59 protein-coding genes, 2 tRNA genes, 3 pseudogenes and 1 riboswitch (1 of these 65 cut by a window edge) are annotated in these 55258 nt (G+C 53.1%); of the genes and pseudogenes, 37 read left to right on the forward strand and 27 right to left on the reverse strand.

Translation table 11 applies throughout. From position 1 onward, the window contains the following. A pseudogene (locus OGX97_RS01275) lies at positions 1–192 on the forward strand (DUF2931 family protein); the annotation flags it as partial. Between the two features lie 45 nt (positions 193–237). On the opposite strand, the gene OGX97_RS01280 reads toward OGX97_RS01275, so the two are convergent. Further along, positions 238–636 (reverse strand): YgiW/YdeI family stress tolerance OB fold protein, encoded by a 399-nt coding sequence (locus OGX97_RS01280; protein ID WP_279850800.1) that lies wholly within the window; start codon positions 634–636, stop codon positions 238–240. A 150-nt stretch (positions 637–786) separates the two neighbouring features. Here OGX97_RS01280 and qseB point away from each other — a divergent pair, with 150 nt between their 5' ends. The 4 genes from qseB (at position 787) to OGX97_RS01300 (ending at position 3828) form a co-directional block, all read left to right on the forward strand. Beyond that, positions 787–1446 (forward strand): quorum sensing response regulator transcription factor QseB, encoded by a 660-nt coding sequence (gene qseB, locus OGX97_RS01285; RefSeq protein ID WP_057068259.1) that lies wholly within the window; start codon positions 787–789, stop codon positions 1444–1446. Next, positions 1443–2792 (forward strand): quorum sensing histidine kinase QseC, encoded by a 1350-nt coding sequence (gene qseC, locus OGX97_RS01290; protein ID WP_032945028.1) that lies wholly within the window; start codon positions 1443–1445, stop codon positions 2790–2792. The genes qseB and qseC overlap by 4 nt, the downstream gene beginning before the upstream one ends. A gap of 109 nt (positions 2793–2901) precedes the next feature. Continuing rightward, positions 2902–3483: an NAD(P)H-dependent oxidoreductase gene (locus tag OGX97_RS01295; protein WP_003828397.1), complete on the forward strand. Its 582-nt coding sequence runs from the start codon at positions 2902–2904 to the stop codon at positions 3481–3483. Positions 3484–3513: 30 nt separating this feature from the next. Beyond that, positions 3514–3828, forward strand: coding sequence for a putative quinol monooxygenase (locus tag OGX97_RS01300; protein WP_003024557.1), 315 nt, complete (start codon positions 3514–3516; stop codon positions 3826–3828). 106 nt (positions 3829–3934) lie between these two features. On the opposite strand, the gene parE is transcribed toward OGX97_RS01300, so the two are convergent. From parE to nudF, 5 genes are read right to left on the reverse strand one after another with little or no spacing between them, the layout of a single operon-like run. Continuing rightward, positions 3935–5827 (reverse strand): DNA topoisomerase IV subunit B, encoded by a 1893-nt coding sequence (parE, locus tag OGX97_RS01305; RefSeq protein WP_003024571.1) that lies wholly within the window; start codon positions 5825–5827, stop codon positions 3935–3937. 28 nt (positions 5828–5855) lie between these two features. Further along, positions 5856–6437 (reverse strand): esterase YqiA, encoded by a 582-nt coding sequence (gene yqiA, locus OGX97_RS01310; protein ID WP_003024575.1) that lies wholly within the window; start codon positions 6435–6437, stop codon positions 5856–5858. Beyond that, positions 6437–7264 (reverse strand): 3',5'-cyclic-AMP phosphodiesterase, encoded by an 828-nt coding sequence (cpdA, locus tag OGX97_RS01315; RefSeq protein WP_008785825.1) that lies wholly within the window; start codon positions 7262–7264, stop codon positions 6437–6439. The genes yqiA and cpdA overlap by 1 nt, the downstream gene beginning before the upstream one ends. A 24-nt stretch (positions 7265–7288) precedes the next feature. Next, a complete protein-coding gene (locus tag OGX97_RS01320; RefSeq protein WP_003024582.1) occupies positions 7289–7711 on the reverse strand; it encodes a DUF1249 family protein in 423 nt (140 codons plus the stop codon). After that, the gene (nudF, locus tag OGX97_RS01325; RefSeq protein ID WP_032945031.1) at positions 7708–8340 is read right to left on the reverse strand and encodes an ADP-ribose diphosphatase; all 633 of its coding nucleotides are present in this window, start codon (positions 8338–8340) and stop codon (positions 7708–7710) included. Before nudF ends, OGX97_RS01320 begins: the two co-directional genes overlap by 4 nt. A 205-nt stretch (positions 8341–8545) precedes the next feature. Between nudF and tolC the strand changes: the two genes are divergently transcribed. The 3 genes from tolC (at position 8546) to OGX97_RS01340 (ending at position 12021) form a co-directional block, all read left to right on the forward strand. Next, the gene (gene tolC / locus OGX97_RS01330; RefSeq protein WP_235126673.1) at positions 8546–10030 is read left to right on the forward strand and encodes an outer membrane channel protein TolC; all 1485 of its coding nucleotides are present in this window, start codon (positions 8546–8548) and stop codon (positions 10028–10030) included. A 147-nt stretch (positions 10031–10177) separates the two neighbouring features. Then, a complete protein-coding gene (locus tag OGX97_RS01335) occupies positions 10178–10855 on the forward strand; it encodes a DUF1190 family protein (RefSeq protein ID WP_003024591.1) in 678 nt (225 codons plus the stop codon). A 5-nt stretch (positions 10856–10860) separates the two neighbouring features. Next, positions 10861–12021: a glutathionylspermidine synthase family protein gene (locus tag OGX97_RS01340; RefSeq protein WP_008785828.1), complete on the forward strand. Its 1161-nt coding sequence runs from the start codon at positions 10861–10863 to the stop codon at positions 12019–12021. 85 nt (positions 12022–12106) lie between these two features. Here the strand turns inward: OGX97_RS01340 and ygiD are convergent, their stop codons facing one another. Then, complete coding sequence (gene ygiD / locus OGX97_RS01345) at positions 12107–12895, reverse strand: 4,5-DOPA dioxygenase extradiol (protein WP_235126663.1); 789 nt, start codon at positions 12893–12895, stop codon at positions 12107–12109. 147 nt (positions 12896–13042) lie between these two features. Here ygiD and zupT point away from each other — a divergent pair, with 147 nt between their 5' ends. Beyond that, entirely contained in the window at positions 13043–13816 is a 774-nt protein-coding gene (gene zupT / locus OGX97_RS01350; RefSeq protein ID WP_003024600.1) for a zinc transporter ZupT, read from the forward strand. A gap of 65 nt (positions 13817–13881) precedes the next feature. Here zupT and OGX97_RS01355 read toward each other — a convergent pair whose 3' ends face one another. After that, a complete protein-coding gene (locus OGX97_RS01355) occupies positions 13882–14058 on the reverse strand; it encodes a hypothetical protein (protein WP_003828416.1) in 177 nt (58 codons plus the stop codon). Between the two features lie 396 nt (positions 14059–14454). Here OGX97_RS01355 and OGX97_RS01360 point away from each other — a divergent pair, with 396 nt between their 5' ends. The 3 genes from OGX97_RS01360 to dsbI are packed head-to-tail and all read left to right on the forward strand — an operon-like array spanning position 14455 to position 17635. Beyond that, entirely contained in the window at positions 14455–16251 is a 1797-nt protein-coding gene (locus OGX97_RS01360) for an aryl-sulfate sulfotransferase (RefSeq protein ID WP_048215529.1), read from the forward strand. 23 nt (positions 16252–16274) lie between these two features. Further along, positions 16275–16943, forward strand: a complete 669-nt coding sequence (locus tag OGX97_RS01365) for a thiol:disulfide interchange protein DsbA/DsbL (protein WP_103284708.1) — start codon at positions 16275–16277, stop codon at positions 16941–16943. 14 nt (positions 16944–16957) lie between these two features. Next, a complete protein-coding gene (dsbI, locus tag OGX97_RS01370; RefSeq protein WP_048236780.1) occupies positions 16958–17635 on the forward strand; it encodes a protein-disulfide oxidoreductase DsbI in 678 nt (225 codons plus the stop codon). A gap of 85 nt (positions 17636–17720) precedes the next feature. Here the strand turns inward: dsbI and ribB are convergent, their stop codons facing one another. Continuing rightward, on the reverse strand, positions 17721–18374 hold the full coding sequence (ribB, locus tag OGX97_RS01375; protein WP_003828424.1) for a 3,4-dihydroxy-2-butanone-4-phosphate synthase: 654 nt from the start codon (positions 18372–18374) through the stop codon (positions 17721–17723). Positions 18375–18480: 106 nt separating this feature from the next. Then, positions 18481–18630, reverse strand: a riboswitch (FMN riboswitch). Positions 18631–18762: 132 nt separating this feature from the next. Here ribB and ubiK point away from each other — a divergent pair. Then, positions 18763–19059 carry a ubiquinone biosynthesis accessory factor UbiK gene (gene ubiK / locus OGX97_RS01380; RefSeq protein ID WP_020996337.1) on the forward strand — a complete coding sequence of 99 codons (297 nt, stop codon included), beginning with the start codon at positions 18763–18765 and terminating at the stop codon, positions 19057–19059. Positions 19060–19092: 33 nt separating this feature from the next. Here ubiK and glgS read toward each other — a convergent pair whose 3' ends face one another. Further along, a complete protein-coding gene (gene glgS, locus OGX97_RS01385; RefSeq protein ID WP_008785836.1) occupies positions 19093–19299 on the reverse strand; it encodes a cell surface composition regulator GlgS in 207 nt (68 codons plus the stop codon). 128 nt (positions 19300–19427) lie between these two features. Here glgS and OGX97_RS01390 point away from each other — a divergent pair. Then, positions 19428–19556: pseudogene (locus OGX97_RS01390) on the forward strand (hypothetical protein); the annotation flags it as partial. Between the two features lie 111 nt (positions 19557–19667). Here OGX97_RS01390 and hldE read toward each other — a convergent pair. The 3 genes from hldE to OGX97_RS01405 all read right to left on the reverse strand — a co-directional run bounded on the left by hldE (position 19668) and on the right by OGX97_RS01405 (position 25429). Next, on the reverse strand, positions 19668–21101 hold the full coding sequence (hldE, locus tag OGX97_RS01395) for a bifunctional D-glycero-beta-D-manno-heptose-7-phosphate kinase/D-glycero-beta-D-manno-heptose 1-phosphate adenylyltransferase HldE (RefSeq protein WP_003828429.1): 1434 nt from the start codon (positions 21099–21101) through the stop codon (positions 19668–19670). A 59-nt stretch (positions 21102–21160) separates the two neighbouring features. Then, complete coding sequence (gene glnE, locus OGX97_RS01400; RefSeq protein WP_191215397.1) at positions 21161–24001, reverse strand: bifunctional [glutamate--ammonia ligase]-adenylyl-L-tyrosine phosphorylase/[glutamate--ammonia-ligase] adenylyltransferase; 2841 nt, start codon at positions 23999–24001, stop codon at positions 21161–21163. A gap of 126 nt (positions 24002–24127) precedes the next feature. Next, positions 24128–25429 carry a CYTH domain-containing protein gene (locus tag OGX97_RS01405; RefSeq protein ID WP_204191886.1) on the reverse strand — a complete coding sequence of 434 codons (1302 nt, stop codon included), beginning with the start codon at positions 25427–25429 and terminating at the stop codon, positions 24128–24130. 241 nt (positions 25430–25670) lie between these two features. On the opposite strand from OGX97_RS01405, the gene OGX97_RS01410 reads away from it, so the two are divergent. Both OGX97_RS01410 and OGX97_RS01415 read left to right on the forward strand, forming a co-directional pair. After that, positions 25671–26291, forward strand: a complete 621-nt coding sequence (locus OGX97_RS01410) for a TIGR04211 family SH3 domain-containing protein (RefSeq protein ID WP_003828434.1) — start codon at positions 25671–25673, stop codon at positions 26289–26291. Positions 26292–26353: 62 nt separating this feature from the next. Then, positions 26354–27589 (forward strand): multifunctional CCA addition/repair protein, encoded by a 1236-nt coding sequence (locus OGX97_RS01415; protein ID WP_235126652.1) that lies wholly within the window; start codon positions 26354–26356, stop codon positions 27587–27589. 109 nt (positions 27590–27698) lie between these two features. On the opposite strand, the gene bacA is transcribed toward OGX97_RS01415, so the two are convergent. After that, positions 27699–28517, reverse strand: a complete 819-nt coding sequence (bacA, locus tag OGX97_RS01420; RefSeq protein ID WP_003828439.1) for an undecaprenyl-diphosphate phosphatase — start codon at positions 28515–28517, stop codon at positions 27699–27701. An 86-nt stretch (positions 28518–28603) separates the two neighbouring features. Beyond that, the gene (folB, locus tag OGX97_RS01425) at positions 28604–28972 is read right to left on the reverse strand and encodes a bifunctional dihydroneopterin aldolase/7,8-dihydroneopterin epimerase (protein WP_235126645.1); all 369 of its coding nucleotides are present in this window, start codon (positions 28970–28972) and stop codon (positions 28604–28606) included. A gap of 106 nt (positions 28973–29078) precedes the next feature. Here folB and plsY point away from each other — a divergent pair, with 106 nt between their 5' ends. Next, positions 29079–29696, forward strand: a complete 618-nt coding sequence (gene plsY, locus OGX97_RS01430; RefSeq protein WP_003828443.1) for a glycerol-3-phosphate 1-O-acyltransferase PlsY — start codon at positions 29079–29081, stop codon at positions 29694–29696. A 31-nt stretch (positions 29697–29727) separates the two neighbouring features. Here plsY and ttdR read toward each other — a convergent pair whose 3' ends face one another. Continuing rightward, positions 29728–30669, reverse strand: coding sequence for an L-tartrate utilization transcriptional activator TtdR (ttdR, locus tag OGX97_RS01435; RefSeq protein WP_241176394.1), 942 nt, complete (start codon positions 30667–30669; stop codon positions 29728–29730). Between the two features lie 213 nt (positions 30670–30882). On the opposite strand from ttdR, the gene ttdA reads away from it, so the two are divergent. From ttdA to ureG, 10 genes are all read left to right on the forward strand, one after another. After that, positions 30883–31791 (forward strand): L(+)-tartrate dehydratase subunit alpha, encoded by a 909-nt coding sequence (ttdA, locus tag OGX97_RS01440; protein WP_235126642.1) that lies wholly within the window; start codon positions 30883–30885, stop codon positions 31789–31791. Further along, entirely contained in the window at positions 31788–32393 is a 606-nt protein-coding gene (ttdB, locus tag OGX97_RS01445; protein ID WP_003828447.1) for a L(+)-tartrate dehydratase subunit beta, read from the forward strand. Before ttdA ends, ttdB begins: the two co-directional genes overlap by 4 nt. Positions 32394–32441: 48 nt before the next feature. Continuing rightward, positions 32442–33905, forward strand: a complete 1464-nt coding sequence (locus tag OGX97_RS01450; protein WP_048225566.1) for an anion permease — start codon at positions 32442–32444, stop codon at positions 33903–33905. A gap of 123 nt (positions 33906–34028) precedes the next feature. Further along, a complete protein-coding gene (locus OGX97_RS01455) occupies positions 34029–34853 on the forward strand; it encodes an urease accessory protein UreD (protein ID WP_235127575.1) in 825 nt (274 codons plus the stop codon). A gap of 10 nt (positions 34854–34863) precedes the next feature. Next, a complete protein-coding gene (locus OGX97_RS01460; RefSeq protein ID WP_003024678.1) occupies positions 34864–35166 on the forward strand; it encodes an urease subunit gamma in 303 nt (100 codons plus the stop codon). A 9-nt stretch (positions 35167–35175) separates the two neighbouring features. Then, complete coding sequence (locus tag OGX97_RS01465) at positions 35176–35496, forward strand: urease subunit beta (protein ID WP_003828455.1); 321 nt, start codon at positions 35176–35178, stop codon at positions 35494–35496. After that, on the forward strand, positions 35489–37192 hold the full coding sequence (gene ureC, locus OGX97_RS01470) for an urease subunit alpha (protein WP_235126634.1): 1704 nt from the start codon (positions 35489–35491) through the stop codon (positions 37190–37192). The genes OGX97_RS01465 and ureC overlap by 8 nt, the downstream gene beginning before the upstream one ends. Before the next feature lie 9 nt (positions 37193–37201). Continuing rightward, a complete protein-coding gene (gene ureE, locus OGX97_RS01475) occupies positions 37202–37660 on the forward strand; it encodes an urease accessory protein UreE (RefSeq protein ID WP_048225570.1) in 459 nt (152 codons plus the stop codon). After that, entirely contained in the window at positions 37660–38331 is a 672-nt protein-coding gene (locus tag OGX97_RS01480; protein WP_149608038.1) for an urease accessory protein UreF, read from the forward strand. Before ureE ends, OGX97_RS01480 begins: the two co-directional genes overlap by 1 nt. Positions 38332–38340: 9 nt before the next feature. Further along, positions 38341–38958 (forward strand): urease accessory protein UreG, encoded by a 618-nt coding sequence (gene ureG, locus OGX97_RS01485; protein WP_003838095.1) that lies wholly within the window; start codon positions 38341–38343, stop codon positions 38956–38958. 86 nt (positions 38959–39044) lie between these two features. Here the strand turns inward: ureG and tsaD are convergent, their stop codons facing one another. After that, on the reverse strand, positions 39045–40058 hold the full coding sequence (gene tsaD / locus OGX97_RS01490; RefSeq protein ID WP_003024694.1) for a tRNA (adenosine(37)-N6)-threonylcarbamoyltransferase complex transferase subunit TsaD: 1014 nt from the start codon (positions 40056–40058) through the stop codon (positions 39045–39047). 236 nt (positions 40059–40294) lie between these two features. On the opposite strand from tsaD, the gene rpsU reads away from it, so the two are divergent. The 3 genes from rpsU to rpoD all read left to right on the forward strand — a co-directional run bounded on the left by rpsU (position 40295) and on the right by rpoD (position 44505). After that, positions 40295–40510, forward strand: coding sequence for a 30S ribosomal protein S21 (rpsU, locus tag OGX97_RS01495; protein WP_001144069.1), 216 nt, complete (start codon positions 40295–40297; stop codon positions 40508–40510). Positions 40511–40747: 237 nt separating this feature from the next. After that, entirely contained in the window at positions 40748–42493 is a 1746-nt protein-coding gene (gene dnaG, locus OGX97_RS01500) for a DNA primase (RefSeq protein ID WP_003828467.1), read from the forward strand. A gap of 164 nt (positions 42494–42657) precedes the next feature. Beyond that, entirely contained in the window at positions 42658–44505 is a 1848-nt protein-coding gene (rpoD, locus tag OGX97_RS01505; RefSeq protein WP_003024699.1) for an RNA polymerase sigma factor RpoD, read from the forward strand. A 45-nt stretch (positions 44506–44550) separates the two neighbouring features. Here the strand turns inward: rpoD and mug are convergent, their stop codons facing one another. Continuing rightward, positions 44551–45057, reverse strand: a complete 507-nt coding sequence (gene mug / locus OGX97_RS01510; RefSeq protein WP_008785849.1) for a G/U mismatch-specific DNA glycosylase — start codon at positions 45055–45057, stop codon at positions 44551–44553. Positions 45058–45182: 125 nt separating this feature from the next. Here mug and OGX97_RS01515 point away from each other — a divergent pair. Then, positions 45183–45258, forward strand: a tRNA-Ile gene (locus tag OGX97_RS01515). 140 nt (positions 45259–45398) lie between these two features. Here the strand turns inward: OGX97_RS01515 and OGX97_RS01520 are convergent. Further along, a pseudogene (locus tag OGX97_RS01520) lies at positions 45399–46010 on the reverse strand (phage tail protein); the annotation flags it as partial. Between the two features lie 83 nt (positions 46011–46093). On the opposite strand from OGX97_RS01520, the gene OGX97_RS01525 reads away from it, so the two are divergent. Further along, positions 46094–46294, forward strand: a complete 201-nt coding sequence (locus tag OGX97_RS01525) for an HVO_A0114 family putative DNA-binding protein (protein ID WP_235126627.1) — start codon at positions 46094–46096, stop codon at positions 46292–46294. A gap of 35 nt (positions 46295–46329) precedes the next feature. Here the strand turns inward: OGX97_RS01525 and yecR are convergent, their stop codons facing one another. After that, positions 46330–46665 carry a YecR family lipoprotein gene (yecR, locus tag OGX97_RS01530; RefSeq protein WP_235126625.1) on the reverse strand — a complete coding sequence of 112 codons (336 nt, stop codon included), beginning with the start codon at positions 46663–46665 and terminating at the stop codon, positions 46330–46332. Between the two features lie 243 nt (positions 46666–46908). Between yecR and OGX97_RS01535 the strand changes: the two genes are divergently transcribed. Both OGX97_RS01535 and OGX97_RS01540 read left to right on the forward strand, forming a co-directional pair. Further along, positions 46909–47277 (forward strand): NlpC/P60 family protein, encoded by a 369-nt coding sequence (locus OGX97_RS01535; RefSeq protein WP_235126623.1) that lies wholly within the window; start codon positions 46909–46911, stop codon positions 47275–47277. Next, positions 47277–47780, forward strand: coding sequence for a YbjP/YqhG family protein (locus OGX97_RS01540; RefSeq protein ID WP_212024861.1), 504 nt, complete (start codon positions 47277–47279; stop codon positions 47778–47780). Before OGX97_RS01535 ends, OGX97_RS01540 begins: the two co-directional genes overlap by 1 nt. Positions 47781–47845: 65 nt before the next feature. Here OGX97_RS01540 and OGX97_RS23250 read toward each other — a convergent pair whose 3' ends face one another. Both OGX97_RS23250 and OGX97_RS23255 read right to left on the reverse strand, forming a co-directional pair. Beyond that, positions 47846–48178 (reverse strand): hypothetical protein, encoded by a 333-nt coding sequence (locus tag OGX97_RS23250; RefSeq protein WP_165690021.1) that lies wholly within the window; start codon positions 48176–48178, stop codon positions 47846–47848. Next, positions 48150–48524 (reverse strand): Arm DNA-binding domain-containing protein, encoded by a 375-nt coding sequence (locus OGX97_RS23255; protein WP_165690022.1) that lies wholly within the window; start codon positions 48522–48524, stop codon positions 48150–48152. Before OGX97_RS23255 ends, OGX97_RS23250 begins: the two co-directional genes overlap by 29 nt. 65 nt (positions 48525–48589) lie before the next feature. Here OGX97_RS23255 and OGX97_RS01550 point away from each other — a divergent pair. Further along, positions 48590–48716, forward strand: a tRNA-OTHER gene (locus OGX97_RS01550). A 268-nt stretch (positions 48717–48984) separates the two neighbouring features. Here the strand turns inward: OGX97_RS01550 and OGX97_RS01555 are convergent. The 5 genes from OGX97_RS01555 to OGX97_RS01575 all read right to left on the reverse strand — a co-directional run bounded on the left by OGX97_RS01555 (position 48985) and on the right by OGX97_RS01575 (position 53937). Continuing rightward, positions 48985–49308 (reverse strand): DUF1889 family protein, encoded by a 324-nt coding sequence (locus OGX97_RS01555; RefSeq protein ID WP_001573898.1) that lies wholly within the window; start codon positions 49306–49308, stop codon positions 48985–48987. 109 nt (positions 49309–49417) lie between these two features. Beyond that, positions 49418–51232, reverse strand: coding sequence for a diol dehydratase reactivase subunit alpha (locus tag OGX97_RS01560; RefSeq protein ID WP_235126621.1), 1815 nt, complete (start codon positions 51230–51232; stop codon positions 49418–49420). A 10-nt stretch (positions 51233–51242) separates the two neighbouring features. Next, positions 51243–51671 (reverse strand): diol dehydratase small subunit, encoded by a 429-nt coding sequence (locus OGX97_RS01565; protein ID WP_007372193.1) that lies wholly within the window; start codon positions 51669–51671, stop codon positions 51243–51245. 2 nt (positions 51672–51673) lie between these two features. Then, the gene (locus OGX97_RS01570; RefSeq protein WP_008785852.1) at positions 51674–52258 is read right to left on the reverse strand and encodes a propanediol/glycerol family dehydratase medium subunit; all 585 of its coding nucleotides are present in this window, start codon (positions 52256–52258) and stop codon (positions 51674–51676) included. An 11-nt stretch (positions 52259–52269) separates the two neighbouring features. Further along, the gene (locus OGX97_RS01575; protein ID WP_235126619.1) at positions 52270–53937 is read right to left on the reverse strand and encodes a propanediol/glycerol family dehydratase large subunit; all 1668 of its coding nucleotides are present in this window, start codon (positions 53935–53937) and stop codon (positions 52270–52272) included. Between the two features lie 392 nt (positions 53938–54329). On the opposite strand from OGX97_RS01575, the gene OGX97_RS01580 reads away from it, so the two are divergent. Together OGX97_RS01580 and dhaT are read left to right on the forward strand one after the other, a co-directional pair. After that, positions 54330–54758, forward strand: a complete 429-nt coding sequence (locus OGX97_RS01580) for a GlcG/HbpS family heme-binding protein (protein ID WP_003828504.1) — start codon at positions 54330–54332, stop codon at positions 54756–54758. 22 nt (positions 54759–54780) lie between these two features. After that, positions 54781–55258 carry the beginning of a 1,3-propanediol dehydrogenase gene (gene dhaT / locus OGX97_RS01585; RefSeq protein ID WP_003024734.1) on the forward strand. 686 nt of this gene lie beyond the right edge of the window, so only the first 478 of its 1164 coding nucleotides appear in the window; it begins with the start codon at positions 54781–54783; its stop codon lies beyond the right edge, outside the window.

Consider the following 55258-nt stretch of genomic DNA (forward strand, 5'->3'; position numbering starts at 1 on the left):
GTCAAAATCTGGTTTTCCGATGTCGCCGGACGCCCCAGCCTGCCGGTCACGCCCCTGAAACTGACAACCCGCTCCGGCAAAGACCTGACCCTGTGTAAAGACTACGTCGTCCCGGGCGGCAGTTTTACCTTCCTCCGGTCAACGCAGGCATTTATCAACGGTAAAACCTACCCCTATGGCAACTGGGATTAAGACTGGTTCTAAAGAAAAGGGCCGCGAATGCGGCCCTGATGGGGATTACTTAGCAACTTTGATAATCTGTTTCACGTCGATTTCAACGGAGTTCCAGTCTTTATCCACTTCACCCTGGATTTCAACCACATCCTGTGGTGTGACGGTTACGCCGTTCCAGCGCTTGTGGTCGATATCCACATTCACCGTGCCGGTCGCATCTTTAAACACGTACAGGTCGTCGGAAATACGCTCAACGATGTTCCCGCGCAGGGTAACCCAGGTGTCATCACGCAGTGATTTGGCGCTTTCTACCGTCGTGCTGCTACCGTTCGGGCCGACAAATCCGCCGTTTTGGCTCTGCGTGGTGGTTGTCGTTGGTCCAGAGAAGCCGCCCTGCTGAGCTGCCAGAACAGGTGCGGAACACAGTGCCATTACGGCAACCATTGCAGCTAATTTTTTCATCGTCATGTCTCCCTTTCATGTTGGTTTACGACTATTAAATAAGTTAATCCTTAACAAGTTCTTAAGGCAAAAAAAGATACTTTTTTTGCTGTACAGAGACTGTAGCCACAGGTTTACTGACTGCAAATGAGTTATCGCAGGGATGAACATATGCGTATTTTACTGATCGAAGATGACACGTTGATTGGCGATGGCCTGAAAACAGGTCTGAGTAAAATGGGTTTCAGCATCGACTGGTTTACCGAAGGTCGCCAAGGGAAAGAAGCACTCTACAGCGCACCTTATGATGCGGTAATCCTCGACCTGACGCTGCCAGGCATAGACGGACGGGACATTTTGCGCGAATGGCGAGCCAACGGAAAGCAGGAACCGGTGCTGATCCTGACCGCCCGCGACGCGCTGGCAGAACGCGTTGAAGGCCTGCGCCTGGGCGCAGATGACTATCTGTGCAAACCCTTTGCGCTGATCGAAGTTGCCGCCAGGCTGGAGGCGCTGGTGCGTCGTGCCAGCGGCCAGGCCAGCAACACATTACGCCATGGCGAGGTGACGCTTGATCCCGGCGCGCTGGTCGCCACGGCGGCTGGCGAACCGTTGTCTCTTAAGCCCAAAGAGTTCGCGCTGCTGGAGCTGCTTATGCGTAACAAGGGCCGCGTCCTGCCCCGCAAACTGATTGAAGAAAAACTGTATACCTGGGACGAAAACGTCTCCAGCAATGCGGTTGAAGTACACGTCCATCACTTACGCCGTAAGCTCGGCAGCGACTTTATCCGTACCGTGCATGGCATTGGCTACACCCTGGGTGACGCATGAAACTCGCACAACGCCTCAGCCTGCGCATCAGGCTAACGCTTATCTTCATGATTTTGGTTTTAGTGACCTGGCTGATTTCCAGCTTTGTCGCCTGGAAGCAAACCACCGATAACGTGAATGAGATGTTCGACACGCAGCAAATGCTGTTCGCCAAGCGTCTGGTCACGCTGGATCTTGATGAACTCAAAGCCTCTGAACGCATCGCGCATACCCCGAAAAAATTCAAGCATGGTCATATTGACGACGATGTACTGACCTTCGCGGCCTACACGCCAGAAGGGAAAATGGTTCTTCACGATGGCGACAATGGCCAATACATTCCCTACAGCTACCGCCGGGAAGGTTTTGACGATGGCTATCTGAATGGCGACAACGATAAATGGCGTTTTGTCTGGCTGACTTCCGCAGATAAAAAGTATCGAATCGTTGTCGGCCAGGAATGGGAATATCGTGAAGATATGGCTTTAGCGATTGTGACAGCACAATTGGTGCCGTGGTTGGTCGCTCTGCCGCTGATGCTGTTAATCCTGATTGTGTTGTTAAGTCTTGAACTTAAGCCACTGAAGAAACTGGCGCAGGCGCTACGTTTACGCGACCCGGAATCAGAAGAACCGCTCAGTTTGAAAGGCATTCCTGGCGAGGTTCGCCCGCTGGTTGAATCACTCAACCAACTTTTCACCCGTATTCATACCACCATGGTGCGTGAACGGCGCTTTACTTCAGATGCCGCTCACGAGCTGCGTAGTCCGTTGACGGCGCTGAAAGTGCAAACCGAAGTGGCGCAACTGTCTGACGATGACCCGCAGGCACGGCAAAAAGCCTTAATGCAGATGCAGGCCGGGATCGATCGCGCCACGCGTCTGGTCGATCAGTTACTGACGCTTTCGCGCCTTGACTCCCTCGACAATCTTCAGGATGTGGCAGAAATCTCGCTGGAGGAGTTGCTGCAATCTTCGGTGATGGATATCTACCATTCGGCCCAGCAGGCGCATATTGACGTACGTTTGCAGATTAACGCGCACGGCATCACATGTACCGGGCAACCGCTGTTACTCAGCCTGATGGTGCGAAATCTGCTGGATAATGCGATTCGCTATAGTCCACGGGGAAGTATTGTGGAAGTGACGCTCAACGCCCGCAATTTTAGCGTCAAAGACAATGGTCCAGGTATTGCGCCGGAAGTTCTGATGCACATTGGAGAACGCTTTTATCGTCCACCGGGGCAAAGCGTGACCGGCAGCGGTCTCGGCCTGTCGATTGTCCGTCGTATCGCGATATTGCATGGAATGTCAGCCTCGTTTGGCAACGCTCCGGAAGGTGGCTTTGAAGCAAAAGTCAGTTGGTAATTGCGTTATTGTTGCTCATATAGCAAAAGACTTTGCACATTTTGCTAATTTCACCGCACCGCTGGTGGGAGTAAAATCGTCCTCAAACGTATTTCCTTGAGGACACAAAATGAGCAACATTCTGATTATCAACGGGGCGAAAAAATTCGGCCATTCTAATGGTCAACTGAATGACACCCTGACCGAGGTCGCGGACGGTATCCTGCGCGACCTCGGGCATGATGTTAAAGTCGTACGCGCAGACAGCGATTATGACGTAAAAGCAGAAGTGCAGAATTTCGTCTGGGCCGATGCGGTTATCTGGCAGATGCCTGGCTGGTGGATGGGCGCACCGTGGACCGTGAAAAAATACATCGATGACGTGTTTACCGAAGGTCACGGTACGCTGTACGCCAGCGACGGCCGCACACGTTCAGATGCCTCTAAAAAATACGGCTCCGGCGGGCTGATTCAGGGCAAAAAATACATGCTGTCCCTGACCTGGAACGCACCGATGGAAGCCTTCACTGAAAAAGACCAGTTCTTCCATGGCGTTGGCGTTGATGGCGTCTATCTCCCTTTCCATAAAGCAAACCAGTTCCTGGGAATGGAAGCGCTGCCGACCTTTATCACCAATGACGTGATTAAAATGCCGGACGTCCCGCGTTATATCGCAGAATATCGCAAGCATCTGACCGAAATTTTTGGTTAACTGGTAACCTGGAATTAGAAGGAGTTAACCATGCTTACCGTTATTGCAGAAATCCGTACACGTCCAGGTCAACATCACCGCCAGGCGGTACTGGATCAGTTTGCCAAAATCGTTCCGACCGTACTGAAAGAAGAAGGCTGCCACGGCTATGCGCCGATGGTGGATCATGCCGCAGGTGTGAGTTTTCAGACCACAGCGCCAGATTCAATCGTGATGGTTGAGCAGTGGGAAAGCATCGCGCATCTTGAAGCGCATTTGCAGACCCCGCATATGAAAGCCTACAGCGAAGCCGTGAAAGGTGACGTGCTGGACATGAATATTCGTATTCTGGAGTCGGGCATTTAAGATTGTCGATTTGCCGGGTGACGCTTAGCTATCCGGCATAAATCGCTTCGTCAGATGAGAGCCGGATAAGGCATTTTACGCCCGTCTCCGGCTTTTCTACATGCAATTACCCTTCGAGATCCGCCAGGTCGCCTTTCTCTTGCAACCAGTTACGACGATCTTCAGAACGCTTCTTGGCCAGCAGCATATCCATCATTGCGTTGGTACGCTGATCGTCTTCATCATCGATAATGAGCTGCACCAGGCGACGGGTGTTCGGATCCAGCGTAGTTTCACGAAGCTGCATCGGGTTCATTTCACCCAGACCTTTAAAGCGCTGCACGTTCGGCTTGCCTTTCTTGCGCTTTAACTGCTCCAGTACGCCCGCTTTCTCTTCTTCCGTCAGCGCGTAATACACCTCTTTACCGAGGTCGATACGGTATAACGGCGGCAGCGCCACGTAGACGTGACCGTGTTTCACCAGCGTGCGGAAGTGCTTCACAAACAGCGCGCACAGCAGCGTAGCGATGTGCAGACCATCGGAGTCGGCATCCGCCAGGATACAGATCTTGCCATAGCGCAATTGGCTCAGATCGTCGCTGTCCGGATCGATACCGATCGCCACGGAAATATCGTGAACTTCCTGCGAAGCCAGTACTTCATCGGAAGAGACTTCCCAGGTATTGAGGATCTTACCTTTCAGCGGCATGATCGCCTGATATTCACGATCGCGCGCCTGCTTGGCCGATCCGCCCGCGGAGTCACCTTCGACAAGGAACAGTTCGGTGCGATTAAGATCCTGTGCGGTACAGTCCGCCAGTTTACCCGGCAGCGCCGGACCGCTGGTCAGCTTTTTACGCACTACTTTTTTCGCCGCACGCAGACGACGCTGCGCGCTGGAAATCGCCATCTCAGCCAGCAGTTCGGCTGACTGCACGTTCTGGTTCAACCACAAACTGAATGCATCTTTCACCACGCCAGAGACGAATGCCGCACACTGACGCGAAGAGAGGCGCTCTTTGGTTTGCCCGGCAAACTGCGGATCCTGCATTTTTACCGACAGCACGTAAGCACAGCGATCCCAGATATCTTCCGCCGACAGCTTCACGCCACGCGGCAGGATGTTACGATATTCGCAGAACTCGCGCATCGCATCCAGCAGTCCCTGACGCAGACCGTTAACGTGCGTACCGCCCTGCATGGTTGGGATCAGGTTCACATAGCTTTCGGTCAGCAGCTCGCCGCCTTCCGGCAGCCAGAGCAGCGCCCAGTCCACCGTCTCCGTCTCACCGCTGAAATTACCGATAAACGGTTTTTCCGGCAGCGTCGGTAGGCCATTCACCGCTTCGCTCAGATAGTCATTTAAACCATCCTGGTAGCACCAGCGCTGCTCGCTGTTGTTGACCTCATCCTTAAAAGTGATCTCAACGCCTGGGCACAGTACCGCTTTGGCTTTCAGTACGTGCGTTAAACGCGAAACAGAAAAACGCGGGCTGTCAAAGAAGCTTTCATCCGGCCAGAAGTGCACGCTGGTCCCGGTATTGCGTTTGCCGCAGGTACCGACAACCTGTAAATCCTGCACTTTATCGCCATTCTCAAACGCGATGTTGTATACCTGCCCGTCGCGGCGCACGTTCACTTCCACACGTTTGGACAGGGCGTTAACAACGGAGATACCCACACCGTGCAGACCACCGGAGAACTGGTAGTTCTTGTTAGAGAACTTGCCGCCCGCGTGCAGACGACAGAGGATCAGCTCAACCGCCGGAACGCCTTCTTCAGGGTGAATATCTACCGGCATGCCGCGTCCGTCATCAATGACTTCCAGAGACTGGTCGGCATGTAAGATCACGTCCACGCGTTTCGCGTGGCCCGCCAGTGCTTCATCCACACTGTTATCAATCACTTCCTGCCCAAGATGGTTCGGACGGGTCGTATCGGTGTACATCCCAGGGCGACGGCGTACCGGCTCAAGCCCAGTGAGTACCTCAATGGCATCAGCGTTATAAGTTTGCGTCATGGTTTAAATAAGCAATTCGAATTGATCGTCAGAAACTGTGCAGTCCAAGGAAATCGACAATCGGGTTGAAATAATCTTCGAAGCCCGTGAATGCGTGGTTTCCGCCCTCAATAACTGTCTGACGGCAGGAGGCGTAATACGCCACCGCCTGGCGGTAGTCCAACACTTCATCGCCCGTTTGTTGGAGCAGCCAGATCAAATCCGGCGCTTCCAGCGGGTCAATCTGCATGACTTTAAGATCGTAAATATGGCGTGACTCTAGCACATATTGCTGCCCCGTGTAGGGGTTCTCGTTTTGACCGAGATAGTCGACCAGCAGTTCATAAGGCCGTACGGCAGGGTTCACCACCACTGCCGGCAGCATAAAACATTGCGACAGCCAGGTGGCGTAATAGCCGCCTAAAGAGGAACCGACAATCCCCAGCGACTCTCCGCCGTGTTCAAGAATGATCGATTCCAGCATCTCTGCGGCTTGCGCAGGATACGGAGGTAGCTGCGGCACGATCATCTCAACGTGCGGGTGGTGTTCCGCCAGCCAGTTTTTCAGTAAACACGCCTTCGCCGAACGAGGAGAGCTATTAAATCCGTGAAGATAGAGAAGCGTAGACATCAGTAGCCTTCTGAAGCGGTATCAGGGTGGAACCGATTACCCTGCAGACGACGTACCTGAGTCTGCAACGTCCCGTCGGCAAAAAGCTCCAGCGTCCGCCAGCCTGGGCTGATGGTATCCAATGTGAAGTTGGAACAGTGCGGTTTAAATTGCACGCAGGTCGACGGCGTCGCCAGCAGACGGCGACCGTTCCAGTCCAGATCCAGTTCCTGATGAATATGCCCGCACAATAGATACCTGGCGCGAGGATAATTCACCAGCACGTTATCCAGCTCAGCGGCATTACGCAGACTGTGCTGATCGAGCCAGCTGCAGCCCGCAGGCAGAGGATGATGATGCAGAAGCAGCAAGGTATTACGCTCTGGCGCATCAGCAAGTTTACGCTCCAGCCATTCGAGCTGGAATTCACTTAACTCACCGTGGGGAACGCCGAACACCTGGCTGTCGAGCAGCAAGATTTGCCACTGTTCGCCAATGAAAACGCGTTTGGCCGGGGAAATGCCCGCATCCTGCAGCGCGCTGTACATTGCCGGCTGAAAATCGTGATTGCCCGGTAGCCAAACGCAGGGCGCACGAAAACTTGCGATGCCCTCAGCAAAATGCTGATAAGCCGCAGCGGATTGATCCTGCGCCAAATCACCCGTCGCGACGATCAGATCGTACTCAGGCGACTCTGCATGTATTGCATCCAGTACGGATTGATAGCTGTCCCAGGTGTTCACACCCAGCAGCGTTTCATGCTTTTCGGCAAACAGGTGAGTGTCTGTAATTTGTAAGATCCTGACTCTGGCCTCACCAGCCAAAGGAAGGGTTAACAGGCTTTCCAAATGGTGTCCTTAGGTTTCACGACGCTAATAAACCGGAATCGCCATCGCTCCATGTGCTAAACAGTACCGTAACCAGTCGGCCAAAAACTGATTAATTTGATGCTTTTCGTCGCGTTGATGCAACTTTTTATTTGGATAATCATACCGCGCTTTGAAGCGAAAGATCTGCTGACTTGAACACACTTCAGCCACCCTTGCGTCATGATACAGGCGCACGGTCAATGAAGGCAGGCTCCAGTATGTGACGGCCGGTGCCGTTTGTTCGATCGCAACAAGCGTAGTGTATCGGGTCGATTCCACGATCGTTAACCGATATTGTGCGTTTGCTACCTGATAGCTCACTGTTTCACCGGCTGCATCATTACGTGGCAGCAGGCGGCGCAATTGCGAATAGTTGGTTTCGCACAGACGCATCATTTCAGGGAAGTCAGGTGTGTAACGCTTCATTTTTTCCACTCAGTTTTTAACTCTTGATAGTGCAGCTGTAACCATTGCAAGGCGATGACAGACGCTGCGTTGTCGATTTTCCCCTCTTCAACCCATTGATAAGCCTGTTCCCGGCTCACCACATGAACACGAATATCTTCGTTTTCATCAGCCAGACCATGGATCCCGCTCGCGGTCGTGGCGTCCACTTCGCCGACTAAAATAGACAGGCGCTCACTGGTGCCACCCGGGCTTGCCAGATAGCTCAGAACGGGCTTCGTCCGTTTAACTTCCAGCCCGGCCTCTTCCATTGCTTCACGACGGGCTACATCTTCAACGGTTTCGCCCTCTTCGATCATCCCGGCCACCATCTCCAGTAACCACGGGCTTTCGCTGGTATCAAATGCCGCGATACGGATCTGCTCGACCAGCACAACTTCATCTCGCTCAGGGTCAAAGGGTAGCAAGACTGCCGCGTGTCCGCGCTCAAAAATTTCGCGCGTTACCTCGCCGCTCATCCCCCCGTTAAACAGGCGATGGCGAAACCGATAAAGATCCAGTGAAAAAAAACCGCGGTATAGCTTTTCTCGTGCAATAATTTCTACATCATTTTTAGTGAAAGTCATTGGCAAGTTGTCTGGTTTACGCATTGTGCTGTCCTGAAACCAATAGTGATTAAAATGTGAATTTCAAGGTCGTTTGACTGATGTTTGAACGCCCTTGTGTTAAATTGATGCAAATTAACGCCGTATGGCACGTAACGCCAACTTTTTGAAGTGGCGGATTCTGCTAGAATCAGCAAATATTTTTACAATTTGATCAGCGCTAAATACTGCTTCACAACAAGGAATGCAAATGAAGAAATTGCTCCCCATCCTTATCGGCCTGAGCCTGTCGGGGTTCAGTACTTTGAGCCAGGCAGAAAACCTGATGCAGGTTTATCAGCAAGCACGCCTGAGCAACCCGGAATTGCGTAAATCCGCCGCCGATCGCGATGCTGCATTCGAAAAAATTAACGAAGCGCGTAGCCCATTACTGCCGCAACTGGGTTTAGGTGCCGATTACACCTACAGCAATGGTTACCGTGATTCAAATGGCGTCAACTCCAATGCAACCAGCGCGTCATTACAATTGACTCAGACGCTGTTCGACATGTCTAAATGGCGTGCCCTGACGCTGCAAGAAAAATCAGCGGGCATCCAGGACGTGACCTATCAGACCGATCAGCAAACGCTGATCCTGAACACCGCAACGGCCTATTTTAACGTACTAAACGCAATTGACGTGCTTTCTTACACTCAGGCACAGAAAGATGCGGTCTATCGTCAGTTAGATCAGACAACTCAGCGTTTTAACGTTGGCCTGGTTGCCATCACTGACGTACAAAACGCCCGTTCACAGTACGATACTGTACTGGCGAATGAAGTTACCGCGCGTAACAATCTGGATAACGCAGTAGAACAGCTGCGCCAGGTAACCGGTAACTACTACCCGGAACTGGCTTCACTGAACGTTGATGGTTTTAAAACCAACAAACCGCAGGCGGTGAACGCGCTGCTGAAAGAAGCAGAAAACCGCAACCTGTCATTATTGCAGGCCCGTTTGAGCCAGGATCTGGCACGTGAGCAGATTCGTCAGGCACAGGATGGTCACTTACCAACCCTGGATTTGACCGCCTCAACCGGCGTTTCTGATACCTCTTACAGCGGATCTAAAACTCGTGCCAGTGATGCGGGCACACGCTATGACGATAGCAATGAAGGCCAGAATAAAATCGGTCTGAGCTTCTCACTGCCGCTGTACCAGGGTGGAATGGTTAACTCGCAGGTGAAACAAGCGCAGTACAACTTTGTTGGCGCGAGTGAACAGCTGGAAAGCGCACACCGCAGCGTGGTGCAGACCGTTCGTTCTTCGTTCAACAACATTAATGCGTCTATCAGTAGCATTAACGCTTACAAACAAGCGGTTGTCTCTGCACAAAGTTCTTTGGATGCGATGGAAGCCGGCTATTCCGTAGGTACACGTACCATTGTGGATGTGTTGGATGCCACCACCACGCTGTACAACGCCAAGCAGCAACTGGCGAATGCGCGTTATACCTATCTTATCAACCAGTTAAACGTCAAATCTGCGCTCGGTACGCTGAACGAGCAGGATCTGGTGGCACTGAATAATACGCTGGGTAAACCCGTATCCACGACCCCGGATTCGATCGCGCCGGAAAACGCGCAGCAAGATGCCTCGGCGGACGGTTATACGTCCAACAGCGCGACGCCTGCGGCGCAGCCGACAGCAGCACGTTCAACCAGCAGCACCGGCAACAACCCGTTCCGTAACTGATGCTGATGACGGGGCTTCGGCCCCGTCTGAACGTAAGACAACGTAAAGATCCGCCCCTTCTTCCGCATTCTCGCCTCTTACCGCTTCAATTTCGACCAGTCATCCTCTATTCTGAGCAGAGTTACCACTGGGTACTGGAAGACATAAATGAAACGGACAAAATCTATACATCACGCCTCGTTCCGCAAAAGCTGGAGCGCGCGCCATCTGACTCCTGTCGCCCTGGCAGTTACCGCTGTGTTTATGCTCGCGGGCTGTGAAAAGAGCGACGAAACGGTTTCGCTTTATCAGAACGCTGACGACTGCTCTGCGGCGAATCCGGGTAAAAGCGCCGAATGTACTACCGCGTTTAACAATGCGCTGAAAGAAGCTGAACGTACCGCGCCAAAATACGCCACTCGTGAAGACTGTATCGCTGAATTCGGCGAAGGCCAGTGCCAGCAGGCTCCTGCGCAAGCGGGTATGGCACCGACCGGTGAAGGCCAGGCTCAGGCGCAGAATCAAAGCAGCGGCAGCTTCTGGATGCCGCTGATGGCGGGCTACATGATGGGCCGACTGATGGGCGGCGGAATGGGCGCTCAGCAACCGCTGTTCAGCTCGAAAAACCCAGCCAGCCCGGCTTACGGCAAATACACGGATGCCAGCGGTAAAAACTACGGCGCAGCAACGCCGGGTCGCACCATGACCGTACCGAAAACCGCTATGGCACCGAAACCAGCTACCACCTCTACCGTAACCCGCGGCGGATTTGGTGAGTCTGTGGCCAAACAGAGCACCATGCAGCGTAGCGCAAGCGGTACCACCACACGTTCAATGGGTGGCTGATCGTCATGGAAAGAGTCAGTATTGTTGAGCGCCCGGACTGGCGCGACAAAGCCACCGAATACGGTTTCAATTTTCACACTATGTACGGCGAGCCGTACTGGTGTGAAGACGCGTACTATAAGCTCACTCTTGCTCAGGTTGAAAAGCTGGAAGAGGTCACCGCAGAGCTGCATCAAATGTGCCTCAAGGTGGTGGAAAAGGTCATCGCCAGCGATGAGTTGATGACCAAGTTTCGCATTCCGAAGCATACCTGGGGCTTTGTCCGCCAGTCCTGGCAGACACAGCAACCGTCGCTCTATTCACGTCTCGATCTGGCGTGGGACGGCACGGGTGAACCCAAGCTTTTAGAAAACAACGCCGATACGCCAACCTCGCTGTACGAAGCCGCGTTTTTCCAGTGGATCTGGCTGGAAGATCAGCTCAATGCGGGCAACCTGCCGGAAGGCAGCGATCAGTTCAACAGTCTGCAGGAAAAACTGATCGAGCGTTTCACCGAGCTGCGTGAGCAGTATGGTTTTCAACTGCTTCATCTGACCTGCTGTCGTGATACGGTAGAAGATCGCGGTACGATCCAGTATCTGCAGGATTGCGCTGCCGAAGCTGAGATCGCTACAGAATTCCTCTATGTAGAAGATATTGGTCTTGGTGAAAAAGGTCAGTTCACCGACATGCAGGATCAGGTAATCGCTAACCTGTTCAAGCTCTATCCGTGGGAATTCATGCTGCGTGAAATGTTCTCCACCAAGCTGGAAGACGCTGGCGTTCGCTGGCTGGAACCGGCCTGGAAGAGCATTATCTCCAACAAAGCACTGTTGCCGCTGTTATGGGAAATGTTCCCGGACCATCCGAACCTGCTGCCAGCGTACTTCGCCGAAGACGACCATCCGCAGATGGATAAATTCGTCGTAAAACCGATCTTCTCGCGCGAGGGGGCTAATGTCTCCATCGTTGAGAACGGTAAAACGATCGAATCCGTGGAAGGACCGTACGGTGAAGAAGGCATGATCGTGCAGCAGTTCCATCAGCTACCGAAGTTTGGCGACAGCTATATGCTGATTGGCAGCTGGCTGATCAACGATCAACCAGCCGGGATCGGCATTCGTGAAGACCGCGCATTAATCACGCAGGATCTGTCACGTTTCTATCCGCATATTTTTGTCGAATAATTGAGAGTGCCGGGTGGCGGCTTCGCCTTACCCGGCCTACGGCGCGAACTTAATGCCCGATAAGCGCAGTGCCATCGGGCATTCATCATCCAACCTGCACCGACAACATACTTAAACTTCCCATCTCAATACCATCTACCTGGATAGTGACAGACTCTTTACCATCCCAAGCCCCAAGTACATACAGCAGCGGCAGATAGTGATCCGGCGTCGGGTTCGACAACGATCCACCTTCATGATCGAGATAGTTCACCAATGGGTGCTGCTCAACCGGTCCCTGCCATGTCAGGTTTGCCTTAACATAGTCATTGAATGAAGTCGCCCACGGATAAGGCGTGTTCTCACCGTGCCAACGCGCAGTGCGCAGGTTATGCACCACGTTACCACTGGCCACCAGCATAATGCCTTCATCACGCAGCGCCGCCAGCTTACGGCCCATCTCAAAATGCCATGACGCGGGTTTGGTGCTGTCGATACTCAACTGCACCATCGGAATGTCCGCATTCGGATACATCTTGATCAGCACGCCCCAGGAACCGTGGTCAAAACCCCAGGCTTCTTTGTCCAGGGTCACAGGCACTGGAGCAAGTAAGTCAACCAGATGCTGCGCCAGTTCAGGCGAGCCAGGAGCTGGGTAATGGGTGTCATATAATGCTTGCGGAAAACCGCCAAAATCGTGGATCGTTTTGGGGGCTTCCATCGCAGTCACACCCGTTCCACGGGTGAACCAGTGCGCCGAGACCACCACAATGGCTTTCGGACGCGGCAACGTTTCCCCCAGTTGCTGCCAGGCACGGGTATAAACGTTATCTTCCAGAACATTCATCGGGCTACCGTGACCCAAAAACAATGCTGGCATACGAGTTGAAGACATGATGATATCCTTACTGAGGGAGTCATTTTGATACCACCACAATACGCTTATTCGGTTGATGAAGAACTCAGATAACCATGATGAAGATCATCAGTTATTTTGACGATCCAACCCGGATAGCAGATTGATAAGGAGTTTTATTTGTCGATGTCAGTACCTTTACTTCTGACTTTACTGGCAGGTGCCGCCACGTTTATCGGCGCATTTCTCGGCGTGCTAGGGCAAAAACCGTCTAACCGCGTTCTCGCCTTTTCTTTAGGCTTCGCCGCCGGGATTATGCTACTGATCTCCCTTATGGAGATGCTACCTGCTGCGCTGGCCGCTGAAGGTATGTCGCCAGTGCTGGGCTACGGAATGTTTATCGTCGGCTTACTGGGCTACTTTGGCCTGGATCGTCTATTGCCGCACGCGCACCCTCAGGATCTGGTACAAAAAACAACGCAGCCTCTACCCGGCTCTATTAAACGCACCGCGATTTTATTAACGCTCGGCATCAGCCTGCACAACTTTCCTGAAGGGATTGCGACGTTTGTTACCGCCAGTAGCAACCTTGAGCTGGGCTTTGGTATTGCCCTCGCCGTTGCATTGCACAATATTCCTGAAGGATTAGCGGTGGCGGGTCCCGTCTATGCCGCCACAGGCTCCAAACGTACGGCGATATTCTGGGCAGGGATTTCAGGTATGGCAGAAATACTGGGCGGCGTACTGGCGTGGTTAATTCTCGGTAGCCTGATATCACCGGTGGTGATGGCGGCAATAATGGCGGCTGTCGCAGGTATTATGGTGGCGCTGTCCGTCGATGAATTGATGCCGTTGGCAAAAGAGATCGATCCCAATAATAATCCCAGCTATGGGGTGTTATGTGGAATGTCGGTGATGGGGTTAAGCCTCGTCATCCTCCAGTCGATGGGAATCGGATAATCCAGAGGGCGGATGCCACCCTGCAAATTTACAGCATCCGCTCATCCATAGCAGAATATGAAGGACTAATCCTGTTCCTTAATCGCGCTGTTATCTTCACCAGAACGGCGAAAGAGTTTGTTTCGCGCTTCAAGTAAGGCATCTCTGTCCTGGCGGAATGCCCGACAATAACGTTTCATATGGCAATAATAACCCACCGCAACGAGTGCAATTAATACAATCCAATACCAGGCAATAAACATTCTTCTACCCTTAAAATTTAACATCATTAAACATTTAACGTTAAAATTTTACACAACCTTATTCTGACATACTCATATAGTGGCATATTTCAGAAACAAATATATGATTTCGATCATATAAATCAGCGGCTAAGCTATTAGCCAAACTCGTTATAAACAATTAAAACAATGTCGACAAGATCACACTACGCAATAATAAATATTGTTCTTAAAATATCTCACTCATACTATCAAAAAAATAATAAAAATTAGCTCCTGAAGAATAATACATTTCATCAATATTAATTAATGCATTACAAAAGTAGTATTAGCAATACCATTTTATTTTACCAAAACCGTAAAAACATAATATATTCAGCAAGATTATATTTATAGGTAATATAAGGAGATATATCCATGTTTACACAATACCGAAAAACACTTCTGGCAGGGACTCTGGCACTGACATTTGGATTAGCAGCAGGAAACTCTCTTGCCGCTGGTTTTCAACCGGCCCAACCTGCAGGAAAATTGGGCGCAATAGTAGTTGACCCTTATGGAAATGCCCCGCTTACTGCGCTGGTTGAATTAGATAGCCACGTTATTTCAGATGTTAAAGTTACCGTCCATGGTAAAGGTGAAAAAGGCGTTCCGGTGACTTATACCGTCGGCAAAGAGTCACTCGCCACGTACGATGGCATTCCTATTTTTGGCCTTTATCAAAAGTTCGCAAATAAGGTAACCGTTGAATATAAAGAAAACGGTAAGGCCATGAAAGATGATTATGTGGTGCAAACTTCCGCCATCGTAAATCACTACATGGATAACCGCTCAATATCTGATTTGCAGCAAACAAAAGTGATTAAAGTAGCACCGGGTTTTGAAGATCGTCTTTATCTGGTGAATACCCACACCTTTACCCCGCAGGGTGCAGAATTCCACTGGCATGGCGAAAAAGATAAAAATGCCGGCATCCTGGATGCGGGTCCAGCTGGCGGCGCACTCCCCTTTGATATCGCACCCTTTACCTTTGTCGTCGATACGGAAGGTGAATATCGGTGGTGGCTGGATCAGGACACCTTCTATGACGGCCATGACATGGATATCAACAAGCGCGGCTACCTGATGGGTATTCGTGAAACACCGCGAGGCACCTTCACCGCCGTCCAGGGCCAGCACTGGTATGAATTCGATATGCTGGGGCAAGTTCTGGCCGACCATAAGCTGCCTCGCGGATTCCTCGACGCGTCGCATGAGTCGGTCGAAACAGTGAACGGCACCGTACTGCTTCGCGTGGGTAAACGCGATTATCGCAAAGAAGATGGCCTTCACGTACATACCATCCGCGACCAGATTATTGAAGTCGATAAATCTGGACGTGTTGTTGACGTATGGGATCTGACACAAATTCTCGACCCGATGCGTGACGCGCTACTGGGTGCGCTGGACGCAGGCGCGGTATGCGTCAACGTGGATCTCGCTCACGCAGGCCAACAGGCGAAACTGGAGCCAGATACCCCCTATGGTGACGCCCTCGGCGTTGGTGCAGGCCGTAACTGGGCTCATGTAAACTCCATTGCCTATGACGCTAAAGATGACTCCATCATTCTTTCTTCCCGCCATCAGGGTGTCGTCAAAATCGGTCGTGATAAACAGGTGAAATGGATCCTGGCACCGTCTAAAGGCTGGAATAAGGCGCTGGCAAGCAAACTGTTAAAACCGGTTGATGATAAGGGCAACGCGCTGAAGTGTGATGAAAACGGTAAGTGCGAGAATACTGATTTCGATTTTACCTACACCCAACACACCGCCTGGCTCTCTAGCAAAGGTACGCTAACCATCTTTGACAATGGCGATGGCCGTGGACTCGAACAACCGGCTCTACCAACAATGAAATACTCCCGATTCGTCGAATATAAAATTGACGAGAAAAAAGGAACCGTTCAGCAAGTTTGGGAATACGGGAAAGAGCGCGGTTATGATTTCTACAGTCCTATCACGTCGGTAATTGAATATCAAAAAGACCGCGACACGATGTTTGGATTTGGTGGTTCTATTAATTTATTTGACGTTGGACAGCCAACCATCGGCAAAATCAACGAAATTGACTACAAAACAAAAGAAGTCAAAGTCGAAATTGATGTCCTTTCCGATAAACCAAACCAAACGCACTACCGCGCATTACTGGTTCGCCCACAACAAATGTTTAAATAATTTCGTTAGATTAAGGATTAATTATGTCGTCTAAATGGATTACTTCATTATTTAAAAGCGTGATATTAACGGCAGCGCTGGTTTCACCATTTGCAGCATCGGCTTTTACTGAAGGTACTGACTATATGGTGCTGGAGAAACCGATTCCCAATGCTGATAAAACGTTGATCAAAGTATTCAGCTACGCCTGCCCATTCTGCTACAAATATGATAAAGCCGTGACCGGCCCGGTGTCAGATAAAGTTGCCGATCTCGTCGCCTTCACACCGTTTCATCTCGAGACCAAAGGAGAATACGGCAAACAGGCCAGTGAAGTATTTGCAGTAATGATTGCTAAGGATCAGGCCGCAGGAATTTCATTGTTTGATGCCAAATCACAGTTCAAAAAAGCTAAGTTTGCTTACTACACTGCCTACCACGATAAGAAAGAACGCTGGTCTGACGGTAAAGATCCCGCTTCATTCATCAAAACAGGACTGGACGCTGCAGGTATGAGTCAAGCAGACTTCGAGAGCGCCTTAAAAGAACCCGTAGTCCAGGAGACACTGGAAAAATGGAAAGCGGCTTATGATGTTGCCAAAATCCAGGGGGTTCCGGCTTACGTCGTCAATGGTAAGTACCTGATCTACACCAAAAGCATCAAATCGATTGATTCCATGGCTGAGCTTGTCAGAGAGCTGGCGACAAAATAAACAGGAAACCGGCTATGGATTTTATCAAAGGATTGTGGCGAGACTTATGTACCGCACCGGTTAATACCCTGGTGAGATGGCAGGAGCGACGCTTTTTGTGGTTGCTAATGGCTTGTGCCATGGGTGGGTTAATTATTCTGGCGCACTCGTTCTTCCAAATCTATCTCTACATGGCCCCTTGCGAGCAATGTGTATATATCCGCTTTGCCATGTTTGTGATGGTTTTCGGTGGGCTGATCGCGGCAATAAACCCTAAAAACCTCATTCTAAAACTGGTCGGCTGCATTGCGGCATTTTATGGCAGCATTATGGGCATTAAGTTCTCCATCAAACTTAATGGCATTCATTATGCGGTACATAACCCGGACCCGGATTCGCTCTTTGGCGTACAGGGATGTTCTACCGATCCGACATTCCCTTTCAATTTGCCGCTGGCAAACTGGGCTCCAGAATGGTTTAAGCCCACTGGAGATTGCGGCTATGACGCACCTGTCGTTCCTGATGGCGTAGCGCTTAGCAGTATGCAAAAGTGGTTTGTCGATCTGTACCAGCAGTCCGAAGGCTGGTATCTGCTCCCGCCATGGCATTTTATGAATATGGCGCAGGCTTGCCTGCTCGCTTTTGGTTTATGTTTAGTGCTGTTGCTGGTAATGAGCGGAGCCTGGGCACTTAAACTGGCCAGAAAAAAATAGCCAGGTTGTAATAACAAAAAACCGAAGTCAGAAAACTGACTTCGGTTTTTTTTATCCCTACCACGGTTGTCGCGGTAGTCAGCAATTAGCTGGCTTTGCGCTCATGCGCCTGACGGTAAGCCACCAGGTCTTCGATAGTCACTACAGCCATATTATGCTTACCGGCAAATTCGATGCACTCTGGCGCACGGGCCATGGTGCCGTCATCATTGGTCAGTTCGCACAGCACACCGGCTGGTTTAAACCCTGCCAGCGTCATCAGGTCGATGGTTGCTTCAGTATGACCACCGCGGGTCAACACGCCGCCTGCCTGAGCACGCAGCGGGAAAACGTGCCCCGGACGGTTAAGATCGGAAGGTTTTGCGCCATCCTTAATTGCCGCACGCACCGTTGTAACACGGTCTGCTGCGGAAACGCCGGTGGTTACGCCTTCTGCGGCTTCAATGGTCACGGTAAAACCGGTACCGTAAGCGCTGGTATTATTTTCCACCATCATTGGCAGATCGAGCTGTTTGCGTCGGTCTTCAGTGATGCACAGGCAAACAATACCGCTACCGTGACGGATAGTCAGCGCCATCTGTTCTACGGTCATGGTTTCTGCCGGGAAAATCATATCGCCTTCGTTTTCACGGTCTTCGTCGTCAAGCACCATTACACCGCGTCCTTCACGCAGCGCAGACAGCGCATGTTCAACACGTTCGAAAGGCGTACCAAAAGAGGAAAGTAGCGTCTGATTCATGGTAAAAAAACCTCACTAAAATTATGGTTACCAGAATCAGGGCAGTCTTAGGAGTACCGTCTAAGCGGCAAAAAAATAACGTGAGCGGGTCCATGCCCGACTGGATCGTTACTCTCTCCCATCCGGACTCTAACCGTCGGCCCCGGAATTACACCGGATCTGCTGACCTTTTTGCCGTAACAAAAAGCGCTCGCGGGCTTTCAACATCAGTTGATTTACCGCCGGTGGGGAATTTCGCCCCGCCCTGAGAATAAGCGGGTTAACTATAACGCTATTGATTACCTTCATCAACGCCTTTACTCGTCTTAGCTTCACACAATTCTGGTTTATGCCTGTGCCAGTTCGCACTACAATAGGCAGCAACACGTACCAGTTCAGGGAAACCACAATGATTGACCCGAAAAAAATTGAGCAGATTGCTCGTCAGGTTCACGAGTCGATGCCGAAAGGGATCCGCGAGTTTGGCGAAGACGTCGAGAAGAAAATTCGTCAAACGCTGCAGTCACAGCTGACCCGTCTGGATCTGGTAAGCCGCGAAGAATTCGATGTACAGACTCAGGTTTTATTGCGCACGCGTGAAAAGCTGGCGCTGCTTGAGCAACGTCTGACTGAGCTTGAATCACGTGATAAAACGGCAGACGTTAAGCCAGCCCCCGCGATCCCATCAGTTGATCCGCAAGAGTAAAAACGACAACGGGCCGCAAGGCCCGTTTTTCTGTTAGTGTTCCAGTTCTAGCTTCCTGGCTTCCGTCGCTTGCTGGCAGTACAGCGCATAGCGTTTGCAAAACCAGCTACGATGTTCTTCATCCATATTCCCGGTTATCGCCTGGATATCAATGGGATGGCCCTCAGCCTGCATCCTGGCAAAACTACGGGCCAGGAAATCGAAATTGTTCAGTGAATACATATTGCTGTTCATGAGCATACCCTCCAGTTATTGAATATCTGCTAAGGCCATATGCTTTTTCTAATTTCAGTATTTCCCTGGATACGAAGTTATTCTGTACATATTGTGCGCAAACCTACTGCGCGGGTTCACAGTTTCCGACAACTCTTCCTTATCGTACACAAGCGCCGCTGATTGACTCGCTGTTAAGTGAAATTGGATTGTCCAGCGGTTCGCTGTCAGCACTGGCCGAGCTGTTAAAATCAGTGGAAAGTAGCGCTGTGGCTCAAGAATAAAACGTAAAAATGCCGGATGGCGACGCGAAAGCGTCTTATCCGGCCTACAAACGTTACGTCACGTAGGCCGGATAAGGTGTTCACACCGCCATCCGGCAAACTTTTCAGGTGTTATTTATCGCTATCTTTCTGGATCTTCTTGATGATATTTGTCGTGGAGCAGCCATCTTCGAAGTTCAGCACCAGCACTTCACCGCCGTTCGCCCACACCTCTTCACTGCCCGCAATCTGCTCTGGCTTATAGTCGCCGCCTTTGACCAGCAGATCCGGCAGAATACCAGCAATCAGGCGCTGCGGCGTATCTTCTTCAAAAGAGACCACCCAGTCGACGGATTCCAGCGCGCCCAGTACGATCATACGCTGTTCCAGCGGGTTGACCGGACGAGTTTCACCTTTCAGACGTTTGGTCGAAGCATCGCTGTTGACCGCCACGATCAGGCGATCGCCCAGCTTGCGCGCATTCGCCAGATAGGAAACATGGCCCGCATGCAGGATGTCGAACACACCGTTGGTCATTACCACTTTCTCGCCGCGCTTGCGGGCGCTGGCAACGGCCTGTTTCAGCTCAGATTCGCTCATCACGCCAAAACCAGTATCAGCCCGCCCGCGCACGGCGTTTTCCAGTTCAATCGGAGAAACAGTGGAGGTCCCCAGCTTACCAACGACAACACCGGCTGCGGCGTTAGCAAAATAGCACGCCTCTTCCAGTGAGTTACCCGCCGCCAGCGTCGCCGCCAGCACGCCGATAACCGTATCGCCTGCACCGGTCACGTCATACACTTCCTGCGCCTGCGTCGGCATATGCAGCGGCGATTTGCCCGGTTGCAGCAACGTCATCCCCTGCTCGGATCGCGTGATCAGCAGTGCGGAAAGGTCGAAATCAGCAATCACTTTCATGCCGCGTTCAACCAGTTCATCTTCGCTTTTGCACTTGCCCGCCACCGCTTCAAACTCAGACAGGTTCGGCGTCAGCAGCGTTGCGCCACGGTAGCGTTCAAAATCGGTTCCTTTCGGATCGATAAGCACCGGCACCCCAGCCTTACGCGCCAGAGCAATCATCTGCTGCACACTTGCCAACGCGCCTTTGGCGTAGTCGGAGAGCACCAGAGCACCGATAGAACCCAGCGCCTGGTTAATACGCTCGTGCAGCGGCTGCGGATCCACACCTTCAAAACCTTCTTCGAAATCCAGGCGAATCAGCTGCTGATTGCGGGAAAGCACGCGCAGTTTGGTGATCGTCGGATGGGTCGGCACGGATACGAAATCACATTTTACGTTTACATCCGTCAGCGTTTTGCTCAGCGCACGCGCCGCGTCGTCAATGCCGGTCAGGCCCACCAGGCGCGAATTCGCTCCCAGAGAGGCAATGTTCATCGCCACGTTTGCTGCGCCACCGGGACGTTCTTCGATGGTATCCACTTTTACCACCGGAACAGGCGCTTCAGGTGAAATACGGCTGGTAGGACCGTACCAGTAGCGATCCAGCATCACATCACCGACAACCATGACTCCTGCACGTTCAAACTCTGGCAGAGTTACTTTCATTCCTGTCTCCTGAGAGATTCTCTGAGTGTCTTAAAATTTGCGCGCGATAATAGCACACTTCACTCGGCACCCAGCCACTTCTGCCAGCTGTCACGCACCAGTGTACGTTCAGCGTCGAAGTGCTCCGGCGCCACATGGCCCGGAAGTTCCTGCAATGCAAGATGGTGAAGTTCATCACGCAACGTCGTATAAGCACGGGTAAGCGCCAGCGCTTCCTGTTCGTCCATAATGTCGTTTTGCGCCAGTAATTCCAGAATGCGCACGTTATCCGACCAGCGCGTCAGCTTCGGTTTTTCATGCGCATAGCGCAGCACCAGATACTGCGTAATAAACTCAATATCTGTGATGCCGCCTTCATCCGCTTTGATATCAAAACGATCGCGATGCTTATTGCCCAAATGGGCACGCATTTTCTCACGCATTTCGCGCACCTCGGTCTGCAAGGTTTTCCCATCGCGGACGAGGGTCATGATATCGCGACGAATCGCATCAAACTGAGAGGTCAACTGCGGGTCGCCGTACACTACACGAGCACGCACCAGCGCCTGATGCTCCCATGTCCAGGCTTCGTTACGCTGATAATCGGCGAAAGCATCAGCTGATGTCACCAGCATTCCCGCCGCCCCTGACGGACGCAAACGCGCATCCACTTCGTACAAAATACCGGACGAAGTACGGGTACTGAAGAGGTGCATAATGCGCTGCGCCAGACGCAGATAGAACTGTCGCCCGTCAATCTCACGCTCACCGTCCGTCATCACGTCCATCGGACAGTCATGCAGGAAGATCAAATCGAGATCCGAGCTGTAACCCAGTTCCCAGCCGCCCAGCTTGCCATAACCGACGACGGCAAAGCCACGCCCCTCGCGTTCGCCAAGATGAGTGGGTTGACCGTAGCGCGCGACCATCTGCGTCCACGCCTGCTGGACTACCGCATCAATAATAGCTTCCGCCAGCCAGGTTAAATGGTCGCTCACCTTCATCACCGGCAGCGTACCGGCGATATCAGCCGCAGCAATACGCAGTAGCTGCGTTTGCTTAAACTGGCGCAGAGCCTCAAGTTGCTGCTCTTCGTCATCTTCCGGCACGCGCAGCAAATACTGGCGCAGCTCATCACGGTAAGCATCCGTCGCGGTGGGTTGATACAGGGTGTTCGGATCCAGCAGTTCATCGAGCAACAGCGGATACCGCGCCAGCTGGCTGGCGACCATCGGCGAGGCCGCACAGAGCGAAATCAGATGCTTCAGCGCCCCGGGGAATTCGCTTAGCAGTTCCAGATAGGTCGTACGGGTAACAATCCCCACCAGCAGAGGGGTAATGCGCGATAGCGGGACTGAGGCGTCGTCACGCGTACAGACATCGCTCAGCAGATGCGGCATTAAATGATCCAGCACCTGGCGTCCGCGTGGACCAATGGTGCGTTTATCCAGCTCTTTACGGAAATCAGCAATCAGAGACAGCACGCGCCGGCGATCGTCATCAGCCAGATGCGTCAGCACCGGCGTGGTGTCATCTTCCTGTAATGCATCCTGCCACAGTTCGCGCCACTGTTCTGAAAGCGACTCTTCCTGGGTTTCAGCTTCGTCATCGCCAATCAGCTCGTTAAATACCCGGCGTACGTTGTCCATATGATTGGCCAGCACATCAGTTAATTGCTGCCAGTCATCAACGTTCATCCCCCACGCCAGCCGCGCGCGATTCAGTTCATCGCCTGGCAACGTTTGGGTCTGTTCATCATTGATGCTTTGCAGCAGGTTTTCCAGGCGGCGTAAATAGAGATAGGCTGCTCGCAGTTGTTCCGTATCGGTATCAGACAGCAGGTGCAGCGCATTGATGGCGCTAAGCGTCGGTAACAGCGAGCGGGATTGCAGCGATGGTTCACGCCCACCGCGAATCAGCTGGAATACCTGCACGATAAATTCGATTTCACGAATACCGCCCGCCCCCAGCTTGATGTTGTCTTTCAGGCCACGGCGGCGCACTTCTCGGGCAATCATCCCTTTCATGTTACGCAGCGACTGGATCACGCTGAAATCAATATAGCGACGGAAAACAAAAGGCCGCAGCATGGCACGAAGCTCGCTGACATAAGTGCCGTCGGCATCGCCCATAATGCGGGCTTTGACCATCGCATAGCGTTCCCAGTCGCGCCCTTGCTCCTGGTAATAATCCTCAAGCGCAGAGAAGCTCAGTACCAACGGACCGCTGTCGCCAAATGGGCGTAAACGCATATCCACCCGATAGACAAACCCATCCATTGTGGGCTGATCTAATACCTTGATGAGCCGCTGGCCCAAACGGGTAAAGAACTGGGCGTTATCCAGCTCACGGCGCCCGCCCTGCGTACTGCCGTGCTCAGGCCAGGCAAAAATCAGGTCGATATCGGAGGAAAAATTCAGCTCGCCGCCGCCCAGTTTCCCCATGCCTAAAATCAGCAGCGGCTGCGCCACACCTTCAGGATTACAGGGCGTACCCCATTCGCGACAGCAGGCAGCGTATAACCAGTCGCGCGCGGCGACGATCAACGTTTCAGCCAGATGGCTTAGCTGCTGCAAAATACTCTCTTCGGTCACCAGCGACAGCGTCTGTGCCCAAGCGATACGCACCATGATACGTCGGCGAAACAGGCGTAGCTCACGCATCAGCGTGTTTTCATCGCTGACGTCAGCCAATGTTTGCTGTAACCAGTCGGCATAGTGTTGCCATTCATCCGCCAGGGGTGGGGTGCTTTCCAGCTCAGCCAGCCATTCAGGATGGGCAATAATGCTGTCACGGACAAAATCACTGAATGTAAGTACTGACTTCGCCTGAACGCTAAGCGAGGACTCAGATATTGCTGCTGGCAGCCGCTCAACAACGGTCGGCCAGTACTGCTGTAACGGTGAAGAGAGCTGCTTCATTTACGGGTTATCCTTTGAATGGTGCCGGATGGCGGCGTTTAGCCTTATCCGGCCTACATGACAGTTACACACATCGCGTAGGCCTGATAAGCGCAGCGCCATCAGGCATCCCGGCCTCGGCCCTGATTATCGTTTTCCGCTGTGCAGCCAGAAAGGTTCCAGCGCAATCGCCTCATTGCGGAAGTGTTCAATTTCAATATATTGATTGGCCGCAATGGCGTGACGCAAACCCTGCCAGTTGGCGATCCATTCTGATGCGACATTTTCGTCGTAGTATCCCGCCAGCATCAGCATGCTATCAATGTTGCGCGTCAAACGAGGAAGCTGATCGGCGTACTGATCGCCCAGCGGCTGCGCAAAAGCGGTCTTCAGCTCAGCGGCATGGCGTGAAAGATGGGTATCAGAGAAACGCTTAAAGGAGTCGGCAATTTTTCCCTGCGCCTTCGCATCAAGGAACGGCTGCCATCCTTTGGTCACCAGCCATTCGGTCAGCGCCAGCTTGGCCATTGCCGTTTGCGTGCTGTAAACCGCCGATACAGCAGAAACGTCCGACAAAATGATCGCTTCCGACTGGGTCAACAAATCACGTAAGTGAGCGCTCGCTTTTCGCGGTACATTACCGCCAAACAGCATCAGAATGTGACGCACCAGGCCCATAGCCGCCAGCACCTCGGCTTTCGCCCCTTTAACGCCGCGCACCCACAGCTCTTCATGGTACTGCCACTGTGATAATGCCAGCTCCAGCGCCGCTTCCAGCCCCTGCTCAATACTCGCTTTCGCCGGAACTTTCAAAATGCGTGTCGGTTTGAGTTCGCGCGGCGCATTCCCCTGAGCCAGGTGATAACCGCGCGCTGCTTTGCTCAAGCTACCCTGGCGTAAACCGGTTTGCGAAACCAGCTGGTTTGCCAGCTTCAGTACCGCACGGGTATCGCCGCTTAGCAGTTCAAGTTCAAGCTCACAGATAGGTTCTGCAAACTCGCCCGCTTTCACCTCCCCCAGATCGAGAGCCATTTCAATCCGGCTGCCATCAACATCAACCAACCATTTCTCACGGTAAAAATCGGTGCTGAACAACGGCTGCACTTGAGAAGCAAGTTCAGCAGGCAGCTCGCCATCAGGCCAGACTTCCGTTGGGAACAAGGTGAGGTCCAGCTCAGGCGCGTTTAGCGCAACGTTATATTCCGGCCGTTGGTGCAGTCCGCCCGTCACGCGTCCGGCAATTTTCATGGTCATTTCGTAATGACCATTTTCACCGCGAATACGCAGCCCCATATCGTGACCACGCAACCACGCATCCGGTGTTTCGTAGTAGATATTCAGCAACTGGCTGGGCGCATGATGCTCTCCCCCCAGCGTATTCAGACGTTCACGTAGCGCATCTACAGCGTCACTATTGACGATAAATTTTAATTCGATTTCCTGGGCCATGGTCTTGTACTTATGGGTTATGTCACAGTTGAGAAAACTGACTGCGAACTAAGTTCGTTCTTTATGGTCAGTAGATAGTATTTTGCGCCAAATTGCCATGCAACGAGCAATTTGACGGGCGTAAAAGTTTCGAGTGGTGGCAAAAAGGACACAGATGATTCCGATTGATGTCGAATGCTTTGCGTAGAGACACTGATGCCACTACTATCGTTCCACTTTCTATGACAATAACGACAGCCTGATGCCAAAATTACGCCTGATTGGATTAACTTTACTCGCACTTAGCGCCACTGCAGTCTCTCATGCCGAAGAAAAGCGCTATGTCTCTGACGAACTGAACACCTGGGTCCGCAGCGGTCCGGGAGATAATTATCGCCTCGTGGGTACGGTTAACGCCGGCGAGGAAGTCACGCTATTACAGACCGATGCCAACACTAACTACGGCCAGGTGAAAGACAGCACCGGACGTACCGCCTGGATCCCACTGAAAGAGCTGAACAGTACGCCGAGCCTGCGTACCCGCGTTCCCGACCTGGAAAACCAGGTTAAGACCTTGACCGATAAGCTCAATAATATCGATACCACGTGGAACCAGCGCACCGCTGATATGCAGCAAAAGGTAGCGCAAAGCGACAGCGTGATCGACGGGCTGAAACAAGAAAACCAGAAGCTGAAAAACGAGCTTATCGTGGCGCAAAAGAAGGTCAGCGCAGCCAACCTTCAGCTTGATGACAAACAGCGCACCATCATCATGCAGTGGTTTATGTACGGTGGCGGCGTGTTGGGTCTTGGTCTGCTGCTCGGCCTGGTTCTGCCACACATGATCCCAAGCCGTAAACGCAAAGATCGCTGGATGAACTGAATCGCCTTCTCCGCCACACTGACATATGATTAAGGGATCATAGTTTTCAAAAGGAAAGTGGCGTGAAGATTTATCTGGTCGGTGGTGCTGTTCGGGATGCGTTATTAGGGCTACCGATTAAAGATAAAGATTGGGTTGTTGTTGGCGCCACGCCGCAAGAGATGCTCGACGCGGGCTACCAGCAGGTAGGCCGCGATTTTCCCGTGTTTCTGCATCCGCAAACCCGCGAAGAGTATGCGCTGGCGCGTACCGAACGTAAGTCAGGCTCGGGGTATACCGGGTTCACCTGCTATGCCGCCGCAGATGTCACGCTGGAGGCCGATCTTCAGCGTCGTGACCTGACCATCAACGCAATCGCCCGCGATGACGACGGGGAGATTATCGACCCGTATAACGGACGCGACGATCTGGAAAACCGTCTGCTGCGCCATGTTTCATCTGCCTTTAGCGAAGATCCGCTGCGCGTACTGCGCGTGGCACGCTTTGCTGCCCGCTACGCACATCTCGGTTTTCGGATTGCTGACGAAACCATGACGCTAATGCGTGACATGACCGCCGCTGGTGAACTGGAGCATCTGACATCAGAGCGGGTGTGGAAAGAAACCGAAGGCGCATTAACCACCCGTAACCCACAGGTATTTTTCCAGGTCCTGCGCGACTGCGACGCACTGCGCGTCCTGTTTCCGGAAGTGGATGCTTTGTTTGGCGTTCCAGCTCCCGCGCAGTGGCATCCGGAAATCGACACCGGCATTCACACGCTGATGACGCTGTCGATGGCAGCCATGTTAAGTCCGGAGGTCGACGTGCGTTTTGCTACGCTGTGCCACGATCTTGGCAAGGCATTGACGCCTAAAGCGCTGTGGCCGCGCCATCACGGCCACGGTCCGGCAGGTGTTAAGCTTGTCGAACAACTGTGCCAACGCCTGCGCGTGCCGAATGACATCCGTGATTTAGCCAAACTGGTTTCCGAGTTCCACGACCTCATTCATACCTTCCCGCTCCTGCAGCCGAAAACCATCGTTAAGCTGTTTGATTCCATCGATGCCTGGCGCAAACCGCAACGCGTGGAGCAAATCGCCCTCACCAGCGAGGCCGATGTGCGTGGGCGAACCGGTTTTGAAGCGGCAGATTATCCGCAAGGCAGACTGTTGCGCGAAGCCTGGCAGGTTGCGCAGGCGGTGCCAACGAAAGACGTGGTTGAAGCTGGATTCAAAGGTCAGGCAATTCGTGAAGAACTGACCCGGCGTCGCATCGCGGCGGTAGCCAGTTGGAAGGAGCAGCGTTGCCCGAAAGCGTAGACACTGCGTTGCCGGATGCGCTGTGCTTATCCGATCTACAGGTTCGAAATGGATATAACCCGTAGGCCGGATAAGGCGGAACGCCGCCATCCGGCACCACGGTAAGTCATCAGAAGAACACGACGTAAACGGCCGCCGCCACAATAAAGCGGTAAATCGCAAACGGAATGAACGAGATGCGTTTAATCAGTTGCAGGAAGGTTTTGATCGCCACCAGCGCCACGATAAACGCTGTCACAAATCCGACTGCAAACATCGGGATATCTGATGCGCTAAGGAAAGACCAGCTCTTGTAGAGATCCAGCGCCGTCGCGCCCATCATCATCGGCACGGCCAACAGGAAGGAGAATTCCGAGGCCGCGTAACGACTCACGCCCATCAGCATGCCGCCAGAAATCGTCGCCCCGGAGCGAGAAAAACCCGGCCACAGCGCCAGACACTGGAAACAGCCAATCATAAACGCCTGGCGATAGGTCATATCATCCAGACCCGGCGCACGCGGTTCTTTCGGCTTCAGGCATTCTGCGGCAATCAGCAGTACACCACCCACCACCAGCGCATACATCACGTTGATCGGGTTAAACAGCGATTTGATGGTGTCGTGGAAGATTAGCCCCAGTACCACGGCTGGAATCATCCCCAACAGGATATGTCCCAGCGTCAACCGACCTTTGCCAGTGCCTTCATGCGGAGCCTTGCCGAAGTGAATACCGATCAGGCCAAACAGACGTCGCCAGAACATCACCACAACGGCCAGGATAGAACCTAACTGGATAACCACTTCGAATGTTTTCGCAGTGTCACCCTCAAAACCCAACAGGTGGCCAACAATAATCATATGGCCGGTACTGGAAACGGGTAAAAATTCCGTCAATCCTTCGACCACACCCAAAATTGCCGCCACCAGCAGCGAGTGCATATCACTCATTAATAAACCCCTAGATAGAGAAACCACGGCAAAAAAGAGCCGACGAAAGGACCCTTTTATACCCGTTTGTTTTAGAAATTATTAAATTAATTATTTTCTTTCAGATTATTGCCACGCTCAATGATAATCCCGACGTTCGCCGCACGGGCTACCGCGCCAGGTTTACTGAGTTTGATCCGTACCCAGGGAGAATTAAAGCGGCTAAGCAGCAGATCTGCCACCTCTTCCGCAACCCGTTCTACCAGCGCAAAGCGCCCACCTTCCACATGATTAACAACCGTTTGAGCAATATCAGCATAGCTCAGGCAATCAGCCACATCATCGCTTTTAGCCGATTTGCGGTTATCCCATGCCATTTCGATATCGAACACCAACCGTTGTTCGATCGTTTGTTCCCAGTCGTAAACACCAATAGTGGTGATTACAGAAAGTTGCTCTATAAATACAATATCCATCACGACCTGCCTGCTTTTTGGCTAACCCGGATACCACTTCCGGCGAAATATGCGTATTATCCACAGAAGTAGCGTTTTACACGACATTTTCAAAACGGAACAGCTTATGAGTGCAATCGCGCCTGGAATGATTATCTTCGCGTACCTCTGTGGCTCAATTTCCAGTGCTATTCTGGTATGCCGCCTTGCTGGATTGCCGGACCCGCGCGACAGCGGCTCTGGGAATCCGGGCGCGACAAACGTGCTGCGCATCGGTGGCAAGGGAGCCGCCGTCGCGGTACTGATTTTCGACGTCCTGAAAGGTATGTTACCCGTCTGGGGTGCCTATGCGCTAGGCGTCAGCCCCTTCTGGCTGGGATTGATCGCAATCGCCGCCTGTCTGGGACACATCTGGCCGGTATTCTTCGGCTTTAAAGGTGGGAAAGGCGTTGCTACCGCCTTTGGCGCGATTGCGCCAATTGGTTGGGACTTAACGGGTGTAATGGCGGGAACCTGGCTGCTGACTGTCCTGTTGAGCGGCTACTCGTCGTTAGGCGCTATCGTCAGCGCGTTGATCGCCCCTTTTTACGTCTGGTGGTTCAATCCCCAGTTCACTTTCCCGGTGTCCATGCTGTCGTGCTTAATTCTGCTTCGTCACCATGACAACATTCAGCGTCTGTGGCGTCGTCAGGAGCCGAAGATCTGGACCAAGCTGAAGAAAAAACGCGAACGAGACCCCGAGTGATTTTATTGTCGGATAGCGACGCAACGGCGTCTTATCCGGCGTGGGGGATGTGATACCCCTCCACCGGTTTGCCTAATCGGTTTTGACACCACGTCGCCAGAAACTCCACGCACACGCGCAGCTTCACGCTGCGATACAGCGGCTCCTGATAAACCGCCCAGATATTAGCGCTCTGCGCATAGTCCGGCAGCACACGCACCAGTTCACCGCTGGCCAGAAACGGCTGCACATCCCATTCGGAACGCAACATAATCCCTTTTCCCTGTAGCGCCCACTGCAACACAATCTCACCGCTGTTAGAGGAAAGATGTCCCGCCACCTTGACCGACTTTTTCTCCTGACCATTGTCCAGTTCCCACACCCCGTGAGTCATATCGCGTTCTTTGGTGACCAGACAATCATGACGACTTAATTCCTGTAACGTCATCGGCTCACCGTATTTTTGTAAGTACGGTGGGGCCGCACACAATATTCTTTTGTTTTTCGTTAACAAATGCGCAATATAATAATCCGGTATCTCGTCATTAATACGAATATCCAAATCGATATTATCCTGCGCCAAATCAATTTGCCGATCGTAAAGCTCAAAATGCACCTGTAATTCAGGGTAGCTATGCATCAATTCGGTAATTGCCGGTGCAATATAACTGCGCCCAAAGCCAAAACTACAGCCGATACGAATCATCCCTGCCGGGCGCGTTTTGAGTTGCGTGACGTCATCGACCAGATGCTGATAACTCGCGAGGATCGCCTGCGCATGTTCATAGCAACGTTGACCACTCTCCGTGAGCGCTACACCACGCGCAGAGCGGCTTAGCAGCGTCGTCCCCAGCGCGGACTCTAGGATCTGAATGCGTTTTGTCACAAACGCCGGCGTTTGCCCCAGCGTCGAGGCGGCGGCGCTGAAGCTGCCACTATGCACAATTTCAACCAACACCTGCAGGTCTTTCGCCAGGGGATACGTGTTCAGCATGATCGGTCTATCCGTAATGTTGTTCACCGCAGTGTAATTCTCTCATGCGTCTTAAACCCTGCCTTTGCGCAATTTTTATTGCCTTATCCGGCCATCATTCACGAACTGTTAATTAGATATTCACAGTGGCAAATAATATTAATCCACATTTTTAGTGGTAGTTTGTGGCGGAGAATTTATTTCCAGATAAATAAAAGAACTGGAGTTAACAAGATGAGCAATCAAAATAACCAAAATGCGATAAATACGCTGACTAACATTGTCGCCGATTTTACCGCCATGATTTCTACCCGCATGCCCGATGACGTCGTGGATAAATTAAAAAAGCTGCGTGAAGGCGAAACCTCGCCGATGGGTAAAATCATCTACCACACCATGTTTGACAACATGCAGAAAGCTATCGACCTGAACCGCCCAGCCTGTCAGGACACCGGCGAGATTATGTTCTTCGTGAAGGTCGGTTCCCGTTTTCCGCTCCTCGGCGAACTGCAAAGCATTCTGAAGCAGGCCGTTGAAGACGCCACGGTAAAAGCGCCTCTGCGCCATAACGCGGTCGAGATTTTTGACGAAGTGAATACCGGCAAAAATACAGGTACCGGTGTGCCGTGGGTCACCTGGGACATAATCCCTGATAACGATGACGCGGAAATCGAAGTCTACATGGCAGGCGGCGGCTGTACGCTGCCGGGACGCTCGAAAGTGTTAATGCCTTCTGAGGGCTACGAAGGTGTGGTGAAATTTGTTTTTGAAAATATCTCCACGCTGGCAGTCAACGCCTGTCCGCCGGTGCTGGTGGGCGTAGGTATTGCCACCTCCGTAGAAACCGCCGCCGTTCTTTCTCGTAAAGCGGTGCTGCGCCCTATCGGCTCACGTCATCCGAATCCGAAAGCGGCCGAACTGGAACTGCGTCTGGAAGAAGGACTTAACCGTCTGGGCATTGGTCCGCAAGGATTGACCGGTAATAGCTCGGTGATGGGCGTGCATATCGAATCCGCCGCGCGCCACCCGTCGACTATCGGCGTTGCCGTCTCTACTGGCTGCTGGGCCCACCGTCGCGGCACGCTATTGGTTCATGCTGACCTCTCCTTCGAAAACCTGTCTCACACCCGGAGCGCGTTATGAAAAAGATCCTCACAACCCCGATCAAAGCCGAAGATCTGGCAGACATTCGCGTTGGCGATGTCATTTACCTGACCGGTACGCTGGTGACCTGCCGTGACGTTTGCCACCGCCGCCTGATCGAACTGAAGCGCCCGATTCCTTATGACCTGAACGGCAAAGCCATTTTCCACGCAGGCCCGATCGTACGTAAGAACGGTGAAAAATGGGAAATGGTTTCCGTCGGCCCAACCACCAGCATGCGTATGGAAGCGTTTGAGAAAGACTTTATCGAACAGACTGGCGTCAAACTGGTGGTCGGCAAGGGCGGCATGGGACCGCTGACGGAAGAAGGTTGCAAGCAGTTTAAAGCGCTGCACGTCATCTTCCCGGCAGGCTGCGCAGTCGTGGCGGCAACCCAGGTTGAGGAGATCGAAGAGGTGCACTGGACGGAACTCGGCATGCCGGAGTCCCTGTGGGTGTGTCGGGTAAAAGAGTTCGGCCCGCTGATCGTTTCCATCGATACCCACGGCAATAACCTGATCGCTGAAAACAAAAAGCTGTTCGCTGAACGTCGCGACCCTATCGTCGATGAAATCTGCGAGCACGTGCATTACATCAAATAACCCTCCCGGAGAGGCGCTACGCCTCTCCCCTTTCGTAGGGATACAACAATGGCACCTTTAGCTGGTTGGTGGCGATACCTGGCTCCGCTGGTGGTCATCGCCATTATTGCTGTTCTACCCGTCCCCACCGGTCTTGAGAGCCACACCTGGCTCTATTTTGCCGTCTTTACCGGTGTGATTGTCGGGCTTATTCTGGAACCTGTACCGGGCGCGGTAGTGGCGATGATTGGCATTTCGATCATCGCCGTCCTTTCACCATGGCTGCTGTTCAGCCCGGAGCAACTCGCGCAGGACGGTTTTAAATTTACCGCCAAATCGCTGTCGTGGGCGGTATCTGGCTTTTCAAACTCGGTCATCTGGCTGATCTTCGCGGCCTTTATGTTTGGTACTGGCTATGAGAAAACCGGACTCGGTCGGCGAATCGCGCTGATGCTGGTGAAAAAGATGGGGCATAGGACGCTGTTTCTCGGCTATGCGGTGATGTTCTCCGAACTTATCCTCGCTCCCGTCACACCTTCCAACTCCGCCCGTGGGGCCGGAATAATCTACCCGATTATCCGCAACCTGCCGCCGCTGTATAACTCACAACCCAATAGCGCCAGTTCACGCTCTATTGGCTCGTACATCATGTGGATGGGTATTGTCGCTGACTGCGTCACCAGCGCTATTTTCTTAACGGCGATGGCGCCGAACCTGCTGTTGATCGGTCTGATGAAAGGCGCGTCCCACACCGCGCTAAGCTGGGGTGACTGGTTCTTAGGCATGCTGCCGCTGAGCATTTTACTGGTGCTGATTGTGCCGTGGCTGGCGTACGTGTTGTATCCACCGGTGCTGAAATCCGGCGATCAGGTTCCACGCTGGGCGGATACCGAACTAAAAGCGATGGGACCGCTCTGCGCTCGCGAGAAAAAGATGCTGGTGCTGATGGTCGGCGCGCTGGTGCTGTGGATCTTCGGCGGCGATTATATTGACGCTGCGATGGTCGGATACAGCGTGGTGGCGTTGATGCTGGTGCTGCGCATCATTAGCTGGGATGACATCGTCAGCAATAAAGCCGCATGGAACGTCTTTTTCTGGCTGGCCTCGCTGATCACGCTGGCCACCGGGCTCAATAACACCGGTTTTATTACCTGGTTCGGCAAGCTGCTGGCAAATGGGCTGAGCGGTTATTCGCCGATGATGGTGATGGTAGCGCTGATCGTGGTGTTCTATCTGCTGCGTTACTTCTTTGCCAGCGCCACAGCCTATACCTCCGCCCTCGCACCGATGATGATTGCCGCCGCGCTGGCAATGCCGGAAATCCCGCTACCTGTCTTCTGCCTGATGGTCGGCGCCGCCATTGGTCTGGGCAGCATTCTGACCCCGTACGCCACCGGCCCTAGCCCTATCTACTACGGCAGCGGCTATTTGCCAACGGTGGATTACTGGCGACTCGGTGCTATTTTTGGCCTGATTTTCCTCGTGCTGCTGGTGATTACCGGTCTGGTCTGGATGCCCCTCGTTTTACTGTAAAACCCTGGTGGGGCGACGTATTGTCGCCCCTTTATCCATAAGCTTCTCATATGATCGATTTCCCGATGCGCTGAGGCATAATTTTTTGTATGCAAACACCCTCATGCTGATAGGGGAAACGCTCTGGACACGGTTGAGCACGAGACACTCACACGGGGCTGGCAGGCCGAACTGGATCTGCATTTTACCTGCACCGGGCACAAAACGGTGCTCGCCTCGGCGCGTCATCATGGTCCATTGACGGTTCAACGCCCGTTTTACCCGGAAGAGGACGTTTGCCATCTCTATTTGCTTCATCCACCGGCGGGGATCGTCGGCGGGGATGAGCTCCATATCGCCGTAACGCTCGACGAAAACAGCCACGCGTTAATCACCCAGCCTGGCGCGGGAAAGTTTTACCGCAGCCGTGGACCGCAGGCATTGCTGCGCCAGCATTTTACCCTCGCACCCCACGCGACGCTGGAGTGGCTGCCGCAGGATACGATCCTCTTTCCCGGCGCCAACGCCGCTATTCAGACCGTCTTTCATCTGACATCCGCAAGCCGCCTGCTGGCCTGGGATCTGCTGTGTCTTGGCCGACCGGTTATGCAGGAGACCTTCAGTTACGGCACGCTGCAAAACCGCCTGGAAGTATGGCGAGATGGGCAGCCACTGCTGATAGAACGCTTGCAGTTGCAGGAGGGGAATCTGAGCGGCGTCGCACATCATCCCTGGGTCGGCACGTTGCTGTGTTATCCGGCCAGCGAACATATGCTCGAGGGCACGCGGGAGCGGCTTACGGCGCTTGGCGATTACGCCGGGGCAACGCTTAACGATTCGCTGCTGACAATCCGTTTTCTTGCTAGCGACAACCTGGTTGTCCAGCGCGTTATGCGCGACATCTGGCAATTTCTGCGCCCGCTGCTGACACATAAAGCGCCCGTACTCCCGCGAATCTGGCAAACCTAAGAGAACCCTTATGGAACTGACTCCCAGAGAAAAAGACAAGCTGTTGCTATTTACCGCCGCGCTGGTGGCGGAACGTCGCCTGGCCCGCGGGCTGAAGCTGAACTACCCGGAATCGGTGGCGCTAATTAGTGCTTTCATCATGGAAGGGGCGCGGGACGGGCAAACCGTGGCCGCGCTGATGGAAGACGGGCGTCACGTCCTGCGCCGCGATCAGGTGATGGAAGGCGTACCGGAGATGATCCCGGATATTCAGGTTGAAGCCACATTTCCGGACGGATCGAAGCTGGTCACCGTCCACAATCCGATCGTCTAAGGAGCAGCAATGATCCCAGGTGAATATCAGATCGCAAAAGGCAATATTGCGCTTAATCAAGGGCGGGAGATCTGCACGATCGTGGTGGAAAATCATGGCGACAGACCCATCCAGGTGGGATCGCACTATCACTTTTACGAAGTGAACCCGGCGCTGCGCTTTGACAGGCTGGCTGCACGCGGTTTTCGTCTGAACATTGCTGCGGGCACAGCGGTGCGTTTTGAGCCGGGACAAAAACGCGAAGTCGAACTGGTGCGCGTTGCTGGTGCACAAAGGATCGTGGGTTTTCGCAGCGAAGTGATGGGCGCACTGGAGGCAGATAATGAGTGACATTTCCCGGCAGGCATACGCCGACATGTTTGGCCCAACCACCGGCGATAAAGTGCGCCTGGCGGATACCGACCTGTGGATCGAGGTGGAACAAGACTTCACCACCTACGGCGAAGAGGTCAAATTCGGCGGCGGAAAAGTGATCCGCGACGGCATGGGCCAGGGACAAATGCGCGCCGATGCATGCGTGGATCTGGTGATCACCAACGCGCTGATCGTCGATCACTGGGGGATCGTGAAAGCGGATATCGGCATCAAAAACGGCAGGATCTTCGCCATCGGCAAAGCAGGTAATCCCGATATTCAACCCAACGTCACGATCCCGATAGGCGTGGGAACTGAAGTCATTGCCGGGGAAGGCAAGATCGTCACCGCGGGCGGCGTGGATACGCATATTCACTGGATTTGCCCACAGCAGGCGCAGGAGGCGCTGGTTTCTGGCGTGACGACGATGATCGGCGGAGGCACCGGTCCGGCAGCAGGAACCAACGCCACCACCTGCACGCCGGGCCCCTGGTACATCGCGCGCATGCTGCAGGCGGCAGATGCGTTGCCGGTTAACATTGGTTTGCTGGGCAAAGGCAATGGCTCAAACCCAGACGCCCTGCGCGAGCAAATCAGCGCGGGCGCAATTGGCCTGAAAATCCATGAAGACTGGGGCGCCACGCCTGCCGCTATCGACTGCGCGCTGACCGTAGCCGACGAGATGGACATCCAGGTCGCGCTGCATAGCGATACGCTCAACGAGTCCGGATTCGTTGAAGATACGCTGGCGGCGATTGGCGATCGCACCATTCATACTTTTCACACTGAAGGCGCGGGCGGCGGCCATGCGCCGGATATCATCACCGCCTGCGCGCATCCGAATATTCTGCCCTCCTCCACGAATCCGACGCTGCCCTATACCGTCAACACCATCGACGAGCATCTCGACATGCTGATGGTTTGCCACCACCTCGATCCGGATATCGCCGAAGACGTGGCCTTTGCCGAATCCCGCATTCGCCGGGAAACGATCGCTGCCGAAGATGTGCTGCATGACATTGGCGCGTTTTCCCTGACCTCGTCCGATTCACAGGCGATGGGGCGCGTGGGCGAAGTGATCCTGCGTACCTGGCAGGTGGCGCACCGCATGAAGGTTCAGCGTGGCCCGTTGGCAGAAGAAACCGGTGACAACGACAACCTGCGCGTTAAACGCTACGTCGCCAAATACACCATCAACCCGGCATTAACCCACGGTATCGCCCATGAAGTCGGTTCCGTTGAGCCTGGCAAACTGGCCGATCTGGTGCTGTGGTCACCCGCCTTTTTTGGCGTAAAACCGGCGACGGTCGTCAAGGGCGGGATGATCGCCTGCGCGCCAATGGGCGATATCAACGCCTCGATCCCCACCCCGCAGCCGGTGCATTACCGCATGATGTTCGGCGCGCTTGGCGCGGCGCGGCACCACACCCGGCTGACCTTTATTTCGCAGGCCGCTGACGCGCAAAACATCCCGCAGCAGCTCAATCTGCAAAGCGCTATCGCCGTCGTCAAAGGCTGTCGGACAGTGAAAAAGGTCGACATGATCCACAACGGCCTGCAACCCAATATCACCGTCGATGCTCAGACTTACGAGGTGCGTATTGATGGCGAACTTATCACCAGCGAACCGGCAGATGTTTTGCCGATGGCGCAACGCTATTTTCTGTTTTGAGGAGTGACGATGATCTATCTAACCCAACGCCTTGACCACGCTCACCGCGTTACTGCAAGCGTCACGCTGCCCATTGATGTCCGGGTAAAAAGTCGCGCCAGGGTAGCACTGAACGATGGTCGCGAAGCCGGGCTAATGCTACCGCGTGGTTTGCTGCTGCGCGGTGGCGATCTGCTAAGTACCGACGATGGCAGCGAAGTGATCGAAGTGATCGCCGCACCGGAGTCGGTTTCCGTGGTGCGCTGCGCCGATCCTTTCCTGCTCGCCAAAGCCTGTTATCACCTCGGTAATCGCCACGTTCCGCTGCAAATCCTGCCGGATGAACTGCGTTACCATCACGATCATGTGCTGGACGACATGCTGCGCCAGTTCAATCTTGAGGTGACATTCGCCCAGTTGCCGTTTGAACCGGAAGCGGGTGCCTATGCGAGCGAGTCACACGGGCATCACCACGGCCATGCGCACTGATGCATAGCACCCAACAGCTGCGCCTGATGCAGCTCGCCAGCAGCAGTCTCCCGGTAGGATCGTTTACCTGGTCTCAGGGGCTGGAATGGGCGGTAGAAATCGGCTGGGTGAAAAGCGTCGATGACTTCTCTGACTGGCAAATCCAGCAGATGGAGCAAAACTTTTTTACCGTTGACCTACCGCTGCTGGCGAGACTGTATCGCGCCTGCGAGCTGGACGATCTCGACGCAGCACGCCGCTGGAGCGCTTACCTGCTGGCCTGTCGCGAAACCCGCGAACTGCGGGATGAAGAACGCAGTCGGGGTGCGGCGTTTACGCGGCTGGTCACCGACTGGGAGTCGGATTGCTCGCGAGAATGGCGCACCCTCTTTGTCGACAGCCAACTCTGCGGCATGGCCTGGCTGGGCGTGCGCTGGAAAATTCCGCTGATGGAGCTGGCGTTAAGCCTCGGCTACAGCTGGATTGAGAGCGCTGTCATGGCTGGCGTCAAGCTGGTTCCTTTTGGACAACAGGCGGCCCAGCGTTTGATTATTGCGCTCTGCGATCGCTATGCGCAGGGTTTGGCACAGGCGCTGACGTGTCCTGACACCAGCCTCGGCTCCGCAACGCCGTTGGCCGCTATCGCGTCTGCCCGGCATGAAACCCAATATTCCCGATTATTCCGCTCCTGAGGAGAAAAAATGAGTAACTACAAGCATCCCCTGCGTGTGGGCGTTGGCGGCCCGGTCGGCTCGGGCAAAACGGCGCTGCTGGAAGCGTTATGCAAAGCCATGCGCAGCAGCTATCAGTTGGCGGTGGTGACCAACGATATCTACACCAAAGAAGATCAGCGCATTCTCACCGAGGCGGGCGCACTGGAACCGGACAGAATCGTTGGTGTGGAAACCGGTGGCTGCCCGCATACCGCCATCCGCGAAGATGCGTCGATGAATCTGGCCGCCGTAGAAGCGCTGAGCGAGAAATTCGGCAATCTGGATCTGATTTTTGTGGAAAGCGGCGGCGATAACCTGAGCGCCACCTTCAGCCCGGAACTCGCGGATCTGACGATCTATGTGATCGATGTTGCTGAAGGCGAGAAGATCCCGCGTAAAGGTGGTCCGGGGATCACCAAATCCGATTTTCTGGTGATCAATAAAACCGATCTGGCCCCTTACGTCGGCGCATCGCTGGAGGTGATGGAGCGCGATACCTTGCGCATGCGCGGCGAGCGTCCATGGACGTTTAGTAATTTAAAATCTGGAGAAGGCCTGGAAAAAATTATCGCGTTTCTGGAAGAGAAAGGAATGTTGCGGATGTAGTGAGAGCTATCGCCGGGCGGCGGATTCGCCTGACCCGGCCTACGGTTTTGTAAGCCCGGTAAACGCAGCGCCACCGGGCAAAAAACTCACGCCGCCGGTAATTCCGCCAGCGGCCAGCGTGGACGTACGGTCACACCAAGATCCGCCGTTGCGCCCGCTTTAAAGCGCACCATGCCCGCGTAGGCGATCATCGCCCCGTTATCGGTACAAAATTCCGGACGCGCGTAAAACACTTCGCCACGACGTTTTTGCATCATCTCGGCCAGTTTTGCGCGCAGCGTACGGTTCGCACTCACGCCCCCCGCCATCACCAGACGTTTAAAACCGGTTTGGTCCAGCGCGCGTTTGCACTTGATCATCAGCGTATCAACTACCGCGTCTTCAAACGCACGGGCGATATCAGCGCGGGTCTGATCGTCATTTTCGTTATTACGAATGGTATTCGCAGCGAAGGTTTTCAGACCTGAGAAACTGAAATCCAGCCCCGGACGGTCAGTCATCGGACGCGGGAAGACAAAACGTTTTTCAACGCCTTGTGATGCCAGCTTTGACAGCATTGGGCCACCAGGATAATCCAGCCCCAGCAGCTTGGCGGTTTTGTCGAACGCTTCACCGGCAGCATCATCAATCGATTCGCCCAGCAATTCATACTGACCGATACCGGTGACGCTGATCAGCTGCGTGTGACCGCCGGAAACCAGCAGCGCGACGAACGGGAACGCAGGGGGATTATCTTCCAGCATTGGCGCCAGCAGATGCCCTTCCATGTGGTGCACAGGAATTGCCGGTACGCCCCAGGCGAACGCCAGCGAACGTCCTACGGTTGCGCCAACCAGCAGCGCACCAACCAGACCAGGACCTGCGGTATACGCCACCGCATCGATCTCTTTTGCCGTCAGTCCCGCTTCTTTCAGCGCGGCCTGGATCAACGGTACGGTTTTACGTACGTGATCGCGCGAGGCCAGTTCAGGCACTACGCCGCCGTAGTCAGCATGTAATTTCACCTGACTATACAATTGGTTGGCTAAAAGACCTTTTTCATCGTCGTAAATGGCGATGCCGGTTTCATCGCAGGATGTTTCAATACCCAGTACACGCATGACTTGTTTTACCTCGCTCTATTACCGCGCAGTGTAGGACCAATGCGGGTTGATGTAAAACTTTGTTCGCCCCAGGAGTTTCGCTCGTGTATACTCCTTGTCCTTATAAAAGTCCCTTTCAAAATCGCGTCGGTGCTTTACAAAGCAGCAGCAATTGCAGTAAAATTCCGCACCATTTTGAAATAAGCTGGCGTTGATGCCAGCGGCAAACCGAATTTATTAAAGGTGAGAGTTACATGCCGGTAATTAAAGTACGTGAAAACGAGCCGTTCGACGTAGCACTGCGTCGCTTCAAGCGTTCATGCGAAAAAGCAGGTGTTCTGGCGGAAGTTCGTCGTCGTGAGTTCTATGAAAAACCGACTACCGAACGTAAGCGCGCTAAAGCTTCTGCTGTGAAACGTCACGCGAAGAAACTGGCTCGCGAAAACGCACGCCGTACTCGTCTGTACTAATCCATTGAGAGCCAAAGCTCTCAATTCAGACTGAGTTGTAGTTGTAAGGCCGTGCTTCCGGAAGGAATGCGCGGCTTATTTTCGTTTATACACGTCATCATTCAAGCTGCCTCAGTGTTGGCTGCAGTCGCTCACCCCAGTCACGTACTGCTGTACGCTCCTGAGGATTCGCTTCCTTGCCGCCTTGATGCATCCTGAATGATTTTGTGTATATGAGTCATCAAAAAACAGGGGCTTATGGCTGGACGAATTCCTCGCGTTTTTATCAATGACCTGCTGGCAAGAACCGACATCGTCGATCTCATCGACGCGCGGGTAAAGCTGAAAAAGCAGGGCAAAAATTATCACGCGTGCTGTCCGTTCCATAACGAAAAAACCCCCTCTTTCACCGTAAACGGTGAAAAACAGTTTTATCACTGCTTTGGGTGTGGCGCGCATGGCAACGCCGTCGACTTTCTCATGAACTACGACAAGCTCGAGTTTGTGGAAACCGTCGAAGAACTGGCCGCAATGCACAACCTCGAAGTGCCCTATGAAGCAGGCAGTGGCCCCAGTCAGATAGAGCGCCATCAACGGCAAAGCCTTTATCAATTGATGGACGGCCTGAACACTTTTTATCAACAGTCTTTGATGCAGCCCGCCGCTACCCCTGCGCGCCAGTACCTGGAAAAGCGAGGATTAAGTAGCGACGTGATCACCCGTTTTGCTATTGGTTTTGCGCCCCCCGGCTGGGACAACGTCCTGAAACGGTTTGGCGGCAATGCTGAGAATCGCAAATCGCTGGTCGATGCGGGGATGTTGGTCACCAACGATCAGGGACGCAGTTACGATCGCTTCCGCGAACGGGTGATGTTCCCCATTCGCGACAAACGTGGTCGGGTCATTGGTTTTGGTGGACGCGTGCTGGGCGATGCCCTGCCGAAATATCTGAACTCCCCGGAAACCGATATTTTCCATAAAGGTCGCCAGCTGTATGGCCTTTATGAAGCCCAGCAGGATAACGCCGATCCACAGCGCCTGTTAGTGGTAGAAGGCTATATGGATGTGGTGGCGCTGGCGCAATACGGCATTAACTACGCCGTTGCATCCCTAGGGACGTCAACTACTGCCGATCACATCCAACTGTTGTTCCGCGCGACGAACAACGTAATTTGCTGTTACGACGGCGACCGTGCCGGACGCGACGCAGCATGGCGCGCGCTGGAAACCGCACTGCCCTATATGACGGACGGACGCCAGCTACGCTTCATGTTTTTACCTGACGGCGAAGACCCCGATACGCTGGTGCGTAAAGAAGGGAAAGAGGCCTTTGAAGCCCGGATGGAGCAGGCGCTGCCGCTCTCCGCGTTTTTATTTAACAGCCTGCTGCCGCAGGTGGATTTGAGTACCCCGGACGGACGCGCACAGCTCAGTACGCTGGCATTACCTCTGATTACTCAGGTACCAGGCGAAACGTTGCGCATTTACTTGCGACAGGAGTTGGGGAACAAGCTCGGCATTCTGGATGACAGCCAGCTTGAACGTTTAATGCCTAAACTGGCAGAAAATGGGGCTTCCCGCCCTGTTCCACAGCTAAAACGTACGACCATGCGTATACTTATAGGGTTGCTGGTACAGAACCCGGGCCTCGCCCCGCTGGTTCCACCGTTAGGCGCACTGGATAGTAATAAGCTGCCTGGACTTGGCTTATTCAGAGAACTGGTCAACACTTGTCTGGCTCAGCCAGGTCTGACCACCGGGCAACTTTTAGAACACTACCGTGGCACAAATGATGCTGCGACCCTTGAAAAACTGTCGATGTGGGACGATATAGCAGATAAAGATATCGCGGAAAAAACCTTCACCGACTCACTCAACCATATGTTTGATTCGATGCTTGAACTGCGCCAGGAAGAGTTGATAGCTCGTGAGCGCACACACGGTTTAAGCAGCGAAGAACGCCGGGAACTCTGGACACTGAACCAGGAACTGGCCAAGAAATAACAGAAAGACAAAAGTATTTAACGGCTTAACTGCCGAATATCGATCGGGAAGCCCCCGACAGCCGCACGGAGAGGCAGCGGCAAAATATAAGTATGCCCTCGTTTTGCCGTTGGCGGTTTTACCGCCCAACACCAATCAAACGAATTAAGTGTGGATACCGTCTTATGGAGCAAAACCCGCAGTCACAGCTGAAGCTTCTTGTCCAACGTGGTAAGGAGCAAGGCTATCTGACCTATGCCGAGGTCAATGACCATCTGCCGGAAGATATCGTCGATTCAGATCAAATCGAAGACATCATCCAAATGATCAATGACATGGGTATTCAGGTGATGGAAGAAGCACCTGATGCCGATGATCTGCTGCTTGCTGAAACCTCCAACAGCACCGATGAAGACGCGGAAGAAGCGGCTGCCCAGGTTCTGTCCAGCGTTGAGTCCGAAATCGGTCGTACGACTGACCCGGTCCGCATGTACATGCGTGAAATGGGTACCGTTGAACTGTTAACCCGCGAAGGCGAAATCGACATCGCTAAACGCATCGAAGACGGGATTAACCAGGTTCAATGCTCCGTTGCCGAATACCCGGAAGCTATCACCTACCTGCTTGAGCAGTACGATCGCGTAGAAGCTGAAGAAGCACGTCTTTCCGATCTGATCACAGGCTTTGTCGATCCAAATGCGGAAGAAGACATGGCGCCAACGGCGACCCACGTCGGTTCTGAACTCTCTCAGGAAGAGATGGATGACGATGAAGATGAAGATGAAGAAGATGGCGACGACGACAGCAGCGATGATGACAACAGCATCGACCCTGAGTTAGCGCGTGAAAAATTCGGTGAACTGCGTACTCAGTACGAAATCACTCGCGACACCATCAAAGCGAAAGGCCGCAGCCATGCTGCCGCGCAGGAAGAAATTCAGAAGCTGTCCGAAGTGTTCAAACAGTTCCGCCTGGTGCCGAAGCAGTTCGACTACCTGGTAAACAGCATGCGCGTCATGATGGACCGCGTGCGTACTCAGGAACGTCTGATCATGAAGCTCTGCGTTGAGCAGTGCAAAATGCCGAAGAAAAACTTCATCACCTTGTTCACTGGCAACGAAACCAGCGAAACCTGGTTCAACGCGGCAATCGCGATGAACAAACCGTGGTCTGAAAAACTGCACGACGTTGCAGATGACGTTCACCGCGGCCTGCAGAAACTGCAGCAGATTGAAGAAGAAACCGGCCTGACCATCGAGCAGGTTAAAGATATCAACCGTCGCATGTCCATCGGTGAAGCGAAAGCCCGCCGTGCGAAAAAAGAGATGGTTGAAGCGAACTTACGTCTGGTTATCTCTATCGCTAAAAAATACACCAACCGTGGCTTGCAGTTCCTGGATCTGATTCAGGAAGGTAACATCGGTCTGATGAAAGCGGTTGATAAGTTTGAATACCGTCGTGGTTACAAGTTCTCCACCTATGCAACCTGGTGGATCCGTCAGGCGATCACCCGTTCGATCGCGGATCAGGCTCGTACCATCCGTATCCCGGTACATATGATTGAGACTATCAACAAACTCAACCGTATCTCCCGTCAGATGCTGCAAGAGATGGGCCGCGAGCCGACGCCAGAAGAACTGGCTGAGCGCATGCTAATGCCGGAAGACAAGATCCGTAAAGTGCTGAAAATCGCTAAAGAACCTATCTCCATGGAAACGCCGATCGGCGACGATGAAGATTCGCATCTGGGTGATTTCATTGAGGATACCACCCTCGAGCTGCCGCTGGACTCTGCTACCACCGAGAGCCTGCGTGCCGCAACGCACGACGTTCTGGCTGGCCTGACCGCCCGTGAAGCGAAAGTTCTGCGTATGCGTTTCGGTATCGATATGAACACCGACCACACGCTGGAAGAAGTGGGTAAACAGTTCGACGTTACCCGCGAACGTATCCGTCAGATCGAAGCGAAGGCGCTGCGTAAACTGCGCCACCCGAGCCGCTCTGAAGTACTGCGTAGCTTCCTGGACGATTAATCTCGCCGTATAAGTTCAAACGCCACCGCAAGGTGGCGTTTTTCTTTACATCCCGCGCATGACCAGCGCGTCATCCAACTCGCGATACGCCTCCACCAGCTTATCCAGTGTAATCCGGCTCAATCCGCTGGGATTCGGCAATACCCATATTTGCGTCGCGCCAATGGTCAGCGTTTGTTTTCCCCACTGCGCCCCACGCTGGCTAAGCCCCTGCTCAAATGCCTGTTTCCCAAGGATAGCGAGCGCGGCTGGCTGATACTCTTCTATTTTCTCAATAAGCAGACGACCGCCGCTACGCATCTCTTGTAGCTTCACTTCATTGGCTTGTACCGTTGGTCTGTCGACAAACTTAGTCACGCCGCAGCGGAAGTCCAGCAGGTGCTGTGCCTCTTCAGGTTTAAGCTGGCGATCGGTAAATCCCGCCTGATGGATAACCTTCCAGAAGCGATTAGCGGGGTGCGCAAAGGGGAATCCTGTACCTGCGGAAGAAAGCCCCGGATTGATACCGCAAAACACCACCCGCAGCTCCGGTGCCAGTATGTCCTTAACCATAATTACTCCGAACAATACATCAGAGGAACCAGTATAACGGACTGAAAATACATTGTTTATAAAAACAGCATCCGTACGCTTATGTCTGGATTGCAACGCAGAGTTACTTTATAATCCACCGCCACGGCCCCTTAGCTCAGTGGTTAGAGCAGGCGACTCATAATCGCTTGGTCGCTGGTTCAAGTCCAGCAGGGGCCACCAAATAAAACAAGGGCTTACGCTAAAACGTGAGTCCTTTTGTTTTTCCGGGGATATTTCGGGGATACCGCAGAAAAATGCGCGCCCTGCCTGTTTGCAGTAACGCCGCAGAAAATATCAACGTAATATGCCGACATGCCTCGCTAGTAACTGGCGATCCCGACATCTAAGACTGGCTCATCAACACACCAAAATCCCCCCATCTTACACACCAGAATAACCCATCCTGTGTTAGTAGTAGACGGCCAATCGGGTAAGGTATCGTAGGTTTTGTCATCGCATGAATCTCGATATCCGTACTCGTTACGCAGTGGTTTTAGCCCTGCAATCAGTTCCGTGGCCCGCTGCTCATTTCCTAACGCCCGTTCAAACAATGCCGCCCCGGCTATTCCCTCGGTCCACACTCCACGGCTATGGCCTGTATAGCCGTAGTCCTGGTGATACGCCGTATACCCTGCACTCTCCAGCGTGCCGAACCGAAATCTTTCCATGTATCGGTGACATTTTCCCGCAAGTTCTGGCGCTGCTTTAACGGCAAATAAACCGCCCCAGCTTGATTGGTCCAGCGCGGCGGCATCGTCGGGGCCGTCCTCGTGCACACCCTGTCGAAATCGCCCCTCACTCTCAATCCAAGATTTTGAGACGATATCAGTGGCCAGCGCAGTGGCTTTGGCTGCGTAGTTATCAAAACCGGTTACGCGCCCGAGCTGCTCAAATAAAAAATAAATATCCACGTTGTGCTCAAGGGCGCAGTACGACAACGAGCGTGGCAAGGGCGATGGGGTGATCTCGTTTCCTTCCTGGACCGTGATGCACAAAGTTTTGTGCCCCAAACCGCATGGCAATTTTGCAGGCGATGACCGGGCGCGGGGAATTAACGATCCGCGAAATTGCGGCGCTTGTCAGGCGTGATGTAAAGGGCGTACATACTGACGTTACTACGCTACTGAATGGCGGATTACTTGAACGCGGGGATAGTGGCACACTGTTTCCGTATGATGCGATCCACTTCGATTTCACCATCAGAGCTGCGGAATAAAAAAAGCCGGTCATTTGACCGGCTGACTTATTGCTTTAATTCTGTGACGCTTTCCCGCCCGCGCACTGATACTCTACGTAAACATCCATTTGCCTGCATCCCATTGGGCTAGGATCCGTACATTGTGACGTCTGGCCGCCGAACGCCTCGGCACCATCATATCCCCATATCCTGCATTTTTGGGCCGCAAGAGATTGGGCTTGCATCATATCAACACTCGCCTTTTCAAACGCGCCGTAGCTATCGCCAACGTGATACCCCATCTTAATCGTTCCGTCTGCTTTGCTTCCTCCGACGGGTGTCATTTGCTTATGCACGGTACAACCAGAAAGTATTAAAAAACCCAAAAGACAAAATGCAATTTTTTTCATGATAAAACCCTTTTCCTTATAGGTTTTTTCATGATGCACCCGGCATGTGCGGAAACATACCCGCGCCCTTTTATTTTCGGAATTCGTTTAGGCTATCTCCTCGCGATTGATTCCGCCTGCTCTCAGCATCAAGCGCACTAGCCTCACACAGCACGTTACGCTTTCTGCGGCACTAAATGATTAACCTCCCTAATTAATTGGGTATCTATTAGCAACTCCTTTTAACTGGAATGGATAATATTAATGGGATGGGATCCAAGAAGCGCAGGCAACTACGCGAAAGCTCAAGCCGAACCAGGCCCAACAAGCAACTGCGCCGCATACGTGCGACAGGCAATTCATGCTGGCGGGATAAATGTCATAAATACACACCATGCAAAAGACTACGGCCCGATGTTGGAGGCGGCAGGGTTTAGAAAAATATCTTCAACGCAATCCCCCATGGCAGGTGACGTGGTTGTGATACAGCCCTACACAGGAGGGAGCGCTTCGGGACATATGGCGATTTACGACGGGCAGGACTGGTATTCTGACTTTAAACAGAGGGATTTTTGGGGCGGGCCTGGTTATCGCGCATCAAAGCCGTCGTACCAAATGTACAGGATGAACTAATGCGCACTTTCATTGCGATTTTGTTTATCTCTCTACTTTCAGCATGCAGTTCGCATCCTGAACAGGCACAGAAACGGGTATTTGATTTTTACTCGTATTATTTAAATGTTTATGCTAATAGCACAGGGAAAATAAAACCAGATCCCGAAAAGATGAAAGATTACGTTGCTCAAGAGACACTAAATCAATTGAGCGTCATTTCATATATTTATGAGCAGGAAATCGTTGGTTCTGATTATTACACATACGCACAAGATTATGCCGCTGACTGGATACCGCGCTTAAGGGTGGGTGATGCTAAGGATTATTTTGGCGGAAAGTATGTTAACGTCTGGTTAGGTTGTGAAAACAATAAAAATTACCAAATCGGTGTATACCTGATAAAAGAGGATGGCCGCTGGAAAATATACAGAGTGAAAGATATAACCGATAATTACGAGCAGTATATATTTGACACGCACGCCATAGAAAAAGCGAAGCAACACGCCGCAACCATAAATTAAATAGGGAGATTATGACGGCCGCTAAATTACTCCCAATTCGCGGCCGTCCTTAACCGTCACTGTGCTTATCTTTCATCCTCCGGAGGATTCAACAGCGCAAACAACATGCGCCGTTTATCGTTATCACTCATGGTCCCCATTAGCGCCACCAGCTGCGCATCAAGCTGGCCCTTTTTCTCCACCAGCCCTGCATGCTCCAGCATGGCCCGCTCAACCTTTTGCGCTAGCCCCATTAGCTCGTCAGCGGAGAAGTGGAGATAGCTCTGTGTCACGTCAGCGCTACGGAATGTTTTATGATTCAGCAGGCGCTTAAGGATATAAGAGCCCACTCCAGCAAGCTCCGCCACGCTGCCGAACGTGCGGCGGGCGTCATGGCACGTAAACCGGATCGGCGGCATGGTCCCGCCCTGCGTCGTTTCTTCGCTTATTTTGTCGATTATGTCGCGCGGCTCGTAAATTTTCCCGCCTGGAGTTATTCGGGTTGCGACGGGTAACAGCAACCTCACCCAGCGTTATGGCTGCCTGCTCGCGCGCCTGGTCTACTGTGAGATCGGGAAATTTTCCGAGTGTTACGCGGAAAAATTTCCCGCCTCTTTTTCGCACAACGTAAAAACTTTTACTGCCGTTTGAGGTGATGCGAATACGCAATCCTGTAACGATATTATCTGCGTATTCCACCCGCCCGTCCCCTTCTGGGATGGGAAGATCCTGAATGGCTGATTTGGTAAATTTAAATATAAGCATAACGTCCGCCCGAAACGACTAACGGCCCTTCGGGGATACAGTAGAGGGGTATTTTCGGGGGGTATGGTTATTTATTGGTCAAGTTGCTTTGCATTAAATGCTTGTTTTTCCACAACAAGCAACTATAAGCCATTGTTTTATCTAAAACTCATAATCGCTTGGTCGCTGGTTCAAGTCCAGCAGGGGCCACCAAATATCAAGGACTTGCGAGAAATCGCAGGTCCTTTTTTTATGGGTATTCCGTAGAAATTGGCATGTAGCAAAAAAGAGTTTGCCCTGGAACAAATCAATACTTGCTTGCATCAATATGTTGAATGAGTACACAGAAGAACATGGCTGGCGGGGGCTAAAGCTATTTACGCGATACACCTGTTCAGAAAACAGCATGTAAATGGCAACCCTTCTGGACGCCGCCATCCGGAGATGGAAACGTCCGTTAGAGTTTAATTCGATAGTCAGCTCACACTAGCTCTTTGAGCTGCTCCTGCATATAGGTTGAAAAATACTCTGGGTTCTTGATAAGGATGCGGTTACCGGAGGCGACTTTCTCTGCCCATCCGGCCACTTTTTTCGTGAACTCGGGATTCCATCCCTCTTGCTCACCCCGTGCCATCACAACTTCCGGACTCGCTGGCACACCTAAGTCATGCAAATACTTTAAGATTCCCTTAGCGGTACTTTCATCCATTGAATGTGGTACTGACGCCGAAGTGTTCATACCACCAATAAAATCCAATGCTTTCTCAATTGCTGTTGGCATGCTCTTATCCTTAAAATTAACCACGTGAGAGACACATTTATACTATGTACCCAACTCCGCCGGGATATCAAAGAGAACATCGCCTTTATTTGACTTACCCCGCAGCTAAACGCTTGCGCGGCTGTTTTCTGCGCTATTTTTTTGCTTCTCCGGCTAAAACCAGCCCAGTTGCCACCGCATTACGCGGCCCTTCGGTACCTCGAATATTACCCTGCCCGGCGACAACGCCGTAATGCGCCAGCGCATCGGTGATCATCTGCGGGATTTCAAAATCCAGCGAAGAACCGCCTACCAGCACCACGAACGTCATATCGCGAATAGAGCCACCGGGTGACACCTGGCGTAACGCGCGCAGGCAGTTGGTCACAAAAACCTTCTCTTTAGCCTGTCGGCGCACCAGACGGATTTTTTCCAGCGAAGTCTGGTTATCTACCGGGATCAGCTCGCCCTCTTTCAAGTACACCACTTTGGCGAATACTGACGGACTGAGCGGTTCGCGGAAAAACTCCACCGCGCCGTTCTCATGGCGAATGCTGAACAGGCTCTCCACTTTTGCCAGCGGGTATTTTTTTATTTCCTCCGCCAGAAATGCATCACTTAAGCCCAGCTCAGTTTGAATCAACAGGCTGACCATATTCCCCGCGCCGGCCAGATGTACCGCTTTCACTACGCCGTCGCTATTGATGACGGCGGCATCGGTAGATCCTGCGCCTAAGTCGAGGATCGCCAGCGGTGCGGCGCATCCGGGCGTAGTTAACGCCCCCGCCACGGCCATGTTGGCCTCCACGCCGCCAACTTCAACCGGCGTGTTTAACCGGGCGCTCAGCTCACTGGCGATGGCCTGCATCTGTAAGCGATCGGATTTCACCATCGCCGCAATACCCACGGCGTTCTCCATGGAACACTCTCCGGCAATGCCGCCCTGCACCTTGCGCGGAATAAATGTATCGACCGCCAACAGATCCTGAATATGCACCGTGTTCATGTCATGACCGGTCAGCGAGGCCATCACCTTACGCACCCGCTCCAGCATGCCACCTGCGTGCGTGCCAGCTTCACCACGAATATCACACACGGGCGCACAGGCACTCATCGCCTGCATAATGGCCTGCGCGCCTTGCGCTACGTCGGCTTCACCGCCACGCTTTTCACCACGGATAAAGATCTTACCCGCCGGGATCACTCTTGATCGCACATCTCCCTGCGGGGTTTTCAGCACCACGGCGGAACGGTTGCCAATCAGCGCTCTGGCGATGGGGACGATAGTTTGCGTTTCCTCAGGGGTCAGGGCAAAGAAGGTCGCGATACCGTAAGGATTCGACAGCACCCGCACCACCTGTCCCGGGGCCGCCACTTCCACCGCCGCCAGCACGCCTTCCGGCACCTTCTCCAGCAGAGTGACTTCATCAACCACCGGTATTGGCCGATGCAGGCGATTATTCACCAGCACGCCATCATCTTTTTTCAGGATGGCCGCCACCACGTTGACGCCGCGATCCAGCGCTTCATTGATAAACCAAACCGCCTCAAGGAAATCCATCTCCTCACCCACCAACGGTATCCAGCCCTGGGCAAATCGATCCTCGCTCAACGCTGCCAAATTCTCCACGGCGATGGTGGTTCCCATGCCCACGCCAACGCCGCCAGGCGTTTGCGGGTTATGGCCAATCATCGTTGATTCGGTAATGATGGTTTCAGTGATGGTTTCCATCGCCACATCGCCAATCACCGGTGCGGCCTCGTTGATGCAGATTTTTGCCACGTCCTGCAGCGACCACGGCGTTTTATCCAGCGCCTGCTGCAGGGACGCGACCACCCCGGCGATATTCTCCCGCGTGCCTTTCATCCCGGTCGTGGCGACAATCCCGCTGCCGATAAACCGGCCATCCTGCGCCAACGCCACTTCAGTGGTGGCGTTGCCGATATCGATCCCTGCAATTAACGGCATGCTGCCTCCGTCACTGACTGCCTTTACGCAGCTTATTTCTCTGCTGGTATACCTCTGCCGATTCGCGGACAAACCCGGCGTTCACCGTGGCGTGCCAGGTGTGTTCCAGTTCATCGGCAATGGCCTGCAACTCGGCGAACGAAGAACGAAACGGCCTCAGTGCGTTGTAGATCTCCAGAATGCGGGCATCCGGGATCGCAATCAGTTCTGCCGCACGACGAAAATTGCGCGCCACGGCATGACGCTGCATCTGCTCGGCAATCTGCGCCTGGTACTCCAGCGTTTGCTGAGAAATACGCACATCCTGCGGCCCTACGCGGCCCGCCAGCACATTCTCAAGGGTAATGTCGGTTAGCGGCTTGCCGCCAGGCGTCCGGATTTTCTCCGGGCAGCGGGTGGCTAATGGGTAATCCTGCGCGGTCATGATGTTGTCGTTCATGGTCATTCCCTTACCAGTGCAATATGCAACGTGACAGGCGCAGCATCCTGCACCACGTGTTTGGTTTCTTTGATATGAAACAGCGCGGCCTTGGCCATAAATTTAGGGCGCACCATCTGGTCATTGACCACTGGCACCGGCGAAGGCGACTCTTTGCGTGCATAGCGCGCGGCGTTTTTACCAATCTGACGATAGGTTTCCAGCGTCAGCAGCGGAGCCTGAGAAAACAGTTCCAGGTTACTTAGCGGCAGCAGATCGCGCTGATGAATCACCGTGGTTCCTTTCGACTGGATACCAATCCCAATGCCTGAGCCGCTGAGATTTGCCGCATCCCATGCCATAAAAGAAACATCCGAGGTGCGCAAGATCCTCACTACTCGCGCATGCAGTCCCTCTTCTTCGATGCCAGCAACCAGCTCTTTCAAAATCGCGTTGTGCGGCATATCAATCAAGGTTTTATGCTGATACTTATCAAAGGCCGGGCCGACGCCAATCACCACCTCATCCACGCGCTCATCCGCGTTAGCCGCCTCGCCTTCGCTCACCTGTAAGGTGAAAACCGGCTTACGTTCAGTTGTGCATTCCACTGTGTACCGCCTTATTCGATCGAGCCGGGCTGAACCACGCCCGCAATATTTTTAATTTCCGCCCAGCGTTCGGCACTGATGCGATAGCCGGTACCAGGTCCCTGATAATCATTGATGTCGTTGACGGCGCTGACGACGTCGAACTGGCGATCCAGAATAGCCGACGTTTGCAGGTAATCACCGGTAACACGCTGTCTCAGCATATTGAGGATGTTACTGGCGATATCTTCGAAACCGCTACGGCTTAGTGCGCCGACGATATCCAGCCCGGTGATATTGCGCTTCATCATCTCTTCCACGGCGGCCAGATCTTCCACCACATTGCGCGCGGGCATATCTTTGCTGCCGTGAGCATAAGTAGCAGCTTCGACTTCTTCATCGCTAATCAGCGGCAGGCCCAGTTCGCGGAACACCGCCTGAATGGCGCGTGCGGCCTTATTGCGAATGGCGATGGTTTCCTCTTCCGTGACCGGCCGCAGACCGCCGTCAACCATCAGATCGCGTTGCAGAATGTTGTAATCATCGAAATCTTCAGCGTCGAAGTTCGATCCGGCAAACATGTTGTCGTAGTTGGGTACCGCGCTGTAACCGGAGAAAATAAAGTCGGTACCCGGCAGCATCTGCATCAGGGTACGGGCAGTACGGCGAATATCGGAGTGGGAAAAGGTCTGGTCATTGGCGGAGGCCACTTCAAGGTCGAGCATTGAGGCAATCAGGTTTTCCGCCAGCACCGCGCGGATCCCTGACGGCACAGCGCCGGTCATGCCGATACAGCTGACCGCACCGTTTTGCAGCCCCTGTACGCCCGCGCCTTTAGTGATAAAAATGCAGCGTGACTCCAGATAAAGCATCGATTTACTTTCGGAATAGCCCATCAGCGCCTCCGAGCCGGTGCCGGAGGTGTAGCGCATCTTCAGGCCACGCGACGCATAGGCCGAGGCGAGAAACGCTTTGGACCACGGCGTATCATCGCCGTCGGTAAACACCGACTCTGTACCGTATACCGATACCGTTTCGGCGTAGCTGGTTAACCCGCGCATCCCCAGCTCCAGCTCCGTGGCCTCCTCAACGGAACATTGCGTCAGCACACCGGGGCGACCGCACTGGGAACCCACCAGCAGCGCCAGGGCGTTAAACGGCGCGTAGCGGGCGATCCCGACCGTCGTTTCCTGCTCGGAAAAGCCGCGGATCCCCGCTTCAGCAGCGTCGGCGGCTATCTGTACCGGGTTATCTTTCAGGTTAGTCACGTGGCACTGGTTGGAGGGAGTGCGTCTGGCGCGCATTTTTTGTAGCGCCATCATCATCTCCACCACGTTCATTTGCGCCATCACTTCCACCGCTTTCGCCGGGGTGATGGCAGTGGTAATGGCAATAATATCTTCCCGACTGACGTGGATATCCACCAGCATTCTGGCGATCTCCAGCGCGTCGAGCTGCATGGCGCGCTCAGCTTCGGCCACGTTAATGGCATAATCGGCAATGAAACGGTCGATCATGTCGAACTCGGCGCGGCTCTTACCGTCCAGCTCAACAATACGACCATTTTCCACCTTCACCGACGACGTCGGATCGTAAGGGCTTTCCATGGCGATCAGCCCCTCTTCAGGCCATTCGCCAATCAGCCCATCCTGATTTACAGGCCGCTTCGCAAGCACTTCGAATCGTTTTGATCTTCTCATGATTTATTGACTCAAAAGGTAAAAAATAGGGACGCCGGGCCGCATTACCGGGGACACCACACCCGGCATTCGCCTTTCATCAGCAATGGCCGAACTCTAAATGAGCCAAGCAATAAAAAAATAAAATTAATTTCGTTCCAATTTGGCACCTAATAAAAATGCATCGTTCCATATTGAAACGCAATTCAGGAATATCCATCGTGAATTGTGACGAGGTTAAATGATCATTATCAATAAACGCAAAATCAGGGAAATAAATTTAATTTTTATGAAAAATCCACCCTATTGACTTAATAACGTGCGGCGAGAAAATAAGGTAAAGCCAATGATAAAAATAGCTGTTGCGCGATATGTTTCGTGACCTCAGCCCTACAACATTTTCAGGAGAGACTGTGAATAAGAGCCAACAAATTGCCACCATTACGCTGGCGGCTGCAAAAAAAATGGCGCAGGCCGTTGAGGCTAAAGCGCTTGAGATCAACGTTCCGGTGGTCTTTTCTGTGGTGGATCACGGCGGAAATACGCTGCTAATGCAACGCATGGACGATGCGTTTGTCACCAGCTGTGATATCTCTCTTAATAAAGCGTATACCGCCTGCTGCCTGCGCCAGGGTACCCATGAAATTACCGACGCGGTACAACCTGGCGCTTCGCTATATGGTTTGCAGCTTACTAACCAACAGCGCATTGTTATTTTCGGCGGCGGCTTACCTGTCATATTAAACGGTAAATTAATTGGTGCCGTTGGCGTTAGCGGCGGCACTGTCGAACAAGACAGATTATTAGCAGAAACCGCACTGAATTGTTTCTCTGAATTATAATTTAAATCTAAGAAGGTATATTATGAGCTATCGTATGTTTGATTACCTGGTGCCAAATGTGAACTTCTTTGGCCCCAATGCTATTTCCGTTGTCGGCGAACGCTGCAAACTGTTAGGCGGTAAAAAAGCGCTGCTGGTGACTGATAAAGGTCTGCGGGCTATTAAAGACGGTGCGGTAGATAAAACCCTCGCCCATTTACGTGAAGCGGGCATTGACGTGGTGGTTTTTGACGGCGTTGAGCCAAATCCCAAAGACACCAACGTGCGCGATGGTCTGGAGGTCTTTCGCAAAGAGCATTGCGATATCATCGTTACCGTTGGCGGCGGTAGCCCGCATGACTGCGGTAAAGGCATCGGTATCGCGGCAACTCACGAAGGCGATCTCTACAGCTATGCCGGGATTGAAACCCTGACCAACCCGCTGCCGCCTATCGTTGCAGTGAATACCACTGCCGGTACCGCCAGCGAAGTCACCCGCCACTGCGTGCTGACCAATACCA

The sequence above is a fragment of the Citrobacter sp. Cpo061 genome (genome assembly GCF_030332845.1).
In the GTDB taxonomy this organism is placed as follows: Bacteria; Pseudomonadota; Gammaproteobacteria; order Enterobacterales; family Enterobacteriaceae; genus Citrobacter; species Citrobacter portucalensis.

What these genes read in the sequence shown, in the direction of transcription:
- OGX97_RS23250 (WP_165690021.1), bottom strand. Translation starts at nt 48,178, where the DNA reads ATGCCGCCGATCCGGTTTACGTGCCATGACGCCCGCCGCACGTTCGGC.
- OGX97_RS01540 (WP_212024861.1), top strand. Translation starts at nt 47,277, where the DNA reads ATGCGCACTTTCATTGCGATTTTGTTTATCTCTCTACTTTCAGCATGC.
- ttdA (WP_235126642.1), top strand. Translation starts at nt 30,883, where the DNA reads ATGAGCAATCAAAATAACCAAAATGCGATAAATACGCTGACTAACATT.
- plsY (WP_003828443.1), top strand. Translation starts at nt 29,079, where the DNA reads ATGAGTGCAATCGCGCCTGGAATGATTATCTTCGCGTACCTCTGTGGC.
- OGX97_RS01355 (WP_003828416.1), bottom strand. Translation starts at nt 14,058, where the DNA reads ATGTTTATTGCCTGGTATTGGATTGTATTAATTGCACTCGTTGCGGTG.
- OGX97_RS01405 (WP_204191886.1), bottom strand. Translation starts at nt 25,429, where the DNA reads ATGGCCCAGGAAATCGAATTAAAATTTATCGTCAATAGTGACGCTGTA.
- tolC (WP_235126673.1), top strand. Translation starts at nt 8,546, where the DNA reads ATGAAGAAATTGCTCCCCATCCTTATCGGCCTGAGCCTGTCGGGGTTC.
- OGX97_RS01450 (WP_048225566.1), top strand. Translation starts at nt 32,442, where the DNA reads ATGGCACCTTTAGCTGGTTGGTGGCGATACCTGGCTCCGCTGGTGGTC.
- yqiA (WP_003024575.1), bottom strand. Translation starts at nt 6,437, where the DNA reads ATGTCTACGCTTCTCTATCTTCACGGATTTAATAGCTCTCCTCGTTCG.
- bacA (WP_003828439.1), bottom strand. Translation starts at nt 28,517, where the DNA reads ATGAGTGATATGCACTCGCTGCTGGTGGCGGCAATTTTGGGTGTGGTC.
- nudF (WP_032945031.1), bottom strand. Translation starts at nt 8,340, where the DNA reads ATGCGTAAACCAGACAACTTGCCAATGACTTTCACTAAAAATGATGTA.
- OGX97_RS01360 (WP_048215529.1), top strand. Translation starts at nt 14,455, where the DNA reads ATGTTTACACAATACCGAAAAACACTTCTGGCAGGGACTCTGGCACTG.
- dsbI (WP_048236780.1), top strand. Translation starts at nt 16,958, where the DNA reads ATGGATTTTATCAAAGGATTGTGGCGAGACTTATGTACCGCACCGGTT.
- OGX97_RS01460 (WP_003024678.1), top strand. Translation starts at nt 34,864, where the DNA reads ATGGAACTGACTCCCAGAGAAAAAGACAAGCTGTTGCTATTTACCGCC.
- parE (WP_003024571.1), bottom strand. Translation starts at nt 5,827, where the DNA reads ATGACGCAAACTTATAACGCTGATGCCATTGAGGTACTCACTGGGCTT.
- ttdB (WP_003828447.1), top strand. Translation starts at nt 31,788, where the DNA reads ATGAAAAAGATCCTCACAACCCCGATCAAAGCCGAAGATCTGGCAGAC.
- ttdR (WP_241176394.1), bottom strand. Translation starts at nt 30,669, where the DNA reads ATGCTGAACACGTATCCCCTGGCGAAAGACCTGCAGGTGTTGGTTGAA.
- qseC (WP_032945028.1), top strand. Translation starts at nt 1,443, where the DNA reads ATGAAACTCGCACAACGCCTCAGCCTGCGCATCAGGCTAACGCTTATC.
- OGX97_RS01340 (WP_008785828.1), top strand. Translation starts at nt 10,861, where the DNA reads ATGGAAAGAGTCAGTATTGTTGAGCGCCCGGACTGGCGCGACAAAGCC.
- glnE (WP_191215397.1), bottom strand. Translation starts at nt 24,001, where the DNA reads ATGAAGCAGCTCTCTTCACCGTTACAGCAGTACTGGCCGACCGTTGTT.
- OGX97_RS01575 (WP_235126619.1), bottom strand. Translation starts at nt 53,937, where the DNA reads ATGAGAAGATCAAAACGATTCGAAGTGCTTGCGAAGCGGCCTGTAAAT.
- ureG (WP_003838095.1), top strand. Translation starts at nt 38,341, where the DNA reads ATGAGTAACTACAAGCATCCCCTGCGTGTGGGCGTTGGCGGCCCGGTC.
- OGX97_RS01335 (WP_003024591.1), top strand. Translation starts at nt 10,178, where the DNA reads ATGAAACGGACAAAATCTATACATCACGCCTCGTTCCGCAAAAGCTGG.
- yecR (WP_235126625.1), bottom strand. Translation starts at nt 46,665, where the DNA reads ATGAAAAAAATTGCATTTTGTCTTTTGGGTTTTTTAATACTTTCTGGT.
- OGX97_RS01280 (WP_279850800.1), bottom strand. Translation starts at nt 636, where the DNA reads ATGAAAAAATTAGCTGCAATGGTTGCCGTAATGGCACTGTGTTCCGCA.
- OGX97_RS01525 (WP_235126627.1), top strand. Translation starts at nt 46,094, where the DNA reads ATGGCAATTTTGCAGGCGATGACCGGGCGCGGGGAATTAACGATCCGC.
- mug (WP_008785849.1), bottom strand. Translation starts at nt 45,057, where the DNA reads ATGGTTAAGGACATACTGGCACCGGAGCTGCGGGTGGTGTTTTGCGGT.
- tsaD (WP_003024694.1), bottom strand. Translation starts at nt 40,058, where the DNA reads ATGCGTGTACTGGGTATTGAAACATCCTGCGATGAAACCGGCATCGCC.
- OGX97_RS01365 (WP_103284708.1), top strand. Translation starts at nt 16,275, where the DNA reads ATGTCGTCTAAATGGATTACTTCATTATTTAAAAGCGTGATATTAACG.
- qseB (WP_057068259.1), top strand. Translation starts at nt 787, where the DNA reads ATGCGTATTTTACTGATCGAAGATGACACGTTGATTGGCGATGGCCTG.
- OGX97_RS01410 (WP_003828434.1), top strand. Translation starts at nt 25,671, where the DNA reads ATGCCAAAATTACGCCTGATTGGATTAACTTTACTCGCACTTAGCGCC.
- ureC (WP_235126634.1), top strand. Translation starts at nt 35,489, where the DNA reads ATGAGTGACATTTCCCGGCAGGCATACGCCGACATGTTTGGCCCAACC.
- ygiD (WP_235126663.1), bottom strand. Translation starts at nt 12,895, where the DNA reads ATGTCTTCAACTCGTATGCCAGCATTGTTTTTGGGTCACGGTAGCCCG.
- OGX97_RS01480 (WP_149608038.1), top strand. Translation starts at nt 37,660, where the DNA reads ATGCATAGCACCCAACAGCTGCGCCTGATGCAGCTCGCCAGCAGCAGT.
- OGX97_RS01300 (WP_003024557.1), top strand. Translation starts at nt 3,514, where the DNA reads ATGCTTACCGTTATTGCAGAAATCCGTACACGTCCAGGTCAACATCAC.
- rpsU (WP_001144069.1), top strand. Translation starts at nt 40,295, where the DNA reads ATGCCGGTAATTAAAGTACGTGAAAACGAGCCGTTCGACGTAGCACTG.
- folB (WP_235126645.1), bottom strand. Translation starts at nt 28,972, where the DNA reads ATGGATATTGTATTTATAGAGCAACTTTCTGTAATCACCACTATTGGT.
- ribB (WP_003828424.1), bottom strand. Translation starts at nt 18,374, where the DNA reads ATGAATCAGACGCTACTTTCCTCTTTTGGTACGCCTTTCGAACGTGTT.
- zupT (WP_003024600.1), top strand. Translation starts at nt 13,043, where the DNA reads ATGTCAGTACCTTTACTTCTGACTTTACTGGCAGGTGCCGCCACGTTT.
- dnaG (WP_003828467.1), top strand. Translation starts at nt 40,748, where the DNA reads ATGGCTGGACGAATTCCTCGCGTTTTTATCAATGACCTGCTGGCAAGA.
- OGX97_RS23255 (WP_165690022.1), bottom strand. Translation starts at nt 48,524, where the DNA reads ATGCTTATATTTAAATTTACCAAATCAGCCATTCAGGATCTTCCCATC.
- ureE (WP_048225570.1), top strand. Translation starts at nt 37,202, where the DNA reads ATGATCTATCTAACCCAACGCCTTGACCACGCTCACCGCGTTACTGCA.
- OGX97_RS01465 (WP_003828455.1), top strand. Translation starts at nt 35,176, where the DNA reads ATGATCCCAGGTGAATATCAGATCGCAAAAGGCAATATTGCGCTTAAT.
- glgS (WP_008785836.1), bottom strand. Translation starts at nt 19,299, where the DNA reads ATGCTCATGAACAGCAATATGTATTCACTGAACAATTTCGATTTCCTG.
- ubiK (WP_020996337.1), top strand. Translation starts at nt 18,763, where the DNA reads ATGATTGACCCGAAAAAAATTGAGCAGATTGCTCGTCAGGTTCACGAG.
- rpoD (WP_003024699.1), top strand. Translation starts at nt 42,658, where the DNA reads ATGGAGCAAAACCCGCAGTCACAGCTGAAGCTTCTTGTCCAACGTGGT.
- OGX97_RS01560 (WP_235126621.1), bottom strand. Translation starts at nt 51,232, where the DNA reads ATGCCGTTAATTGCAGGGATCGATATCGGCAACGCCACCACTGAAGTG.
- OGX97_RS01565 (WP_007372193.1), bottom strand. Translation starts at nt 51,671, where the DNA reads ATGAACGACAACATCATGACCGCGCAGGATTACCCATTAGCCACCCGC.
- OGX97_RS01320 (WP_003024582.1), bottom strand. Translation starts at nt 7,711, where the DNA reads ATGAAGCGTTACACACCTGACTTCCCTGAAATGATGCGTCTGTGCGAA.
- hldE (WP_003828429.1), bottom strand. Translation starts at nt 21,101, where the DNA reads ATGAAAGTAACTCTGCCAGAGTTTGAACGTGCAGGAGTCATGGTTGTC.
- OGX97_RS01295 (WP_003828397.1), top strand. Translation starts at nt 2,902, where the DNA reads ATGAGCAACATTCTGATTATCAACGGGGCGAAAAAATTCGGCCATTCT.
- OGX97_RS01535 (WP_235126623.1), top strand. Translation starts at nt 46,909, where the DNA reads ATGGGATGGGATCCAAGAAGCGCAGGCAACTACGCGAAAGCTCAAGCC.